Annotated in this window: 50 protein-coding genes (1 of these 50 cut by a window edge); 21 read left to right on the top strand and 29 right to left on the bottom strand. The window is 70.4% G+C overall.

What is annotated here, in order from left to right:
* Both VED21_RS24240 and VED21_RS24235 read left to right on the top strand, forming a co-directional pair.
* On the top strand, positions 1-1405 hold the 3' portion of the coding sequence (locus VED21_RS24240) for a HAMP domain-containing sensor histidine kinase (RefSeq protein ID WP_324886857.1). The gene continues 26 nt to the left of window position 1, outside the view; only the last 1405 of its 1431 coding nucleotides appear in the window; its start codon lies beyond the left edge, outside the window; it ends in the stop codon at positions 1403-1405.
* 242 nt (positions 1406-1647) lie between these two features.
* Positions 1648-1971 carry a hypothetical protein gene (locus VED21_RS24235; protein ID WP_324886856.1) on the top strand — a complete coding sequence of 108 codons (324 nt, stop codon included), beginning with the start codon at positions 1648-1650 and terminating at the stop codon, positions 1969-1971.
* 64 nt (positions 1972-2035) lie between these two features.
* On the opposite strand, the gene VED21_RS24230 is transcribed toward VED21_RS24235, so the two are convergent.
* Genes VED21_RS24230 through VED21_RS24215 form a run of 4 tightly spaced genes read right to left on the bottom strand, consistent with a single transcriptional unit; the run spans position 2036 to position 7181 of the window.
* Positions 2036-3712 (bottom strand): methyl-accepting chemotaxis protein, encoded by a 1677-nt coding sequence (locus VED21_RS24230; protein ID WP_324886855.1) that lies wholly within the window; start codon positions 3710-3712, stop codon positions 2036-2038.
* Positions 3713-3734: 22 nt separating this feature from the next.
* Positions 3735-4367 (bottom strand): histidine phosphatase family protein, encoded by a 633-nt coding sequence (locus VED21_RS24225; RefSeq protein WP_324886854.1) that lies wholly within the window; start codon positions 4365-4367, stop codon positions 3735-3737.
* 16 nt (positions 4368-4383) lie between these two features.
* The gene (locus VED21_RS24220) at positions 4384-5625 is read right to left on the bottom strand and encodes an alpha/beta hydrolase (protein ID WP_324886853.1); all 1242 of its coding nucleotides are present in this window, start codon (positions 5623-5625) and stop codon (positions 4384-4386) included.
* Positions 5622-7181, bottom strand: coding sequence for an MFS transporter (locus VED21_RS24215; RefSeq protein WP_324886852.1), 1560 nt, complete (start codon positions 7179-7181; stop codon positions 5622-5624). The genes VED21_RS24220 and VED21_RS24215 overlap by 4 nt, the downstream gene beginning before the upstream one ends.
* A 489-nt stretch (positions 7182-7670) precedes the next feature.
* Between VED21_RS24215 and VED21_RS24210 the strand changes: the two genes are divergently transcribed.
* Entirely contained in the window at positions 7671-7826 is a 156-nt protein-coding gene (locus tag VED21_RS24210) for a hypothetical protein (RefSeq protein WP_324886851.1), read from the top strand.
* Positions 7827-7881: 55 nt separating this feature from the next.
* A complete protein-coding gene (gene pyk, locus VED21_RS24205; RefSeq protein ID WP_324886850.1) occupies positions 7882-9303 on the top strand; it encodes a pyruvate kinase in 1422 nt (473 codons plus the stop codon).
* A 34-nt stretch (positions 9304-9337) separates the two neighbouring features.
* On the opposite strand, the gene VED21_RS24200 is transcribed toward pyk, so the two are convergent.
* The gene (locus VED21_RS24200) at positions 9338-11521 is read right to left on the bottom strand and encodes an ATP-dependent RecD-like DNA helicase (RefSeq protein WP_324886849.1); all 2184 of its coding nucleotides are present in this window, start codon (positions 11519-11521) and stop codon (positions 9338-9340) included.
* A 139-nt stretch (positions 11522-11660) separates the two neighbouring features.
* Here VED21_RS24200 and VED21_RS24195 point away from each other — a divergent pair, with 139 nt between their 5' ends.
* From VED21_RS24195 to VED21_RS24185, 3 genes are all read left to right on the top strand, one after another.
* Positions 11661-13199 carry a DegQ family serine endoprotease gene (locus tag VED21_RS24195; protein WP_324886848.1) on the top strand — a complete coding sequence of 513 codons (1539 nt, stop codon included), beginning with the start codon at positions 11661-11663 and terminating at the stop codon, positions 13197-13199.
* A 108-nt stretch (positions 13200-13307) separates the two neighbouring features.
* Positions 13308-13985: a winged helix-turn-helix domain-containing protein gene (locus VED21_RS24190; protein WP_324887043.1), complete on the top strand. Its 678-nt coding sequence runs from the start codon at positions 13308-13310 to the stop codon at positions 13983-13985.
* 8 nt (positions 13986-13993) lie between these two features.
* On the top strand, positions 13994-15349 hold the full coding sequence (locus tag VED21_RS24185; RefSeq protein ID WP_324886847.1) for a HAMP domain-containing sensor histidine kinase: 1356 nt from the start codon (positions 13994-13996) through the stop codon (positions 15347-15349).
* Positions 15350-15356: 7 nt separating this feature from the next.
* Here VED21_RS24185 and VED21_RS24180 read toward each other — a convergent pair whose 3' ends face one another.
* Both VED21_RS24180 and VED21_RS24175 read right to left on the bottom strand, forming a co-directional pair.
* Positions 15357-17369 carry a BTAD domain-containing putative transcriptional regulator gene (locus VED21_RS24180; RefSeq protein ID WP_324886846.1) on the bottom strand — a complete coding sequence of 671 codons (2013 nt, stop codon included), beginning with the start codon at positions 17367-17369 and terminating at the stop codon, positions 15357-15359.
* A gap of 84 nt (positions 17370-17453) precedes the next feature.
* Positions 17454-17855: a hypothetical protein gene (locus VED21_RS24175; RefSeq protein ID WP_324886845.1), complete on the bottom strand. Its 402-nt coding sequence runs from the start codon at positions 17853-17855 to the stop codon at positions 17454-17456.
* A gap of 136 nt (positions 17856-17991) precedes the next feature.
* Between VED21_RS24175 and VED21_RS24170 the strand changes: the two genes are divergently transcribed.
* Together VED21_RS24170 and VED21_RS24165 are read left to right on the top strand one after the other, a co-directional pair.
* Positions 17992-18789, top strand: a complete 798-nt coding sequence (locus VED21_RS24170; RefSeq protein WP_324886844.1) for a helix-turn-helix transcriptional regulator — start codon at positions 17992-17994, stop codon at positions 18787-18789.
* An 80-nt stretch (positions 18790-18869) separates the two neighbouring features.
* A complete protein-coding gene (locus VED21_RS24165) occupies positions 18870-20951 on the top strand; it encodes a putative bifunctional diguanylate cyclase/phosphodiesterase (protein ID WP_324886843.1) in 2082 nt (693 codons plus the stop codon).
* Positions 20952-21003: 52 nt separating this feature from the next.
* Here VED21_RS24165 and VED21_RS24160 read toward each other — a convergent pair whose 3' ends face one another.
* Positions 21004-21234, bottom strand: a complete 231-nt coding sequence (locus VED21_RS24160) for a hypothetical protein (protein WP_324886841.1) — start codon at positions 21232-21234, stop codon at positions 21004-21006.
* Between the two features lie 118 nt (positions 21235-21352).
* The gene (locus VED21_RS24155; RefSeq protein ID WP_324886839.1) at positions 21353-22396 is read right to left on the bottom strand and encodes a hypothetical protein; all 1044 of its coding nucleotides are present in this window, start codon (positions 22394-22396) and stop codon (positions 21353-21355) included.
* A 144-nt stretch (positions 22397-22540) separates the two neighbouring features.
* Here VED21_RS24155 and VED21_RS24150 point away from each other — a divergent pair, with 144 nt between their 5' ends.
* Both VED21_RS24150 and VED21_RS24145 read left to right on the top strand, forming a co-directional pair.
* A complete protein-coding gene (locus VED21_RS24150; RefSeq protein WP_324886837.1) occupies positions 22541-23125 on the top strand; it encodes an NAD(P)H-dependent oxidoreductase in 585 nt (194 codons plus the stop codon).
* A 113-nt stretch (positions 23126-23238) separates the two neighbouring features.
* Complete coding sequence (locus VED21_RS24145; RefSeq protein WP_324886835.1) at positions 23239-23697, top strand: hypothetical protein; 459 nt, start codon at positions 23239-23241, stop codon at positions 23695-23697.
* A gap of 4 nt (positions 23698-23701) precedes the next feature.
* Here the strand turns inward: VED21_RS24145 and VED21_RS24140 are convergent, their stop codons facing one another.
* Entirely contained in the window at positions 23702-24868 is a 1167-nt protein-coding gene (locus VED21_RS24140; RefSeq protein ID WP_324886834.1) for a mandelate racemase/muconate lactonizing enzyme family protein, read from the bottom strand.
* Between the two features lie 120 nt (positions 24869-24988).
* Here VED21_RS24140 and VED21_RS24135 point away from each other — a divergent pair, with 120 nt between their 5' ends.
* Both VED21_RS24135 and VED21_RS24130 read left to right on the top strand, forming a co-directional pair.
* The gene (locus tag VED21_RS24135) at positions 24989-25897 is read left to right on the top strand and encodes a LysR family transcriptional regulator (RefSeq protein ID WP_324886833.1); all 909 of its coding nucleotides are present in this window, start codon (positions 24989-24991) and stop codon (positions 25895-25897) included.
* Positions 25898-25970: 73 nt separating this feature from the next.
* Entirely contained in the window at positions 25971-27644 is a 1674-nt protein-coding gene (locus VED21_RS24130) for an isovaleryl-CoA dehydrogenase (RefSeq protein ID WP_324886832.1), read from the top strand.
* Positions 27645-27777: 133 nt separating this feature from the next.
* Here VED21_RS24130 and VED21_RS24125 read toward each other — a convergent pair whose 3' ends face one another.
* From VED21_RS24125 to VED21_RS24080, 10 genes are all read right to left on the bottom strand, one after another.
* A complete protein-coding gene (locus tag VED21_RS24125) occupies positions 27778-28659 on the bottom strand; it encodes a SphA family protein (RefSeq protein WP_324886830.1) in 882 nt (293 codons plus the stop codon).
* Positions 28660-28867: 208 nt separating this feature from the next.
* A complete protein-coding gene (locus tag VED21_RS24120; protein WP_324886828.1) occupies positions 28868-29305 on the bottom strand; it encodes a heme-binding protein in 438 nt (145 codons plus the stop codon).
* Between the two features lie 10 nt (positions 29306-29315).
* Positions 29316-30236: a catechol 2,3-dioxygenase gene (locus VED21_RS24115; RefSeq protein WP_324886826.1), complete on the bottom strand. Its 921-nt coding sequence runs from the start codon at positions 30234-30236 to the stop codon at positions 29316-29318.
* 19 nt (positions 30237-30255) lie between these two features.
* Positions 30256-30633, bottom strand: coding sequence for a 2Fe-2S iron-sulfur cluster binding domain-containing protein (locus tag VED21_RS24110; RefSeq protein ID WP_324886823.1), 378 nt, complete (start codon positions 30631-30633; stop codon positions 30256-30258).
* Positions 30634-30638: 5 nt separating this feature from the next.
* Positions 30639-31703, bottom strand: a complete 1065-nt coding sequence (locus VED21_RS24105) for a phenol 2-monooxygenase domain-containing protein (protein WP_324886821.1) — start codon at positions 31701-31703, stop codon at positions 30639-30641.
* A 237-nt stretch (positions 31704-31940) separates the two neighbouring features.
* A complete protein-coding gene (locus VED21_RS24100; protein ID WP_324886820.1) occupies positions 31941-32309 on the bottom strand; it encodes a phenol hydroxylase subunit P4 in 369 nt (122 codons plus the stop codon).
* Positions 32310-32396: 87 nt separating this feature from the next.
* A complete protein-coding gene (locus tag VED21_RS24095; protein WP_324886818.1) occupies positions 32397-33914 on the bottom strand; it encodes an aromatic/alkene/methane monooxygenase hydroxylase/oxygenase subunit alpha in 1518 nt (505 codons plus the stop codon).
* A gap of 22 nt (positions 33915-33936) precedes the next feature.
* Entirely contained in the window at positions 33937-34209 is a 273-nt protein-coding gene (locus VED21_RS24090) for an MmoB/DmpM family protein (protein ID WP_324886816.1), read from the bottom strand.
* Positions 34210-34229: 20 nt separating this feature from the next.
* Positions 34230-35231 carry an aromatic/alkene monooxygenase hydroxylase subunit beta gene (locus tag VED21_RS24085; RefSeq protein WP_324886815.1) on the bottom strand — a complete coding sequence of 334 codons (1002 nt, stop codon included), beginning with the start codon at positions 35229-35231 and terminating at the stop codon, positions 34230-34232.
* A gap of 71 nt (positions 35232-35302) precedes the next feature.
* Complete coding sequence (locus VED21_RS24080; RefSeq protein WP_324886813.1) at positions 35303-35545, bottom strand: phenol hydroxylase subunit; 243 nt, start codon at positions 35543-35545, stop codon at positions 35303-35305.
* Between the two features lie 373 nt (positions 35546-35918).
* Between VED21_RS24080 and VED21_RS24075 the strand changes: the two genes are divergently transcribed.
* Both VED21_RS24075 and VED21_RS24070 read left to right on the top strand, forming a co-directional pair.
* Positions 35919-37709: a sigma 54-interacting transcriptional regulator gene (locus VED21_RS24075; protein WP_324886811.1), complete on the top strand. Its 1791-nt coding sequence runs from the start codon at positions 35919-35921 to the stop codon at positions 37707-37709.
* 118 nt (positions 37710-37827) lie between these two features.
* Positions 37828-38571, top strand: coding sequence for an FCD domain-containing protein (locus tag VED21_RS24070; protein ID WP_324886809.1), 744 nt, complete (start codon positions 37828-37830; stop codon positions 38569-38571).
* 102 nt (positions 38572-38673) lie between these two features.
* On the opposite strand, the gene VED21_RS24065 is transcribed toward VED21_RS24070, so the two are convergent.
* The 4 genes from VED21_RS24065 to egtB form a co-directional block, all read right to left on the bottom strand.
* The gene (locus VED21_RS24065; protein WP_324886807.1) at positions 38674-39618 is read right to left on the bottom strand and encodes a diguanylate cyclase domain-containing protein; all 945 of its coding nucleotides are present in this window, start codon (positions 39616-39618) and stop codon (positions 38674-38676) included.
* 7 nt (positions 39619-39625) lie between these two features.
* On the bottom strand, positions 39626-43384 hold the full coding sequence (locus VED21_RS24060) for a response regulator (RefSeq protein WP_324886805.1): 3759 nt from the start codon (positions 43382-43384) through the stop codon (positions 39626-39628).
* A 246-nt stretch (positions 43385-43630) separates the two neighbouring features.
* Entirely contained in the window at positions 43631-44587 is a 957-nt protein-coding gene (egtD, locus tag VED21_RS24055; protein WP_324886803.1) for an L-histidine N(alpha)-methyltransferase, read from the bottom strand.
* Entirely contained in the window at positions 44584-45870 is a 1287-nt protein-coding gene (gene egtB, locus VED21_RS24050; RefSeq protein ID WP_324886801.1) for an ergothioneine biosynthesis protein EgtB, read from the bottom strand. Before egtB ends, egtD begins: the two co-directional genes overlap by 4 nt.
* A 545-nt stretch (positions 45871-46415) precedes the next feature.
* On the opposite strand from egtB, the gene VED21_RS24045 reads away from it, so the two are divergent.
* Entirely contained in the window at positions 46416-49133 is a 2718-nt protein-coding gene (locus tag VED21_RS24045) for a Calx-beta domain-containing protein (protein WP_324886799.1), read from the top strand.
* A 51-nt stretch (positions 49134-49184) separates the two neighbouring features.
* Here the strand turns inward: VED21_RS24045 and VED21_RS24040 are convergent, their stop codons facing one another.
* On the bottom strand, positions 49185-49637 hold the full coding sequence (locus VED21_RS24040) for a PRC-barrel domain-containing protein (RefSeq protein ID WP_324886797.1): 453 nt from the start codon (positions 49635-49637) through the stop codon (positions 49185-49187).
* A gap of 255 nt (positions 49638-49892) precedes the next feature.
* Here VED21_RS24040 and VED21_RS24035 point away from each other — a divergent pair, with 255 nt between their 5' ends.
* The 4 genes from VED21_RS24035 (at position 49893) to VED21_RS24020 (ending at position 52829) form a co-directional block, all read left to right on the top strand.
* Positions 49893-51422 carry a diguanylate cyclase gene (locus VED21_RS24035; protein WP_324886795.1) on the top strand — a complete coding sequence of 510 codons (1530 nt, stop codon included), beginning with the start codon at positions 49893-49895 and terminating at the stop codon, positions 51420-51422.
* A gap of 94 nt (positions 51423-51516) precedes the next feature.
* Positions 51517-52089 (top strand): hypothetical protein, encoded by a 573-nt coding sequence (locus VED21_RS24030; RefSeq protein ID WP_324886793.1) that lies wholly within the window; start codon positions 51517-51519, stop codon positions 52087-52089.
* 7 nt (positions 52090-52096) lie between these two features.
* Complete coding sequence (locus VED21_RS24025; RefSeq protein WP_324886791.1) at positions 52097-52612, top strand: hypothetical protein; 516 nt, start codon at positions 52097-52099, stop codon at positions 52610-52612.
* A gap of 88 nt (positions 52613-52700) precedes the next feature.
* Positions 52701-52829 (top strand): hypothetical protein, encoded by a 129-nt coding sequence (locus tag VED21_RS24020; protein WP_324886789.1) that lies wholly within the window; start codon positions 52701-52703, stop codon positions 52827-52829.
* 18 nt (positions 52830-52847) lie between these two features.
* Here the strand turns inward: VED21_RS24020 and pspC are convergent, their stop codons facing one another.
* The 4 genes from pspC to VED21_RS24000 form a co-directional block, all read right to left on the bottom strand.
* Positions 52848-53246: an envelope stress response membrane protein PspC gene (gene pspC / locus VED21_RS24015; RefSeq protein ID WP_324886787.1), complete on the bottom strand. Its 399-nt coding sequence runs from the start codon at positions 53244-53246 to the stop codon at positions 52848-52850.
* Positions 53247-53273: 27 nt separating this feature from the next.
* Entirely contained in the window at positions 53274-53501 is a 228-nt protein-coding gene (pspB, locus tag VED21_RS24010; protein WP_324886785.1) for an envelope stress response membrane protein PspB, read from the bottom strand.
* Between the two features lie 161 nt (positions 53502-53662).
* Positions 53663-54334, bottom strand: coding sequence for a phage shock protein PspA (gene pspA, locus VED21_RS24005; protein WP_324886783.1), 672 nt, complete (start codon positions 54332-54334; stop codon positions 53663-53665).
* Between the two features lie 23 nt (positions 54335-54357).
* A complete protein-coding gene (locus VED21_RS24000) occupies positions 54358-54513 on the bottom strand; it encodes a hypothetical protein (RefSeq protein WP_324886782.1) in 156 nt (51 codons plus the stop codon).
* 174 nt (positions 54514-54687) lie between these two features.
* Here VED21_RS24000 and pspF point away from each other — a divergent pair, with 174 nt between their 5' ends.
* Positions 54688-55692 carry a phage shock protein operon transcriptional activator gene (gene pspF, locus VED21_RS23995; RefSeq protein ID WP_324886780.1) on the top strand — a complete coding sequence of 335 codons (1005 nt, stop codon included), beginning with the start codon at positions 54688-54690 and terminating at the stop codon, positions 55690-55692.
* Positions 55693-55963: the final 271 nt, after the last annotated feature.

The following is a 55963-nucleotide window of genomic DNA, read 5'->3' as shown; positions in this document are numbered from 1 at the left end:
GCCCCGCACGCTGTTCATGCAGATGGTGCTGCTGCTGGCGGCGGCCGTGATCGTGGCGAAGCTGGGCAGCTGGTACGCCTACATGGACGAGCGTGCCTTCGCCGTGCAGCAGATGCGCGTGGACGACACGGTGGCGCGCGTCGCCGCGACGGTCCGCGTGCTCTCCACCGCGCCTGCGGCGCTGCACACCGACATCCTGGAGGCGGCCAGCAGCCGCGAGTTCCGGTTCTGGCGCGACGCCAAGGACACCGTCGGCCACCGCCCGGTGACGTCCGAGGCGGCGGACGCGCGCGAACGGCTGCGCACGCTGGTGGGCGACGCGGCGCGCGACGTGCGCCTGAAGATCATGCGCCCCAACGGCGACACCGCCGACGCGCCAAACGGCACGGCGGAGATCCTGTTCAAGGTCTCGGTCCTGCTGCCCGACGGGCAGTGGCTGAACGCCGCCACCTTGCAGACCGCCAGCCCGCCGATGGTGACGCGCTCCGCCGTGTTCTCCACGCTGTCGGCGGTGGGCATGGTGGCGCTGGTGGCCTTTTTCATCTCGCGCCGCATCTCGCGCCCGCTGCGCTCCATCGCCGATGCGGCGGAGCGGCTGGGGCGCGGCGAGACGGTGGAGCTGGACGCGGCCAAGGGCCCCGACGAGGTGCGCCGCGCGGCGGCCGCCTTCAACGCCATGAGTGCCCGCCTGCACCGCTTCGTCTGCGACCGCACCCGCATGCTGGCCGCCGTCAGCCACGATTTGCGCACGCCCATCACCAACCTGCGCCTGCGCGTGGAGCTGCTTGAGGAGGGTGAGACCAAGTCCCGCATGCTGGACAACGTCGACGAGTTGCGCCAGACGGCCGAGGCGATGCTGGCCTTCGCCCGCGAGGAGGCGGGGGAGGAGGCGCGCCCCGCCGACCTCGCCTCCCTGGTGGAGAGCGTGTGCGACGACATGGCCGACCTGGGCTCGCCCGTGCGCTTCGACCGCGCGCCGAAGCTGCCGGTCGTCTGCCGCCCCGCCGCCATCCGGCGGGTGATCCGCAACCTCCTGGAGAACGCGGTGGCCTATGGTGCGGCGGCGCGGGTCGCGGTGGTACCCGCCGGGCACGAGGTGCGCGTGACGGTGGACGACGACGGGCCGGGCATGGACCCGGCCGAGCTGGAGCGCGTCTTCGAACCCTTCGTGCGGCTGGAGGCGTCGCGCAACCGCCGCACCGGCGGCGTCGGCCTCGGCCTGTCCATCGCCCGTTCCATCGCCCGCGGGCATGGCGGCGACATCGTGCTGGAGAACCGCCCGCAAGGCGGCCTGCGCGCGATCCTCAGCCTGCCCGCCATGCCACCCACGGCCGAACGCGCCGCTCGCCGCGCCGCGGCCCGCCACCGGGTGCCCTGGATCCGCTCCGCCGAGATGCCGGAGTAAGGGGCTTTTTTCCGCCTGTTTGTACCGAAATGTGTCAGGGGCCGGGGATCGTCACAGGGCGATACGCAATACCCGTCCGGCCGACACACTCTCGCGACATCCGCCCGGCAAAACTTGGGGCGTCGATCGACGTGCCCCGCCTCGGTCGACGCCCCGCCGGACGGCGGCGCTCCACCGCTTTCGCGCCGTCCGGCGGGCCTCCCCCAAAACCAGACTCTCAAGAACACGAGGAGACTTTTGCCATGACCTTTCGTCACATCGCCGCCGCCACCCTGACCGCCACCATGCTCCTGTCGGGCACCGCCTTCGCCGCGCAGACCGGCGCCGGCAGCTTCGAGGCGCAGCTGCGCGAAGCCAAGGCGGTCGCGTCCGGCGCCGGGCGCGAGGCGGCCAGCACCGCCGCGACGCACCTGAGCGTCGCCGAATCCCTGCACGCCCGCGGCGACGAGGCCGGGGCGCGCGACTACCTGCGTTTCGCCCGCGGCATGCTGGGCCTGTCGGCCGAGCCTCCGGCCATCTCCACCCAGGTCGGCGAAGCCGGCGGCCAGCGCAGCGTCACCAACTGACGCCGCCAGCCGGCGTTATTGGTGCGATGAGGCGGGAGCCCCGACGGGCTCCCGCCTTTTTCCGTTATGCGGCGCTGACCTCGGCCACGAAGCGGCGCACCTCTTCCTGCAGGCGGTCGGACTCCTTGGCCACGCTCTCGGCACCGGCGGTGACGTCGCGCATCCGCTCGCCGGTGGCCGCCACCGTCGTCGACAGCGACTGCACGCTGGCGGTGACCTGGCGGGAGTTGTCGGCGGCGGTGCGGGCGTTGGAGAAGATCTGGTGCGTCGCCGCCTCCTGCTGCTGCACGGCCGAGGCGACCTCGCCGTTCAGCGCGCTGAGGTTCTTGATCAGCGCGGCGATGCCCTCGATGGCGCCGATGGCGTTGCCGGTGGCCGCGCGGATGGCGCCGACCTGGTTCTGGATGTCCTCGGTCGCCTTGGCGGTCTGGTTGGCGAGGCTCTTCACCTCGCTCGCCACCACGGCGAAGCCCTTGCCCGCCTCGCCCGCGCGCGCCGCCTCGATGGTGGCATTCAGCGCCAGCAGGTTAGTCTGCCCGGCGATGGAGTTGATCAGTTCGACCACCGCGCCGATCTGCTCGGCCGCCGAGACGAGGCCGGAGACGATGCCGGTGGTGTTGGCCGTCTCGGTCACCGCGCGGGCGGCGGTCTGCGCCGCACTCTCCACCTGCCGGCTGATGGCGGCGATGGAGCTGCGCAGCTCCTCGCTGGCCTGCGCGGCGGAATCGACGCTGTGCGAGGCGCCCTGCGCGGCGCCGGCGGCCGACTGCGCCTGTTCGGTGGCGCTGGCGGCGTCGCCCAGCAGGGCGGCGGAGCGCTCGTGCAGCGAGCCGGCGGCGCGGCTCAGCGTCGCCACCACCTCGTCCATGGCGCGGGCGAACCGGGTGGCGCGGGCGGACAGGCGCTCGCGCTGCTGATCGCGCGAGGCGCGCTCCTGGTCCAGGTTCTGCGAGGTGGCGCGTGCCGCCGACAGGGTGGAGGCCAGCCCGGCCACCGTGCGCGCCATCTCGCCGATCTCGTCCGGCCGGTCGGCGTGCGCCACGGTAACGGCGAAATCGCCGCCGTCCATGCGCGCCAGAACGTCGCGGATGTCCAGCAGCGGCCGCGACAGGCTGCGCGCCACCCACACGCCGATGCCCAGGCTGAGCACCAGCACCAGCAGGGTGCCCAGCATCTCGCGCCCGGCCAGCGCGTAGAACTCGGCGTCCACGTCGTCGGTGTAGACGCCGGTGCCGATCATCCACTGCCAGGGCTGGTAGCCGGTGGCGTAGGCGATCTTGGGCGTCGGGTCGGCGGTGTCCGTGCGCTTGTGGTGGTAGGCGACGAAACCGCCGCCGGCCTTGGCCGCCTGGGTCAGCAGCACGTTGAACTCGACGCCGTTCGGGTCCTTCAGGTTCAGCAGGTTCTTGCCTTCCACCTGCGGCCGCAGGCCGTGCACGACGCTGACGCCGGCATAGTCGTAGACGAAGAAGTATTCGTTGTTGGCGTAGCGCATGCCGCGCACGACGGCGCGGGCGGCGTCCTGCGCCTGCTCGCGCGTCAGCTTGCCCTGCTTCTCCTGCTCGCCGTACAGCGCGACGACGGAGGCGGCGGCATCGACCATCTCCTTCACCTTGGCCTTGCGCTGCTCCACCAGGGTCTCGCGCATGCCCGTCAGGTGGATGGCGGCACCCGACACGGCACCCAGCAGCGCCACGCCGAACACCAGCATCAGCAGCCGCATTCCGATCTTGAGCTTCATGGCTCCTCACTCCTCGTCGTCTTCACGCGCGCGACAGGCGCAGTTCCGTCAGGTCGGATTCGGTTTCGCGAACGCATCGCCATCGCCAGTGGTCCGGCGGCAGGGCATCGCCGGCCCCGCTGGCGACGCGTTCGAACGCGACGATCTCGCAGTTCCCCAGTTCCACACCCGGCAGCCCGGCCAGCCGGTGCAGCAGCACCCGGCCCACCCCCTTGCTGCCGACCAGCAGCGGCCGGCGCGCGATCACGTCGGCCAGCCCGGCCACGCCGGCCAGCACGCGGGCGGCGAACGCCGCCTCGCTCTCGCCGCCGGGGGGCGTGCGCCCCATCGCGAACCACGCCCGGGTGTCCTCGATGGACAGGCCGTTCCACGCACCCAGCGTGCGCTCGCGCAGCCATTCGCGCTCCAGCAGCGGCACGCGCAACGCGTCGGCGAACAGGGCGCCGGTGACGGCGGTGCGCTGCAGCGGCCCGGCGATCACCAGCCCGCACGGCCGGCCGGATTCGCACAGGCGCGCCGCCGCGGCACGGGCGTCGGCAAGGCCGCGCCCGGTCAGCGGCACGTCGCGGTCGCCGCCGCAGCGCACGCCCAGCACGTTGTCCTGCGTCTGGCCGTGGCGGACGAAGAGGAAGCCTTCAGCTGTGCCGGCGGTCATGGCGGCCTCTCCCCGGTCAGCGGAACAGGATGCGTTCGGCGCCGGGCGTCCAGCCGATGGTGGTCTCCTTCGGCCAGCCGTCGCTGTCGTGCAGCCAGCGCCGCACCGTGGCGATGTGCAGCGGATCGCTGAGCGTCGGCGTGTGGCCGACGTGCGGGATGTGCACGGCGCCGAAGCGGGGCTTCGCCATCATCTGTTCGATGGTGGTGTCCAGCAGCGCGTCGGTCATCAGCCCGTGCACCAGCAGGACCGGGCATTCGATGCGGTTCCAGTCGTCCCACTGGTCGTGGTCGTGCGAGGCCTCGTCCCGGTAGGCCTGCAGCGCGCGGATGTCGTGGCGGTAGACGCGCCCGCCGTTTTCCTCCGACCAGCGGGTCTGGTGGAAGCTGTTGTGCAGCAGCACCGTGTCGTCCACCGGCCCGTCGTTCTTCTGCGCCGCGCCGGTGCGGTGGAACAGCATGGACGGCTGGCGGAAGACGTAGTGGCGGGCCACCGACTCGGCCCGGCGGCGGCGGCGCTCCACCGGGATGAAGGGGCCGATGTCGTTGAGGATCAGGCGTTCCACGGCGTGCGGCGCCTCCACCGCCACGCGCATCGCCACGCAGCCGCCGAGCGAGGAGCCCAGCAGCGTGACGCGGCTCAGCTTCTTGTGCCGGATCAGCGCCAGCACCTGGGCGACGTTGCCCTCGAAGGCGTAGTCGGACTGCTCCGCCAGCCAGCCGCTGCGGCCGCGGCCGGCCCAGTCCAGGCACAGCACGTGGTACTGGTTGGACAGCGCGCGGGCGATGTAGTCGAACCGCCGGGCCGAGTTGGCGATGCCGCCCAGGCACAGGATGGTCGGGTTCCGCGGGTCGCCCCACTCCGTGTAGGCGAGGCGGATGGTGTAGTCGTGGCGCAGGCGCTCCACCGTGCCGGTCTGGAGCGCCGCGGCGTGCGTGTAGGGGAAGTGGCGCAGGGCGTGCCCCTCGCCGATCAGCGGCTCGATGGCGCGCATGATCTTGTCGTAGTCCTTCCACCCCATCTCCTCGACCGAGGTGATGCGCATCGCGTCCAGCAGGGCGGCCAGGACGGACATGGGGGCCGCGCAGTGCTGGTTGGCGGCGGGATGGTCCGTGACGGACGGGATGAACCGTGCGGCCGCTCCGGGGATCGGCGTCGGTGCGGCCGGCTCGGCGAGCCACTGGTCAGGCATCGGCGTCATCGCTTCTGTTGTGGATCGGCTGCGGGAAATGAAGGCGGTGGGCATCATGGCGGTCATGGGGCACCCTCCCTTGCCGGTTCGGTGGCACCGGCGGGAACCGCCGGCGTGAGGACGAAGACGAGGCAGAACGCGGCGGCGCAGCCGAGGCCGATGGCGCCCAGCGCGCCCAGGGCCATCGGTGGGCCGAACCGGTCGGCCAGCGCGGCCGCCAGCAGCGGACCCAGAACCGCGCCGCCGCGTTCCAGCAGGCGATAGATGGCGAAGACGCCGGTGGTGCCGATGCGGGCGCATTCGGCCCGGCAGACGTCCGGCACCAGGGTGAGCTGCGTGGCGTTGTTGAGCGCGTGCGCCACGCCCAGAGCCGCGACGCCGGCCAGCACCGCCGCCGCACCCGGATCCAGCAGCACCGCCATCAGCCCGGCGCCGCCGGCCAAGCCGCCCAGCCCGGCGATCAGCGCGTGCCGCCCGGTGCGGTCGGCAAGGCGCGACACCCAGGGGCCGAGCACGACGATGCCGAGGCCATAGGCCATCATGGTGCGGCCGATCGCGGACGGCGTTTCGCCCAGCCCGTGCAGGGTGACCGGCACCAGATAGAAGAGCCCGCCGGTCAGCAGCAGCTTGGTCGGAACCGAGGAGAACAGCAGCAGCGCCCGGAAGCGCGGGTTGGCGAGCAGCCGGCGGTAGTCGCGCAGCGTCGCCGCCGGCTGTCCGGCGCGCTCCGGCGCCTCGGCCGGCAGCAATGCCGCGACCGCCGCCACCGCGGCGAGCGTGAGCAGCGCCGACACGGCGAAGGTGGCGCGGGGGCCGACGTGGTCGGCCAGGATGCCGCCGATCGGGGCACCGCACAGGCCGGCGGCGACGACCGCGGCGACGAACTGCGCCATGCCGCGCGCCCGTTCCTGGCGCCGGCTGTGGCAGGCGACGAAGCCCTGCGCGCCGATGAACATGATGGCGTAGCCGAAGGCGCAGGCGCCGCGCCACAGCAGCAGTTCGCCCAACGTCTGCGCGGCGGCGGTGCCGGCGAAGCCCGCCACCGCCGGCAGCGTGCCGAGCAGCAGCGTGCGCCGGGTGCCGAAGCGGTCGGCCCAGGCGCCGGCGAACGGGGTGAAGACGGCCGCCAGCAGCATGAAGAGCGCGATCGGCATCCCCATCACCAGCGCTTCCGACAGGCCGGGAACCGGCGTGTAGAGGCCGCGCACGTACAGCGGCAGGAAGGAGCGCGACAGCTCCTCCGCCAGCATGAAGAGGAAGAGCGCGAAACGGATGCCGGCCAGCCCGCCGATGTTGGGTTTCGGTTCGTTGGGTTTCGGTTCGTTGGGTTTTGGTTCGCCGGCTTGCGGTTCGGGCGCGGCGGTGAGGAGAAGCATCCCCTCGAAGACCGTCAGCAGCGACGCCAGCAGGACCACCGCGACGTCCCAGGCGAGGTCGCGCCCCGCCGCCGGCCCCAGGGCGGCGGCGAACACGGCGGCCGTCCCCAGCGAAAGCGCCGCCGCTGGGGCCGCCGCCAGCGCGGTGGCGCGCAGCGGCGTCCGGCAGGCGGCGCGGACCAGGGACGGTGCCCTCCACGCAAGCGCGCCGATGCCCGCCGCCGTCAGGAAGAACAGTCCGGCCACCCGGACGCGAACCGAGGCCAACGCCGCGCCAGAAGTCTCGTCTATCTTACTAAAAGTTGCGGCAAACTTTGCGTAATCGAGATAGGCAACCAGGGCGGCGCCGAACACCGCCAGAACTAAGATAAGCAAACAACGATTCGCTAACCAATGCGCAGGCATATATCGAATCCAGCGGCACGAGTCATAGGTAACTCGCGAGTTACGCTAGGGGATAACTACGAAGAATCCGTAAATTTCGTTCCCATGTATGCGTATTTTTTAAATGAAACACTGCATATCCACGTATGATGACAGGTTACATTCGCTTAATTGCGCCATATTGTATAAATTTTGTCGCATTTGGCGGGATTGTCTGCGACATCGCGTAATACGTGCGTATGCTGATGCGCTCCAGGCCTTACCGGCGCTTGCTAGAGGCGGTCACTCTTGACGAGCCCGCCCGGTCGGGGGACGGTGTCCGCCGATCCGAAAGCCCGCCGGATGGTCCCGATGAATGCGGTCGACGGTTTCAGCGTTCGAACCGGGCGGCCGAACCTTGCGGCCGGGCATGGGCGCCATAGCTTTTTCCGCGATGCCGGCGGCCTTGCGGTTGCCGGCCGGACGCCACCCAACGCGAACGGCATCCATGCCGTCCCGATCGCCTGACGGGCCGATCACCCCGCGACCCCATCGAAGAGGCGGCCCCCGCGGCCGAGAAGACATGCGTCGTCACCGCCGTGCGAAGATCGTTGCCACCGTCGGACCGGCCAGCGCGTCGCCCGACATGCTGAAGCGGCTGTTCCTGGCCGGCGTCGATACGTTCCGGCTGAACTTCAGCCATGGAACGCACGACGACCACGCCAGGGTGCACGCCGCCATCCGCGCGCTCGAAGCCGAGGTCGGCCGCCCGATCGGCATCCTCCAGGATCTGCAGGGACCCAAGATCCGCGTCGGCACGATCCGCGACGGCAAGATCGCCGTGACGGCCGGCGAGGTGATCCGCTTCGTGCCCTCGGGTGTGGAGGGCGACAGGAACGCCATCCCGCTGCCGCATCCGGAGATCTTCGCGGCGATCATGCCGGGGCACCATCTGCTGATCGACGACGGCCGCGTGCGCGTGGCCGTCACGCGGCTGGGCGACGATTTCATCGAGGCGGAGGTGATCTTCGGCGGGGCGATCTCGAACCGCAAGGGCGTCAACCTGCCCGGCACGGTGCTCGACCTGTCGCCGCTCACGCCCAAGGATCGCGCCGACCTCGCCTTCGGACTCGACCTCGGCGTCGACTGGGTTGCCCTGTCCTTCGTCCAGAAGCCCGCCGACCTGTTGGAGGCGCGCGGCCTGATCGGCGAGCGCGCCGGGCTGATGGCGAAGATCGAGAAGCCGTCGGCCCTCGACCGGATCGAGGACATCATCCGCCTGTCGGATGCGGTGATGGTGGCGCGCGGCGACCTGGGCGTGGAGATCCCGCACGAGGAGGTGCCGGGCCGCCAGAAGGAGCTGGTGCGCGCCTGCCGCTTGGCGGTGAAGCCGGTGATCGTGGCGACGCAGATGCTCGACTCCATGGTGGCGGCACCCACGCCCACGCGGGCGGAGGCGTCGGACGTGGCGACCGCGATCTACGACGGCGCCGACGCGGTCATGCTGTCGGCCGAATCCGCCAGCGGCTCCTTCCCCGTGGAGGCGGTGGAGATGATGGACCGCATCATCCGCTCGACCGAGCAGCACAAGCTCTACCGCTCGATCATCGACGCCTCCGACCCGGGTGAGGAGCAGACCGCCCCGCACGCCGTCGCCGCCGCGGCGGCCGATCTGGCGGAGGTCATCCGCTCCTCGGCGATCGTGGCGTTCACCTCCAGCGGGACGACGGCGGCGCGCATCGCGCGCAAGCGTCCGGCCGTGCCGATCCTGGCGATCACGCCGGATGGGGCCGTCTCCCGGCGCCTGTGCCTCCTGTGGGGTGCCCACAGCGTGCTGTCCGAGGACATCCACACCTACGAAGAGATGGTGGAGCGCGCGGTCGGCATCGCGCAGGCGGAAGGGTTCGCGCGTCCCGACGATTCGATGGTCGTCGTCGCCGGCATCCCGTTCGCGCAGCCGGGAACCACCAACAACCTGCGGGTGGTGAGCGTCAGCCGGTCCTGACGCGGGACCGCGCCGCCGGCACCGCCCTCCCCGCTCAGCCGCCGCGCAGCCACTCGGCCAGCTTCGTCCAGCGCCGGCGGCCCTGGCCGCCGCGCACGGCCATGGCGAGCGCGCGGCGCTGGCCGACCAGCACGACGAGGCGCTTGCCGCGGGTGACGGCGGTGTAGACGAGGTTTCGTTGCAGCATGGTGTAGTGCTGCGTCACGATGGGGATGACGACCACCGGGTATTCCGACCCCTGGCTCTTGTGGATGGTGGTTGCGTAGGCCAGCACGATCTCGTCCAGTTCGCCGTACTCGTAGGTCACCGGGCGGCCGTCGAAGTCGGCGGTCAGCGTGCCCTCCTCCGGGTCGATGGCGGTGACGATGCCGAGGTCGCCGTTGTAGACCTCCTTGTCGTAGTCGTTCTCGACCTGCATGACCTTGTCGCCGACGCCGAAGGTCCAGCCGAAGCGCTCGACGCGCACATCGCCCGGCGGGTTCAGCACCTTCTGCAATTCGACGTTCAGCGAGCGGGCACCCAGCCCGCCCCGGTTCATCGGGCACAGCACCTGGATGTCGCGCACCGGGTCGGCGCCGAAGCGGCGGGGGATGCGCTCGCGCACCATCTCGATCAGCTTGGCCACGCCCACCTCCGGCGTCGCCGCCTCGACGAAGTAGAAGTCACTGTCTTCGCCGGGCTTCGGCCATTCCGGCATCTGGCCGGCGTTGATGCGGTGGGCGTTGACGATGATGCGGCTGGTGGCCGCCTGCCGGAACACCTCGGTCAGGCGGACCACGGGCACGGCGCCGCTGGCGATCGCGTCGGCCAGCACCTGCCCCGGCCCGACCGACGGCAGCTGGTCCACGTCGCCCACCAGCAGCAGCGCCGCACGCGCGGGCACCGCGCGCACGAGTGCGTTCATCAGCGGCACGTCCACCATGCTGGTTTCGTCCACCACCAGCAGGTCGCAGTCCAGCGGGTTGCCCTCCTCGCGCTTGAAGCCGCCGTTCTTCGGGTCGGTCTCCAGCAGGCGGTGGATGGTGCGCGCCTCCATGCCCGTGCTCTCCGACAGGCGCTTGGCCGCGCGGCCGGTGGGGGCGGCCAGCAGGATGGAGACGCCCTTGGCGCATAGGATCTTCAGGATGCCGTTGACCAGCGTGGTCTTGCCCACGCCGGGGCCGCCGGTGATGACCAGCAGCTTGGACGCGACGGCCGTGCGCAGCGCCGCGCGCTGGCTGTCGGCCAGCGTGATGCCGGCCTTCTCCTCGAACCAGGGGATCGCCTTGTCGGCGTCGATGGCCGGCCAGGGGGCTGTGCCCGCCGCCAGCCGGCGCAGCCGGTCGGCGATGGCCTGCTCCGCCCGGTACAGGCCGGCCAGGAAGACGCAGGGCTCGCCGCCCAGCGTGTCGGCGACGACGGTGCCCTCCGCCAACTCCAGGCGCAGCGCTTCCTCGATGATCGGCGCCTCGATCTCCAGCAGCTTTTCCGCCAGCGGCACCAGCTCGGCCGTGGGCACGCCGCAGTGCCCCTCGTCGGTCGCCTCGGCCAGCGCGTAGGCGATGCCGGCGCGGGCGCGGATCATCGCGGTCTTCTCGATGCCCAGGCGCGCGGCGATGGCGTCGGCGGTCTTGAAGCCGATGCCGCGGATGTCGCGGGCCAGCCGGTAAGGATTCTCGGTGATCAGCTGGATGGCGTCGGGGCCGTAGGTCTTGAAGATGCGCACGGCGCGCGAGGTGCCCACGCCGTGGCTGTGCAGGAACACCATGATGGCGCGGATGATCTTCTGGTCGGCCCAGCCGGCGGTGATGCGCGCCGCGCGCTTGGCGCCGATGCCGGTCACCTCGCGCAGGCGGCCGGGCTCGCGCTCGATCACGTCGAAGACCGCCTCGCCGAAGGCCTTGACCAGCTTCTTCGCGTACACCGGCCCGATCCCCTTGATGAGGCCGGAGCCCAGGTACTTCTCGATCCCTTCCGTGGTGGTCGGCGGGGTGGCGCGCAGGAAGTCGGCCTTGAACTGCAGGCCGTGCGTGCGGTCGTTGATCCAGGCGCCCATGGCCTGGACGAACTCCCCGGCGGAGATCGACGCCGCGTGCCCGACGACGGTGACCAGGTCGCGCTGGCCGCGCACCTTGACGCGCAGCACGCAGAACCCCGTCTCCGCGCTGTGGAAGGTGACCCGCTCGACAAGGCCGGAGAGCGGCTCGCGGGCCTGAGATGACTGTGCATAAGGGTTCATGCTCCGGAAGATGGTGCCGCATGAATTTCTTTTCATCCGGCGGCAACGGCGCTGTCAGGGGCGCGCCGGTAAGCATCGGGGCATGGGGATCCGTTCCCCCCGAGAGATGCCTGCGATGCTTGCAAGGAGACACCCTGTCATGACCACGGCCCCTCACTCCGACCGCACGGCCCCCAAGCGCCGGCTGCGCAACGCCGTCGCCGCCGTGCTGCTGGGCACGACCGTGCTGGCGGGGACGGCGGCGGTCGCCGTCCCGCCCCCGGCCACCGCCGCCGCGGCGCCAGCCGAAACCCGCGCCATGCCCGACAGCCTGGCGCCACTGGCCGAGCGGGTCTCGCCCGCGGTCGTCACCATCTCCGTCACGCAAGGCGGGCCGGTGCGCGCCGACGCCGCACCGCAGCGCCGGCTGCCCTTCCCGCCCGGTTCCCCGTTCGAGGAGTTCTTCCGCCGCTTCGGCCTGCCGGACGGCGCTCCCGGCGGCCAGGACGCGCCGGACCAAGAGCCGCGCGGCGGCGGCATGTCCGTCGGTTCCGGCTTCATCATCGACGGCGCCGGCTACGTCGTGACGAACAACCACGTGGTCGACGGAGGCAAGGCGATCACCGTCACGCTGAACGACGGGACGGAACTGCCGGCCACCCTGGTCGGGCGCGACGCCAAGACCGATCTGGCGCTGCTGAAGGTGTCGTCCGACAAGGAGTTGCCGCACCTGGACTTCGGCGACAGCGACAAGGCGCGCGTCGGCGACTGGGTGGTGGCGATCGGCAACCCGTTCGGGCTGGGCGGCACGGTGACCACCGGCGTCGTCTCGGCGCGCGGGCGCAACATCGGCGCCGGCCCCTACGACGACTTCATCCAGACCGACGCCGCCATCAACCGCGGCAACTCCGGCGGCCCGATGTTCAACCTGAACGGCGAGGTGATCGGCATCAACACGGCCATCTTCTCGCCGTCCGGCGGTTCGGTGGGCATCGGCTTCGCCATCCCCTCCAACCTCGCCCGCCAAGTGGTGGCCGAGTTGAAGGAGCGCGGCCACGTGGAGCGCGGATGGCTGGGCGTGCGCATCCAGCCGCTGACGCCGGAGTTGGCCGAGGGGCTGGGCCTGCCCAAGCCGCAGGGTGCCTTGGTGGCCGAGGTGACGGCGGGCAGCCCGGCGGCCAAGGCCGGCCTGAAACAGGGCGACGTGGTGGTCCGCTTCGACGGTAAGCCGGTGGACGGCGTGCGCGACCTGACCCGCCTCGTGGCCGGCACGGCGGCCGGCTCCGACGCCAGGATCGACGTGGTGCGCGGGGGTAAGGAGACGACGCTCACCACCCGCATCGAGAAGCTGGCCGAGGAACCGCAGATGGCGTCCGCCGGTCCGGACGCCGACCAGCCGTCGCACCCGGCGCTGAGCGGCCTGAAGCTCGCCGCGCTGGACGCGGAGACGCGGGCGCAATTGGGTCTGGATCGCGGCGCCAGGGGCGTGGTGGTGGTCGGCGTGTCGCCGAAGGCCGGTGCCGTGCCGGTGCAGCCCGGCGACCTGATCGAGGCGGTGGGCGGCGAGCCGGTCGCCTCCCCCGCCGAGCTGGCCCGCAAGGTGACCGAGGCCGGCAAGGCGGGCAAGAAGGCAGTGCTGCTGCTGGTCAACCGCCAGGGCAACGAGAGCTTCGTGGCGCTGAAGCTCGCCATGTCGTGAGCGGCATCGTGAACAGCACGGGGCGGCCGCGGGGCCGCCCCCAACTTGGCCGCCCCACTTGGCCGCCCCCACTTGGCCCCGGCCCGTCGGGAGGGTAGCATGGAATGCATGAAGGTCCTGGTCATCGAAGACGATCGGACGGCCGCCGCCTACCTCGCCAAGGGGCTGAAGGAGGCCGGGCACGTGGTGGACGTCGCCAACGACGGGCGCGAGGGGCTGTTCCTCGCCGGGTCGGAGCATTACGACGTCATGATCGTCGACCGTATGCTGCCCGGCCGCGACGGGCTGTCGCTGGTGGAACTGCTGCGGGCCGCCGGCAACGACACGCCGGTGCTGTTCCTCTCGGCACTCGGCAGCGTCGAGGACCGGGTGAAGGGCCTGCGCTCGGGCGGCGACGACTACCTCACCAAGCCCTACGCCTTCTCCGAGCTGCTGGCCCGCATCGAGGTGCTGGCCCGGCGGCGCAGCGCGGCGCAGCCGCAGACAAAGCTGACCGTCGGCGACCTGGAGATGGACCTGCTGGCGCGCAGCGTGAAGCGCGCGGGCCGGGAGATCGACTTGCTGCCGCGTGAGTTCGCGCTGCTCGAATACCTCATGCGCAACGCCGGCAGCGTGGTGACCCGCACGATGATGCTGGAGAACGTGTGGGACTATCACTTCGACCCGCAAACCAACGTGATCGACGTGCACATCGCCCGCCTGCGCCAGAAGATCGACAAGGATTTCCCCACGCCGCTGATCCACACGGTGCGGGGTGCCGGCTATTCCCTGCGCGCGGCGGGCTGAGGGGCGCCGTGCTGCGGCTGCTGCGCACCACCACGTTCCGCGTGGCGCTCTTGTACCTGTGCCTGTTCCTGGGCTCGGTCGGGGTGATCCTGGGCGTCGTCTACCGCTCCACCGCCGGGTTCGTGGAAAGCCAGCTGCACGAGGCGATCGGCGAGGACATCGGGGCGTTGCGCGAGCAGTTCGACCGGCGCGGGCTGCCCGGCCTGATCGACGCGGTGCGCGTGCGCAGCGCCGCCCCGCACACCAACTCCATCTACCTCGTCATGGCGCCGGGCGGGGTGGCGCTGGCCGGCAACCTGTCGGGCTGGCCGGGCGGGGCGCCGGACGAGCAGGGCTGGCTGCACTTCACAGTGGCCGACACCGGCGGCCCCAGCGGCGGCCCGGCCACCGCGCGCGCCGTCAGCTTCGCGCTGCCGGGCGGCCTGCGCCTGCTGGTCGGCCGCGACATGAGCGAGCTGGACTCGGTGCGCCGGCAGATCGTGTCGTCGCTGGGGTGGATCTTCGCGGTGACGGCGGCGCTGGGCGTCGCCGGCGGCGTGCTGCTGAGCCGCAGCGTGCTGCACCGGATCGAGGCGATCAACCGCACCACGCGGCGCATCATCGACGGCGACCTGTCGGGCCGGGTGGCGCGGTCCGGCAACGGGGACGAGATCGACCGGCTGGCCGGGAACCTGAACGCCATGCTCGACCGGATCGAGGGGCTGATGGCCGGCCTGCGGCAGGTCACCGAGAACATCGCGCACGACCTGCGCACGCCGCTGACCCGCCTGCGCACGCGCATCGAACTGACGCTGCTGCGCGAGGACGAGGAGCCGGAGGCCTACCGCGCGGCGCTGCAGGACGCGCTGGCGGAGGCCGACCGGCTGCTGTCCATCTTCACGGCGCTGCTCTCCATCGCCCAGGTGGAGTCCCGGGCGCAGCGCGAGGACTTCCGCCCCGTCGACCTGGCCGAGGTGGCGGAGACGGCGGCCGACCTCTACGAACCCCTGGCCGAGGAAAAGGGGCTGGCCTTCACGACGGAAATCCGGGAGCGGCCGGTGGTCCAGGGCAACGCGCAGCTGCTGGCGCAGGCCGTCGCCAACCTGCTGGACAACGCGGTCAAGTACACGCCGCCGGGCGGGCGGGTGGTGCTGACGGTGGACCGGAACCGCGTCACCGTAGCCGACAGCGGCCCCGGCATTCCGCCGGACCAGCGGGACGCGGTGCTGCGCCGCTTCGTGCGCCTGGACGACGCCCGCGCCACGCCGGGCAACGGCCTGGGCCTGAGCCTTGTGGACGCGGTGGCCCGCCTGCACCGGGCGCACCTGGAACTGGACGACAACCGGCCGGGGCTGAGGGCGAGCCTCGTGCTGCCGGAGGCGTAGGAAACGTTTACGGCGGGATGCCGATGGCCGGGCCGACATGGCGGATCAGGTCGGCCAGCGGCGGGCGCAGCGTGCGGAACGCCTGGAGGAAATCGCTGCAACGGTAGGCAGGTGCCGCCTCCCGGATCCGGTGGGCGTAGGCGCGCGCCTCGTCGGTGCGCTCCGCCAGCGCGTCGGCGAAGGCGGCGACGGCGTGGATGTGGACGTGGGCGTTCGGCCGGCGCGCCGCCCGCTCGCCCCACACCGCGGCCTCGGCGTAGTCGCGCAGGTTCATGAGGGCGAGTGCGCGCGAGCCCAGCATGCCGAACAACAGGGGATCGAAGGGGCTCAACCGCTGCGCCAGATCGGCGGCGTCCAGCGCGGCCCGCGCATCGCCGCCCTGTGACTGGACGAAAGCGATCGTGTAGTGGCCGAGCGCGAAGTTCGGGTTGAGGTCGACCGCGAGGCCCAGTTCCTCGACCGCGTCGTCCTGCCGTTCCAGGAGCCACAGCGCGCGCCCCAGCACCCAGTGCGCCATCGGGTCGCGCTCGTCCAGCGCCACGCTCTGCTCGGCGAAGCGGTAGGCGTGGCCGGCCTCGCGGCGCCGATCGGCCGTGCGGTGCAGGAAGGCGTCTTGGAAATGGGTGAACGACAGGCCGGCGTGCGCCCGCCCGCACATCGGGTCGAGGTGCAGCGCCCGCTGGAAGAAGCCGCGCGCCGTCTCGTTGTCGTCGCGCGTGAAGCGGAACATGTGCCACAGGCCACGGTGATAGGCGCCCCACGCGTCCAGCGAGGCGGGCGGCCGGGTCAGGGCGCGCCGAACCTCCGCCGACTCGACCTCCGCCTCCAGCGCCGCGGCGATGTGCGTGGCAAGGTCTTCCTGGATCGCGAACACATCGTCCAGGCGGCGTTCGAACACCTCGCTCCACACCGCGTTCGCGGTCTCGGCCTCCACCAGTTCCACCGTCAGCCGCAGCCGCCCGGCGTGGGTGCGGAGCGTGCCGGCAACGAGGTAGCGCACGCCCAGCGCCCGGCCGACGGTGCGCGGGTCGACATGGGGTCCCCGGAAGCGGAAGGAAGAGCCGCCGGCGATGACGAACAGCGGGCGCAGCCGCGCCAGCCGCGCCAGCACGTCGTGGGCGAGGCCGTCCCCGAAAACAACGTCGGCAAAGCCGCCGCCCTCCGCCGGCCCGTCCAGCGTGGCGAAGGGCAGAACGGCCAGCGACGGCCGGTCGGGCACGCCCCGCCGTTCGAGTTCGCAGGAGCCCGTGACCGTCCGGGTGGCCACGGCCGCCGCGGCCGTTGCGGCCGGCGGGCGGTCGCGGATGCTGCGCAGCAGCTCGACCGTTTCCTCCTCCGGCTCGGCATCCAGGCAACGGCGCACCGCCTCGGCGCATATCTGGTACTGCCGCACGGCGTCCGACCGCCGCCCGGTCTGCGCGTGCGCCCGCATCAGGCTGCGGTGCGCCTCCTCGCACGCCGGGTCGAGGGCCAGCCAGCGTTCGGCCGTGGAGGCAACGTCATCCCAGTCGCCCTGCACCTCATGCAGCGCCGTCAGGCGCGCGAAGACGCCGGCCGTCAGCCGGGCGACGCGGGCGCGCTCCCCGGCCAGCCACGCGTCGTAGGCTTCCGTGCCGGCCTCCCCTTCCGGCAGCAAGGCGCCCGTGCAGAGATCGGCGGCGGCGTGCAGGGATTCGGGGGAGCCCTCGCCGGCCAGACGGTCGAGCGCCAGCGCGTCCACCCTGTCGGCCGGCAGGGCCAGGACGAGCGCGTCGCCCTCGGTAAGGATCAGGTCGCCGCCGGCCTGCACGCCCAGGCGGCGCAACTCCATCAGGCACTGGCGCAGGCTGTGCCGCGCCCGTGCCTCGTCGCGCTCCTCCCACAGCAGGCCGGCCAGCCGCTCGCGGGACAGGGGCTTGGGGGCGATCAGCGCCACATGGGCGAGCAGCGCCTGCGCCTTCCGGCCCGGCGCGGGGAGCGTCCGCCCGCCCGCGCCGGTCAGCGCGAAGCCCCCCAGCAGCCGAAGCGTCGGTCCGTCCATCGCACACGGGGCAAGGCCATCGACCATGGCGACGACGATAGCAGGCCGGGATCCGGATGTCAGAGGCGCTTCGGCTGCGTGGGGTTACCCCTGAAGCACGGGTGCGCGACGGACGCACAGGTATTCCGCCTCGGCGAAGGCGGCGACCACCAGCGCCTGCGCGACGACGAACAGTTGCCCCAGGCCCGTCGGCGCGATCCAGCCGGTCAGCGGCAGCGCGACGCTCTCCACCGCCCACAGCGCGTTGGTGGCGATCACCGCCCACAGCGCCAGCCGGGGGATGGCCGGGCGGGTAGCAAGGAACAGCAACGCCGCCGCGAACGGCAGCAGGGCGACCCCGGCCCCGGCCAGCAGGGCGGACGGCAGGCCCAGCGGACCGGCCAGCGTCCCGGCGCCGAACAGCATGAGAAGGCCGGCGGCGGCGCTCGACACGGCATCGGCCAGCAGGACGCGGCGCAGCAGCGGCGTGGGGTGCACGGTCGTCATGGGGAAACTCCTTCCTCGAAGCGCGCAGCCGCCGGGTGCGGCTGCCTGTGGGACCGAGGATGGCGGCGGCGGGGAGGGGAAGCGATTACCTGTGGCGTAATGGAGCGGCGTGCGGCGCTGGGCTATCCTTACCTGCATGATGACGATCAGCGACGCCCCTTCCGTCGGCGACCTGCTGCGCACGTGGCGCCAGCGCCGCCGGCTCAGCCAGCTCGACCTCGCCTGCGAGGCGAACATCTCGACGCGGCACCTGAGCTTTCTGGAGACCGGCCGCTCGCGGCCGAGCCGGGAGATGATCCTGCATCTGGCCGAACGGCTGGAGTTGCCGCTGCGCGAGCGCAACATGATGCTGGTGGCGGCCGGCTTCGCCCCGGTCTTCCCGGAACGGCCGCTGTCGGACCCGGCGCTGGGCGCGGCGCGCCGTGCGGTCGACCTCGTGCTCGCCGGGCACGCCCCTTACCCGGCGCTGGCGGTGGACCGGCACTGGAACCTGATCGCCGCCAACGAGACGACGCAGCGCCTGATGGCCGGGGCGGCGCCCGCCCTGCTCCAGCCGCCGGTCAACGTGCTGCGCCTCAGCCTGCATCCGGACGGGCTGGCGCCGCGCATCGCCAACCTGCCGGAGTGGCGCGCGCACTTGCTCACCCGGCTCGCCCGGCAGGTGGAGATCACCGCCGATCCGGTGCTGGCGGCCCTGATGGAGGAGCTGAAGGGGTATCCCGTGCCCGCCTCCGCCCGGCCGCACACGGATTACGGCGGCGTCGTGGTGCCGTTCCGGCTGATGACCGACGGTGGGATGCTGTCCTTCTTCAGCACGACCACGGTGTTCGGCACGCCGGTGGACGTCACCCTGTCGGAACTGGCGCTGGAATCCTTCTTCCCCGCCGACCCGGAAACGGCGGAGGCGCTGCGGGCGATGGCTACGGCTCGTTAACGCTCCCGTGCCACAGTGCGTGATACACACCGTCGGATCACGCCGATGCCACGCAGCGCCCACCTTACATGTGCCCACCCATGAACGACGTGCTGCCGAGGCTTTTCGACCGCGCGGAACTCGGACGGCGCCTGGTGGAGGCGGCCGGCGACGCCATCCTCGTCATCGGCCCCGGAGGCACCATACTGGACTGCAACCCGGCGGCATTGGAGATGTTCGGCCGCGAGCGGGAGGCCATTGTCGGCTGGCGGGTGGCCGACCTGTCGCCCGAACGCCAGCCGGACGGGCGGCTGTCATCGGAAGCGGCACTCGCCATCGGCGCCGAGGTGCAGGCCGGGCGGCAGCAGCGCGTCGAATGGACCTACATGCGGACGGACGGGATCCCGGTGGAGGCGGAGGTGACGCTGTCCCCCGTCGTGGTGGGGGAACAGGGCTTCCGCATCGTCATCGCCCGCGACATCTCGCTGCGCAAGTCGATGGAGCGGCGGATGCTCCTGTCGGAGCAGAAGTTCGCCAAGCTCTTCGCCATCAGTCCCGACCCGATGATCGTGTCGGAGATCGAGACCGGGCGCATCCTGGACGTCAACCTCAGCTTCGTCGACACGTTCGGCTACGCCCGCGAGGAGATCCTGGGCCGCAGCACGGTGGAGATCGGACTGTGGAACGATCCGGCACAGCGGCTGGCCACCGTCGCGGTCATGCGCCAGCGGGGGCAGCTGCGCAACCACGAGGTGGACTTCCGCACCAAGGACGGCCGGGTGGTCAGCATCCTCGGCTCCTCGGCCGAGGTGGTGGTCGACGGGCGGTCCTGCTGGCTGGTGCAGTTCAAGGACATCACCGAGCGCAACGCGCATCTGGCGACGGTGGAGTTCCTGGCGCACCACGACTCCCTGACCGGCCTGCCGAACCGCAAGCGCCTGCACGAGACGGTGGCGCGTCTGATCGCCGACGCCGACCGGACGGGCAGCCACGTGGCCCTGATGCTGCTGGACCTCAACCGCTTCAAGGAGGTCAACGACACGCTGGGCCACCACGTGGGCGACGAGTTGCTGCGCATGGTGTCGGCACGGCTGACCCAGGCGGCGGCCGGCCATGGCGGAATGGTGGCGAGGCTGGGCGGCGACGAGTTCGCCGTCGTGCTCGACAGCGCCGGAGCGGAGGAGGCCAAGGCGTGGGCGGTGGAGTTCCTGGCGTCCCTGCGCAAGCCCTTCTCGCTGGAGGGGATGCGCATCGAGGTGGGGGCCAGCATCGGCATCGCCGTGCACCCGCAGGACGGCCGCGATTCCTCCACCCTGCTGCGCTGCGCCGATGTGGCCATGTACGTCGCCAAGCGCCGGCAGAGCGGCTATTCCCACTATGCGGCGCACGCCGACACGCACAGCGCCTCGCGCCTCGCCCTGATGGCGGACCTGGGCGACGCCATGCGGCAGGGGCAGCTGCGCCTGCATTACCAGCCGATCCTGCGCATGGGTGAGGGGGCCGTGAGCGGGATGGAGGCGCTGGTGCGCTGGCAGCACCCGCTGTACGGGCTCGTCCCGCCCGCGGAGTTCGTGCCGATGGCGGAGATGAGCGACCTGATCCACGACCTGACCGCCTGGGTGCTCGACACCGCCGTGGCGCAGGCCAAGGCCTGGCGGACGGCGGGGCACGCGTGGCGCATGTCGGTCAACCTGTCGGCGCGCAACCTGGTGGATGAATCGCTGCCCGAGCAGGTGCGGAGCACGCTGGCGCGACACGGCCTGGACCCGCAGTGCCTGGAGCTGGAGATCACCGAGACGGCGATGATGGCCGACCCGGACCGGGCGATGGCGGTGCTGACGGACATCGCCGGCTTCGGCGTGGAGATCGCCATCGACGACTTCGGGACCGGCTATTCCTCCTTCGCCACGCTGCGCCACCTGCCGCAGGTCGCGTCGCTGAAAATCGACCAGTCCTTCGTGCGCCGCATGCTGTGCGACAACGCCGACGCGATCGTCGTACAGACCATGGTGTCGCTCGCCCGGCAACTGGGCGTGCGGGCGGTGGCGGAGGGTGTGGAAACGGAAGACCTCCTGGCGGCGCTGCACCGGTGCGGGTGCACCGAGGCGCAGGGCTACGCCATCGCCCGCCCGATGGAGGCGGCGGCGGTCGCAGACTGGTGCTGCAACCGGCCGGTGGCGTAGGACGGCCCCCTCCCCGTCGCGGCCGATCGGGAGAGGGAGGGGGCGCGCGGGATCAGCGGAAGACCGGAATGCGCTCCATTCCCGTCGCGCTGGGTCCGTCGTTCAGCCCGTTGTCGGCCGTGGGGCGTTCCGCGACCACACCGCCGGGGCTCGCGGCCGATGCCGGGGACGCGACGGGTTGGGGCGGCACCGGCTGCGGCACCGACGCGCCGAACAGGGAGAGGGTGAGGACGGCGGCCGCCAGGACGGCGGTGCCCAGGGCGACGTGGCTCTTCATGGTCATGGCCGGAGACCTTCCTGTGCAGGTGCTGGGGTATCGGCGTGTGCCGATATCCACACACTGAAGGTCTCCCGCCCACGTCACTGTGATGCGCGCCACACCGCGCGGCGAATCGCCCCCGTCACCCCAGCCGGCGCGTGGAGACCGGCCCGAGATCCCCGCGCCAGTCCCGGAGTTCGCCTTCCACGCGCTCGACGGCCCGCTGGTCGCGGAAGCGCTTGCGCGCCCGGTTGGGGTCGCCGCGCACCTGCATGGCCGTCAGCCGCTCGGCCACCTCGGGCTCCGACGCCACGGCCTGGCGCCAGCGCTCCAGCCGGATCTCCGCGACGGCGTCGACGATGGCCTGAAGGTTCGGCATGCGGCCCAGCTTGCCGACGCCGGGTGCCAAGCGCGCGGCCGTGGCGGCGGCGACCTCCTTGGGCATGCCGGGGAATGCCTTGCGCACGGCGTCGGCGATGGAGAGCTTCAGCGCGTCGCCGGAGTCCCCGGCCGCCCGGCCGGCGCGGGCGACCGCCCTTGCCTGCTTGCGCGCGTGCCACGCCAGGATGGCGGCGCCGACTGCCTTTGCGTCCTCGTCCATCCAGACGGCCGGGCCGGCGCCGCGTTGCAGGACGTCACGCGCCGCATCCGGCAGTTCGGCGTCGTCCTCGGCTGCTTCGATCGCCAGGTGCAGCTTGACCAGAGAGCGCAGGGAGCGCATCCGCGCCTCGTCCCCGGCCACGAGGTCCGCCTCCCCGAAGACCTCGCCGTCCACCAGGGACTGGAGCAGGTCCAGGTCGCTGCGCGTCCACCGGCGCGACGCGACGAGCCGGTCGGCCCGCGCCTGCCGCAGCGCCTCGGCCGCCGCGCGCCCGTTCGCCGGGGCCGCGGACTGCACCCGCCACATCCCCCCTTCGAAGCGGGCCATGGCCCATTCGCCGTCGGCGACCGGCCGGTCGGTGACGAAGCCGGATTCGCCCGCGCCCGTCCGGGTATTCCAGCGGTTGCTCACGCGCAGGCATCCCTCGGCCGGGCGGGTCCAGGGCGTTCCGGGCTTCGAATAGAAGCTGGCGGCCACGGGGTTCTTGACGACGCAGTGCCAGTTGGCCACCTCGGCGGCGAGGCTGTCCGGCAGGCCGGCGGGGCGATCCCAATCGCCCAGCTTCAAAACGGGTTCAGATGACATGAGTGCTCCTTCCGCCGCCAGTCTAGCACGGTCGATGGGGCACGGTGGACGGGCGCGGCATTATGGCCTGCTTGACGGACCCCACGCCGGGACGCTTGAGGTGTAGGCTTATGGCAGGCTTCGCGCAGCGGACCGGAGGTCGCCATGCCACGCCGCATTGTCGTCATCCAGGGACATCCCGACCCGGAACCCCGCCGCCTGTGCCGGGCGCTGGCCGACGCCTACGCCGAGGGAGCGCAGGAGGCCGGGCATTCCGTGACGCGGGTGGACATCGCCGCCCTCGATTTCCCCCTGCTGCGCACGCAGCACGCCTTCGAGCACGAGCCGGTGCCCGACAGCCTGCGCCCCGCCCAGGAGGCCATCGTGGCGGCAGAGCACATCGTGCTGGTCTTCCCGCTGTGGCTGGGCACCATGCCGGCGCTGGTCAAGGCGTTCCTGGAGCAGGTGATGCGCCCGGGGGTCGCCTTCGCCTACCAGGAGAAGGGCAACCCGAAGCTGCTGCTGGGCGGCCGCTCCGCCCGGCTGGTGGTCACCATGGGCATGCCGGCGTTCGTGTACCGGTTCTGGTACTTCGCCCACGGGCTGAAGGGGCTGGAGCGCAACATCCTGCGCTTCGTCGGCATCGCGCCGGTGCGCGAGACGCTGTTCGGCATGGTGGGTGCCGCGAGCGAGGACAAGCGCCGCGCTTGGCTGGAGAAGATGCGCGTTCTGGGTGCCAAGGGCGCCTGATCCGCCGCAGGGGGTAGTTCGCCAAAGGCCGCCTACTCCCGCTTCGCGCCGGAGCCGGGGTGCGGCCGCCGTTGTATTCCAGGACGGTGGAGAACGGCGGGGAGTCGGCGGGAATGCTGTGGGGCACGGTGCGGGGTGCGGTGATTCTGGTGCTGCTGGCCGCGGTTCCGGCACCGGCGCACGCCGCCGATTGCTGGCTGCTCGACGCCGACGCGCTGGCCAGGGCGCGCGCCCGCGGCGAGTGCCTGGACGCCTTCGCCACCAGCCCGAAGGCGCCGTACGTGAACCCGCCCACCGTCGAGCCGCCCGCCATCAAGCCGCCGCCCCCGGCCAAGGGCGTGTCGCCGCCCAAGGACCGCGACCGCACGCGCGTGGCGAACACCCGGAACGCCAAGCGCCCGCCCGCGGCGAAGCCCCGGCGCGACACGCGGGTGGCGGGGACCGACTTCGCCGGCAACTTCCGCCGCGACCTGAACGCGGTGGGGGATCTGTTCGGCGACCTCCTCGCCGGGCGCCCGCCGGCCAGGAGCACGCGGAGCAAGGCCGCCCCGCCGGCCCCGCATCACCGATGACGCGTCAGTCCGCCAGCGTCCTCATCACGGCGAACAGCTCCGACTTGGTCTCGAAGCCGATGCCCGGCGCGTCGGGCAGGCCGACGTAGCCGTCCTCCACCCGGATGCCGTCGGCGAAACCGCAGAAGGGGCGGAAGACGTCGGGGTAGGACTCGTTGCCGCCCAGGTGCAGGCCGGCGGCGATGTTCAGCGACATCTGATGGCCGCCGTGCGGCACCACGCGGCGGCTGGACCAGCCGTGCGCGTCCAGCGTCTCCAGCGTGCGTAGGTACTCCACCAGCCCGTAGGACAGCGCGCAGTCGAACTGCAGCCAGTCGCGGTCGGACCGCATGCCGCCGTGGCGGATCAGGTTGCGCGCGTCCTGGTGCGAGAACAGGTTCTCGCCGGTCGCCATCGGGCGGTCGTAGTGGTTCGCCAGCTCGGCCTGGAGCGCGTAGTCGAGCGGGTCGCCCGCCTCCTCGTACCAGAACAGGCCGTAGGGCTTCAGCGCCTCGGCATAGGCGATGGCGGTGTCCAGGTCGAAGCGGCCGTTGGCGTCGACGCAGAGGTTGGCGCCGTCGCCCACCACCTCCAGCACCGCGTCGATGCGGCGCAGGTCGTCCTCCAGCGGGGCGGCGCCGATCTTCATCTTCACGACCTTGTAGCCGCGGTCGCGGTAGCTGCGCATCTCGTCCTGAAGCGCAGTCAGGTCCTTGCCGGGGTAGTAGTAGCCGCCGGCCGCGTAGACCCACACCCTGTCGTCCGCCACACCGCCGCGGTAGCGGTCGGCCAGCACGCGGTAGAGCGGCTTGCCCTCGATCTTCGCCACGGCGTCCCACACCGCCATGTCCACGGTGCCGACGGCGACCGAGCGCTCGCCATGGCCGCCCGGCTTCTCGTTGGTCATCATCGCCGCCCAGATCCGGAAGGGATCCAGGTTGTCGCCGGCGTCGGTCAGCAGCGACTTCGGATCGGCCTCCCGCAGGCGCGGCAGGAAGCGTTCGCGCAGCAGGCCGCCGGCCGCATAGCGGCCGTTGGAGTTGAAGCCGTAGCCGACCACCGGCTTGCCGTCGCGCACCACGTCGGTGATCACGGCGACGACCGAGCAGGTCATCTTGGAGAAGTCGATGTAGGCGTTGGCGATCGGCGAGGCGATGGACGCCGTCATCTCGCGGATCTCGACGATGCGCATGGGGGTCTCCGTCGGTAGGCCGGTTGGCTGTGCAGCAGACATAGCGATGGACAGGTCCGCGCGGCCAATGCCAGTTTTCGATGGATTGATGCATGTTCGGCATGGACGGCAAGCGGCCCCGTGGAACTCTCCTGGCTCGACGACTTCCTGGCGCTGGTGGACTGCGGCAACTTCTCGCGCGCGGCGGAGATGCGCCACCTCACGCAGCCGGCCTTCAGCCGCCGCATCCGTGCGCTGGAGGAATGGGTGGGGGCACCGCTGTTCGACCGCTCCACCCACCGCGTGACGCTGACCGAGGCCGGCGAGCGCTTCCGCCCGGCGGCGGAGGAGGTGCTGCGCCGCCTGCTCCAGGGCCGCGAGGACGCGCGGGCCAGCGCGCAGGCCGCCGCGTCGGCCCTGACCTTCGCCGCCACGCACGCGCTGTCGCTGACCTTCTTCCCCGCGTGGCTGCGCACGCTGGAGGCGCGGGCCAGCCTGGGCGCCATCCGCCTCGTCTCCGACAGCATGAGTGCGTGCGAGCAGCTGATGCTGCAGGGGCACGCGCAGTTCCTGCTGTGCCACCACCATCCGGCGGCACCGGGGCGGCTGGAGCCCGGCGCCTTCCGCTCGGTCGCCGTGGGCGAGGACGTGCTGCTGCCGGTCAGCGCGCCGGATGGCGACGGGGAAGCGCGCTTCTCCCTGGACGGGCCGCATGCGCACACCCTGCCCCACCCCCTGCCCCACCTCGCCTACAGCGCCGAATCCGGCATGGGCCGCATCGTCGCGGCGGCGCGGGCGGCGTCCGGCCGCACGGCGCGGCTGGAGGCGGTGTTCACCTCCCACCTCGCCGCCGTGCTGCGCGCCATGGCGCAGGACGGGCGCGGCGTGGCGTGGCTGCCGAAGAGCCTGGTTGCCGACGACCTGGAAAGCGGGCGTCTGATGCGGGCCGGTGGTGCGGAGTGGGACGTCGCGGTGGAGGTCCGCCTGTTCCGTCCCCGCGCGCGGCTGAGCGGCGCGGCGGAGGCGTTCTGGGCGCTGGTGGCGGGATAGGGCCTCTCACCTCCGGCCGGGTGCCACGGTTGGCGTTCGCTGGTATCCTCAACGAAAAATTGGGGAGGACAGCATGGCCCACCGCAGCCCGATCGCGCAGCTCGCCACCCACGCGGTGACCAACCAGCCGCCGGACTTCGCGCCTCGCGACCTGTACGCCACCGACCTTGCCCTGCGCGAGGCGGTGCAGCGGGAAGGTGCGGCCTGGGCCGGCGAGGCGCTGGGCGTCCTGGGCGCGGAGGCCGGCAGCGAACGGGTCGTGGAGTGGGGCGAGCAGGCCAACCGCAACCCGCCGGTGCTGAAGACCTTCGACCGCTACGGCCGCCGCATCGACGAGGTGGAGTTCCATCCCGCCTACCACGCGCTGATGGAACTGGCCATGCGCCATCGCGTCCATTCCATCGCTTGGACGGCCGGCGCCTGGACGGCCGCGCGGCCGGGCGGGCACGTGGCGCACGCCGCCATGGGCTACATGCTGACGCAGTGGGAGGCCGGCGTGCTGTGCCCCGTGGCCATGACCTACGCCGCCGTGCCGGCCCTGCGCCACCAGCCCGACGTGGCGGCGGAGTGGGTGCCGCGCATCCTGTCCGACCGTTACGACCCGCGCATGATCCCCGCATCCGAGAAGACCGGCGTGACGGTGGGCATGGCGATGACGGAGAAGCAGGGCGGATCCGACGTGCGCGCCAACACCACGCGCGCCCGACGCGACGGAGATGGGGCGGCATACCGCCTGACCGGGCACAAGTGGTTCTGCTCGGCGCCCATGTCCGATGCCTTCCTGACGCTGGCGCAGACGGACAAGGGGCTGTCCTGCTTCCTGGTGCCGCGCTGGACGCCGGACGGGGAGCGCAACCCCTTCCTCATCCAGCGCCTGAAGGACAAGCTGGGCAACCGCTCCAACGCATCGTCGGAGATCGAGTACGCCGACACCTGGGCGCTGCCGGTGGGCGAGGAAGGGCGCGGTGTGGCCACCATCATCGACATGGTGCACCACACGCGGCTCGATACCAGCTTCGCGGCGGCCGGGCTGATGCGCGCGGCGCTGGCGCAGGCGCTGCACCACACCCGGCACCGCACGGCGTTCCAGAAGCGCCTGTCCGACCAGCCGCTGATGCGCGCCGTGCTGGCCGACATGGCGCTGGAGGTGGAGGCGGCCATCGCGCTGCTGTTCCGCGTGGCGCGCGCCTTCGATGAAGGGGAGAAGGACCCGGCCGCCCGCGCCTTCGCGCGGCTTGCCGTCGCGGTCGCCAAATACTGGCTGAACAAGCGCTGCCCCAACCTCGTCTACGAGGCCATGGAGTGCCATGGCGGCGGCGGCTACGTGGAGGAGGGGCCGCTGCCGCGCCTCTACCGCGAGGCGCCGCTGAACAGCATCTGGGAGGGGTCGGGCAACGTCATCTGCCTGGATGTGCTGCGCACGCTGGAGAAGGAGCCGGCGGCGCTGGCCGCGCTGACGGCGGATCTGGGGGCGGCGCGCGGGCTGGATGCGCGGCTCGACCGCTGGGTGGAGCACACGGGCGCGCTGTTTGCCGACCGCGCCAACCAGGAGGCGCGCGCCCGGCTGCTGGTGGAGCGCACGGCGCTGGCGCTGCAGGCCGGGCTGCTGCTGCGCCACGCGCCGCCGGCGGTGGCGGAGGCGTTTTGCGCCTCGCGCTTAGGCAATGAGGGCGGGCGGGCGTACGGCACGCTGCCGCCGGGGCTGGACCTGGAGGCGATCCTGGGCCGGGCAGCGGGGGAGGCATAAAAAAGAAGCCGTCCTTCCGCAGGGGAAGGACGGCTGGAGTGGAGCGGGACGCCGGACCGCGGACACATCGTCTGTGTCACGGCGGCGTTGGTCCGGGGCGCTGACCCGATGCTCCCCGGCCCCGGCCCGCTTTTTAGAAGGCCATGATCAGCTTCACCCACAGCTTGTCGCCCTGCGGGCGGTTGTGGGCGACGAACTCGTGCTGCCACTTGCCGATCAGCGAGATGCCAGCGACGTCGTACTTGACCGCCGGGCCGATGGCGAAGGCGGTGCCGCGGTTGCCGATGCTCACGCCCCGCAGGTCGTCGTCGGTGGTCTGCTGGAACCAGTAGCCGCCCAGGCCGGCCGTCCAGTTGCCGAAGTGCTGCGCCACCATGTAGTCCATGTGGAACGCCTGGCCGGAGCGGTAGCTGGTGTCGTTGTTGCGGGTGTTGAAGGCGTACATCAGCTTGGCCGACACCTCGAACCCGGCGTCGGACATGTAGGTGCCGGCGACCAGCGGCTCGATGCCCCAGTAGTTGGCGCCGATGTTGACCGGGCGGCTGCGGTCGTAGCGGCCGGTCGGCAGGATGATGTCGAGGCCGGTGGCGAGGTGGAAGTTCTGCCAGTGCCAGGACAGGATGAAGGGGTCGATGGTGATGTCGCCCAGGCCGAACTGGTGGCCGGAGAAGGGGCCGACCTCGTAGCGCAGGTTGACCACCGGCACCAGGATGTGCGCGCCCCAGTTGGCGCCGAGGATTTGGACGTTGGAGACGTAGAGGAGGCGCGGCACCTCAGCCGTGGCGTTCAGACGGAAATTGACCGGGACCTGCTTGCCGTCGTCGTTGTTCACGCGGCCGGCGGTGTAGTGCATCAGGTAATTGATGAAATAGGTGCCCGGCGGCGGCACCGCGCCGGCCATGAAGCCTTCCGCACCGTTGGGATATTGCGCGTCGCCCTCGGTCGCCTGCGCCTGCGGTGCGGCGGCCAAACCGACGGCGACGGCGGCCGCGGCAAGCAGTTTCTTCCAATTCATAAGCACGTTTCCCCCATTTTGGATGACTCCCCCCTGGTCCGGCCCGTGCGCGCGGGCCGGCTGGCTTCTTTCTTGTTGTTCGTTCTTTTGATTGGGACGGGAGCAGACCGTAGGTTGGGTTGAGCGCCAGCGAAAACCCAACGTCCCGCACGTGGCGAAGACGTTGGGTTTTCGGCTTCGCCTCAACCCAACCTACATGTCCGCTGTCCTACAGCCCGAGCGCGGCGAGACCGGCCTGGGCGCAGAGGCAGTCCTGCTCCTCCGACGCGCCGGACACCCCGATGCCGCCGACGACGCGGCCGTCGACGATGATCGGGAAGCCGCCGCCGAAGGCGGCGACCCGGTCGCGCTGCGCGATGCCCTCGCGCAGCGCCGGGTTGTCCTTGATCAGGTCGTAGAGCCGACCCGACGGCATGCGGAAGCTGACCGCCGTGTACGCCTTGTCGATGGCGATGCCGATGGAGGTCAGGAAGGCGTCGGGGGCACGGAGGAAGCCGGCGAGGTTGCCGCCGGCGTCCACCACGGCGGCGTTCACCGCCACCCCCATCTCCTGCCCCTTGCGCACCACCGCCGCGACGGCGGCCAGCGCCGCCTCCGCGGTGATGCTGTCGTGACGTACCGTGAGTTCCTTGGCGGTCAACTTCATGGCCGGGTCCTCAGGTCACGACCGAGAGGAAGGCGTCGTTGAGGCGCCGCTCGTAATAGAAGATGCCGCGGCCCAGCTCTTCCGGACCCCAGGTGCGGGTGGGGTTGTCGGGATAGTAGGTGTAGCCGCCGGCGAACACTTCGTTGCGGTTGCCGGACGGGTCGAAGAAATAGATGGTCTGGCCGCGCGTGATGCCGTGGCGGGTGGGACCCACGTCGATGGAGATGTCGTAGCGCGCCATGATGTCGGCGGCGTGCCCGATGTCCATCCAGGTGTCCAGGAAGAACGCGGCGTGGTGGAACTTGCCCGGCTCGGCGTGGCGGACGAAGGCGATGTCGTGCGCCTTGTTCGAGCAGGTCAGCCAGATCGCCAGCACGCCGTCCGGCGTGTCGATCTTCTCGGCCAGCGAGAAGTCCAGCACCTCCTGGAAGAAGGCCAGGTTCTTCTCGATGTCCGGGCCGTAGAGCAGCGCGTGGTCGAAGCGGGTGGCGCGCATGCCGCGCGGCTCCTGCGGCCAAACGTGCGGGTTCTCGATGGGCGGGTGCGTCTCCGACAGCTCGATCGAGGCGTACAGCTCGATCCGGTGCCCGGACGGCAGCACGAAGCCGATGCGGCGGCCCACGCCGGGCTGCTCGCCCTCCGGCACGTGGTCGACGGTGAGGCCCCAGTCGGTGATGCGCTTCTCGAACACGTCGAGGTCGGCGTCGGAGGCGACCTTGAAGCCCATCACGTCCATGCCGGCGGTGTCGGTCGGGCGCAGGATGACGGAGTGGCGGTCGAACTCGTCCCACGCCTTCAGGTAGATGCGGCCGTCCGCCTCTTCCGAGACCTTGTCGAGGCCGAGGCGGTCGACGTAGTGGGTCAGCGCCGCCTGCTTTTCCAGCACGCGGATCTGGATGAAACCGGGGCGCAGCACGCCGGTGATGGCCATGGGTGTTTCCTCCTCGTGTTTATGCTTTGGGGTCGGTGGTGATCGTCTGAGGTGTCGTCTTCTGGGGTGGCGGCTTGCGCGCGGGGCGCAGCGTCAGGTCCCCTTGCGGGTAGAGGCGGCAGGCCAGCGCGTAGCCCTCCGCCTCCTCCTCCGCGGTGACGTGGGCGCGGCTCATGGGGCCGGTGCGGTAGGCGCCGGACAGCACCTGGACGCGGCACACGCCGCAGCCGCCCTGCCGGCAGCCGACGGAAATGCGCCGGCCGCTGGTGACCGCGAAGCCGAAGCCGGGCGCGCGCTCCATGGCCTTCAGCACCGTCTCGTCGGCGTAGCAGGAGAAGCTGCCGTCGGTGTCCTCCAGCCGGATGGCGTGGCGCTCGCGGACCATGTGGCTGTCCATGGCGGTCAGATCCTCTTGAAGACCGGGCTGCGGACCTTGCCCGCGTCGCCGTCGCCGGCCGTGAGGAAGCGTTCGGTGTAGATGTCGCGCTCGAACAGGCGGCCCTGCATCAGGGTGCGGATGCACGCCTCCACCATCACCGGCGGGCCGCAGAGGTAGGCCTTGCGGCCGGCGAACATGCCGTCGAAGTGCCGCTGCAGTGCCTCGTGCACGAAGCCCGTCTGCCCGTCCCACGCCTCGCCCGGCTGGAGGTCGGAGAGGACGGGGATGTAGGTAAGGTTAGGGTGCTCCGCCGTGAGCCGTTCGAAAAGGTCGCGGTCGTACAGGTCGCGGACCGAGCGCACGCCGTGGATCAGCGCCATCGGCTCCGTCCGGCCGTGCTCCAGCAGGTCGAGGATCATCGACTTGGGGCTGGACAGGCCGGTGCCGCCGGCCAGGAAGATCATCGGCGCGGTGGCCGAGGTGCGCACGAAGAATCGGCCGTAGGGACCGGCCAGCGTGAGAGTGTCGCCGACCTTCAGCTGCTGGTGGATGTAGGTCGTCGCCTTGCCGCCGGGGACGAGGCGGACGTGCAGCTCGACCACATTCTTTTGAGACGGTGGGTTGGCGAGGGAGAAGGCGCGCGGACCGTCCACGCCGGGGATGGTGAGGTTGACGTACTGGCCGGCCTGGAAGTCGATGCCCTCGCCCGGCAGTTCGATGAAGACGCCCTTCACGTCGTGCGTCAGGTCGACCAGCTTGACCACCGTGCCGGTGAAGTCGCGCACGGGGATGCGGCGCGCGTCCGGCTCCTCGTCGATGTCGGCCTCGATGGTGGTGTCGGCGTTGAGGCGCGCCGTGCAGGCCAGCGTCTTGCCCTCGTCGCGTTCGAAGTCCATGAGCGCGAAGCTGGACGCGTCACCATGGTCGACCTCGCCGTCCGTCACCTCGACCTTGCAGGAGCCGCACAGGCCGTGGCCGCAGGCGTGCGGCAGCCAGATGCCCTGGCGCAGGCAGGCGTCCAGGATGGTCTGCCCGTCCTCGACGGTGACGGTTTCGCCCGTCGGTTCGATGGTCAGCGTGTGACTCACCGTTTTCCTCCCATAGACGCTGTCTGACGTAGCGCGGGGAACCTCAGACAGTCAAGCTTAATGTCGAGATTTTCGCAGTGCAGCGATATTCGGTGATTCCTCCCTCCCCTGCCTCCGGCGGGGGAGGGAAGCCAGCGAAGCTGGCAGGGTGGGGGCAACGGCCTCCCCAAAGGTTCTTGCCCCCACCCTTCCCGCTTCGTGGGCCCCTTCCCTCCCCCGCTTCGCAGGGGAGGGAGATTAGCTGTGCGAGCCCTTGAAGCCGTTCAGGCCGGGGGTCCAGAAGCGGATCAGGGACTTGTGGCGCACGCCGTGGTCCTTGAGGGACTTGGCCATGTCGGGGGTGGCGTCCTTGCCGTCGATGGTCCAGCGCACGCTGGACCAGTCGACCTTCGCGCAGTCGGGGTGGGCGCCGTAGTAGGTGGGGATGATTTCCTGCACCAGCGCCCCGAACGGCATGTCGGGCGGCAGCGGGAAGGCAAGGGCCGCGCAGAAGCTCAGATGCTCTTCCCAGTGCAGGTAGACGACGTTGTTGCCGTGGAAATTCTCCACGCGGTCGCGGACGTCGATCTTTTCCGCGTAGTCCTTGTCGAGGGCGACGACGGCCATGTTTTCCTCCGAAGAATTCTTATCGTCGATGCGGGAAAAGGACGGGGGAGGAAGCGGGGGGACGGTGCCCCTCCCCCGCCGGGCGGCTTAGCCGGCGACGCGCCGGCGCGCCTCCATCCACTGGTCCCACATCGCCTGGTCGGGCGAGCCGGCCTGGTCCATGTTGTCGGCGCCCAGGTTCATCCGGTACCACTTCAGCACATCCTCCACCGACGCCCCGCCGCAGTTGCCCTGGAAGATCTGGTGCACCGGCAGCCAGGACTGCGCGTACTTCTCCGGCTCGTCGTCGAAGATGTCCTTACAGCCGTCCGAGCAGAAGTGGTACGCCTCGCCCCGGAACTCTGACTGCCGGAAGGCGATGGTGCCCGGATCGCCCGGCTCGGTGTAGACCATCGGGATCTGGCAGGTCGTGCAGAGTTGCGGCAGCGCGTTGTTGTAGAAGCGTTTGCCGTCCTTCTCCATCTCCCGCCACATCTCGTAGCGGGGACGGTAGTGCTTGTCGAAGCTGTTCGGGTACTTCTCCGACAGCCAGTCCATCTCCTCGTTGCTGGGCAGCCAGGTGTGGAAGGCGGCGGCGTGGGTGTACTGGTAGAAGGTGCACCAGTTCTGGTGCGAGACGTGCTCCGCCTCGGCCGTCGCGACGTCGGCGTACTTCGGCGGGCGCAGGCCGTAGCGCGCCAGATCCTCGAACAGCGATCCGCCGGCCTCGGTGAAATAGATGTCCCAGGCCTCGCGCCAGGACATGATCTTCTTGGGCAGCATGTAGTCCATCATCATGCCGACCAGACCCAGCACGCGGTGGCCGCGCCAGAACCACTTGTCCACCCACTTCTGCACGATCGGCAGGTTGTCGGGGTCCTGTTCCAGCAGGAACTTGATGACCTCGATGCCCAGCGTCATGTGCCGGCTCTCGTCCGACTGCGCCGAGAAGCCGAAGGTGACCGTGGCGAGATCGCCGTTGTAGGCCGCACCCGACATGAACGGCACGAACAGCAGGTTGGTCAGCACGTATTCGAAGGCGAAGCCGATCGCGATCATGAATTCGAACGGCCCGGCCGAACGCGCGTCGTCGAAGAACGACTTGGGCACCGACAGGTACCACACGCGGTCGTGCATGTGCTGCCACTCAGCGAAGCCGTCGAAGAACTTGTTGTAGTGGCTGAAGGTGTGGATCTGCGTCTGCACGTGGCGCAGCTCGTCCAGCGACTGCATCTGCGCGGCGATGCGCGTGCCCACCCCCGGCAGGTGGCGGCCGGTGTGCGCGAAGCCGCGGTGCGCCTGGTATTCCAGCGGCGACACGCCGGTGAGGAACAGCTTGATGGCGTTGACGTACTTCGGGTCGGTCAGGCCGAATTGGCCGTTGTTCTGCGCGAAGCTGTCGAGCACGGCATAGAGCTTGCGCTCCTTCTCCGCCTGGAACTTCCAGTAGGCGTCCATGGTCAGGCGGAAGGGATCCTCCCACTTCGACCAGTCGCGGATCTTGATCCCCTCGAACTCGGCGTAGGGGAAGATCTTTTCCTTGGGCTGGTACGACGGCTCCCAGTCGAGGCCACGGGTGAGGAGCGCGTAGCGCTGCTTCAGGCCCAGCTTGCCGATGGCGTTCATGGTGGCGTTTCCCCTGTTTTTCTCAGTTCGACCAGGCGAGGCTGAAGTAGTCGTCCTCCTCGTCCACGTTTCCGGCCATGGAGACGAGGCTGAGGTGCAGTTCCTGCGGGTCCCAGTCGCGGCCGATGCGGCTTTCGACGGACTCGCGCTTGACGATCAGGCTGCCCTCGCGGTCGATCTTGACGATGCCGGGGAAGGAGTGGACGACGGCGCCGGGGTTGTCCTCGGTGATCGCCTCGATGATCGGGCGGGCGGTGTCGTTGTTCTGGAGCGTGATGGAAACGATGCGCGGCATGTCGGCGTATCCTTACTTGCTCAGGCGTCGAGGCCGAGTTTGCGGGCGCGGGCGGCGAGGTTGCCCAGCGCCTCCTCCACGGCGGCCGGCCCCGCCTGTTCGCCCAACACGCGCACGGCCAGCGGGCGGAAGGCGTCGGCGGCCCGGCGGCTCCAGGCGGCGAACCAGCCGGAGATCAGCGCCTTGTTCTCCGCCGACTCCGCGGCGGCCGTCTTGATGACGGCGTCCGCCCACTTGCCGTGCTCGCCGGACCACTCGCTCATGAACTCGGTCAGCATGGACACGCCGGCGCCGCCGACGCGCTGCCCCTCGGCGTCGAAGCGGCCGTAGACCAGCGGGTAGTGGATGCCGTCGATGGCGAGGTGCTGGGCGACGAACTGCTCGAACCAGTCCTTGATCACCAGCGTGTCCTCGGTCAGGCGGCGCAGCTCCTGCCATTCCGGCGCCGTCATCCACGCCTCCTTGGCGCGGTCGAGCGAGGCGCCGGAGTTGCCGTCGAGCGCCAGCCCGATGCGGCCGATGATCTGCGCCATGGCGAGACGGTCGCCGGCCGAGAACATGCAGGGTGCGGTCACCGCGGTGCCGTAGCCCTTGTCGCACATGTCGGCAGCGTTCATGTTGGCGCCCCACTCCATGTGACGGAGCGGCAGCAGGTAGAACGACACCGTGTCACGCCACGCCGGCTCCATCACCGCCAGCAGGCCGCGCTTCTCGACGAAGTCGAAGTTGCGCTCCGTCGCCTGGTACTGGTTGGCGCGCGCGATGTTGTAGGTGGCGTAGTAGTACTGGCGCGGGTCGCGCAGGGCGTACCAGTCCTTCATCACCACGGCGGTGCGGCGCTCGTCGAAGTGCCAGTGGTCGGCGCCCCACAGCGGCTTGTAGTGGAAGTTCGCCGTCGCCTGGACGTCGAGCGTCGCTTCCTCGTAGCGCGAGGCCGGCTTATCGGTGCCGAACCGGCGCGCGATGTTCGCGTAGGTCTGGCGGCGCGGTTCGACCTTGAGCGTCTTGATGTCGATGGTCACGCGTTCCTCCTTCCTCCCTTTGTCTGGTGCGGCTCCGGCGGGTGGGAGGTCGCCGCCGGGCGAACGGGTGGTCAGCGGGGATCGGGCTGCGGGTGCTGCTCCGGCCGGCGGTAGAGGCCGGCGCCGCGGCCCTGCAAGGCGCCCCCGTCGTCGAGCACCACGGCGTCGTAGCGCCGGCAGAACTCGTCGAAGGACTGGAGCGGCAGGATCAGCTCGACCGTGAGATCTTCATCGTTCAACGAGAATTCGAACTCGACGAAGCGGTCGTTTCGTACGCCGACGACTCGGACGTACGCGGTCATCGCTGGCAGCATGGGGCGCTTCTCCGACGTTTCTCTCCGCGACACTTTTTGCAGGCTGGCGGCGAGCGCCGAGCCTTTGGTGGTTGGCGCCGATAAAAGCAATCAGCGTGCCAAACGACCGTGATCCCGCTTTTTGCAGGAAATGTCGGGATTTTTGCGAATGTCAGATCCGATGCCGCACCGGATGCGTTGACGAAATCGTCGCTTCGCCATAGGGGTCGGCCGGAGCGGTTGATCAATTCGTCAAGCTGCGCCGCAAAAGCATGCCGTTGCGTTCAGGGTGGCTGCCGCGTAACATTCGGTCGAATGCGCCGACGCCCCGTTGCCGGGGCCGGCGCGGCACGCCGGCGCGAGATCGGCGGCCCAGATCGGGGGAAATTGCCCAGTGAGCCGCGCATCGTCGTCGGGCTCCGAACGCGGCTGGCGGATCACCGGCCCCGGCGGCGCCCAGTCCATTCCACCCACCTCCGTTCCACTGGTCCCGCCCGAAGTCGCGGCCCAGGTGCCGGACATCGGCGACCTGTCGGCGCGCCTGCGCTTCTGCCCCAAGGACGGACGCATCTGGCTGGACGACCAGCGGATGCTGCTGATCCACGTGGCCGCGCTGGCCAACCTGCGGCGCGAGTTGGTCAGCGCTCTGGGCACCCCGGCGGCGCGGGCGCTGCTGACGCGCATGGGCTACGAATCCGGCGTCAAGGACGCGGAGCTGGCGCGGCGCGTGCGCCCGAACGACGACCGCCTCGCCTTTTTCGTCGGGCCGCAGCTGCACGCCCTGGAAGGGGCGGTGCACGTCGAGCCGGTGCGCGTCGAGGCCGACCCGGAGACCGGCCATTTCTACGGCGAGTTCATCTGGCACAGCTCCTGCGAGGTGGACGCCCATATGGCGGCCTTCGGCCTGAGCGCGGAACCGGTGTGCTGGATGCAGCTGGGCTACGCCACCGGCTACACCACGGCCTTCATGCACCGCCCGATCCTCTACCGCGAGGTGGAGTGCCGGGCGGCGGGAAGCCGCCGCTGCCGCATCGTCGGCAAACCGGTGCCGGAATGGGACGATCCGGGGCAAGACCTGCTGTACCTGCAGTCGGGCGAGTTCGCGGCGCTGATGAAGGACACCCCGGTGCCGGTCACGGCGCTGGGCGCGCTGGGCGAGGGCGAACGGCCGCCGCCGGGGCTGGTGGGCATCTCGTCCGGGTTCCTGGCGGCCTACCAGCTGCTGCTGAAGGTGGCGCGGACCAACGCCACGGTGCTGTTCCTGGGCGAGACGGGTGTGGGCAAGGAGATGTTCGCCCGCACCCTGCACGGCCTCAGCAGCCGCGCCGACGGCCCGTTCGTGGCGGTGAACTGCGCCGCCATCCCGGAGAACCTGATCGAGGCGGAGCTGTTCGGCGTGGAGCGCGGCGCCTTTACCGGCGCGGTGGCCTCGCGTCCCGGCCGGTTCGAACGGGCGCAGGGCGGCACCATCTTCCTGGACGAGATCGGCACCCTGAACCTCGCCGCGCAAGGCAAGCTGCTGCGCGTGCTGCAGGAGCGCGAGGTGGAACGCGTGGGCGGCACCGAGACGCGCAAGGTCGACGTGCGCGTGGTCGCCGCCACCAACGTGGACCTGCGCGCCGAGACGCAGCGCGGCGCCTTCCGCGAGGATCTGTTCTTCCGCCTGAACGTCTTCCCCGTCCGCATCCCGCCGCTGCGCGAGCGGCGCGAGGACATCCCGCTGCTGGTGCGGCATTTCCTGCTGAAGTTCTCCGAACGGCACGGCCGGCCGGTGACGGCGGTGACCGACCGGGCGATGGACCGGCTGGTCGACTACGCCTTCCCCGGCAACGTGCGCGAGTTGGAGAACCTGGTGGAGCGCGCGGTGATCCTGGCGCCGGACTGTGGTGCCCCCATCGACCTGGGCCACCTGTTCGCCAACGGCGAGGAGGTGCACGCCCCCTTCTTCGGGCTGGGCGGCGACGGCACGCTGATCGACGGCGGCAAGCCGCCGCCCGAGCCGCCGGCCGGCACCGGCGCCGTGATCGACGAGATCCTGTCGCGCGAGCTGCCGCTGGAAGACCTGGAGACCATGGTGATCGACGCCGCCGTCGAACGCGCCGGGGGCAATCTGGCCGAGGCCGCCCGCATGCTGGGCCTGACGCGGCCACAGCTGGCGTATCGGTACCGGAAGGGGCGGGGATAGCGGATTGCTTCGGCGAATTCCCGCATCCGACAAACGACGGGCAAAACCTCGGAGATTTTGCAACGTCACCGGAACTGGACTATGGTGAGTCCGGCACCGATAGCGGCCGGGTGAAGGAATGGACGATCAAGGAATCGGCGGGGCGGTCTCGACCTCCCCGGACCCGTTGGACGAGGAGCGGCGCAACGCGCGCACGCTGGTCGAGTTCGCCTACGGGCGGCTGCGGCGCGAGATCCTGTGCGGCCACCTGGAACCGGGCAGCCGCCTGCGCGTCGAGCAGCTGAAGACCGAATACCAGGTGGGCTCCAGCACGCTGCGCGAGGCGCTGTCGCTGCTGGTCGCCGACGCGCTGGTGACCAGCGAGGGGCAGAAAGGCTTCCGCGTGGCACCCATTTCGCTGGAGGACCTGCGGGACGTCACCGAGATGCGCAAGCTCCTGGAGACGCGCGCGCTGAAGGAGGCGATAGCGCTGGGCGACGACAACTGGGAGGCCGGCGTGGTCGCCGCCTATCACCGGCTGACGCGCGTCGAGGAACGGCTGGGCGACGGGCCGGAGCCGGTGGCCGAGGAATGGGAGGAGCGCAACCGCGCCTTCCACGAGGCGCTGATCGCCGCCTGCCCGTCCAAGTGGCTGCGGCACTTCCGCAGCATCCTCTATCACCAGTCCGAACGCTACCGGCGCTTGGCGCTGACCGCGCGCGCCATGCCGCGCGACGTGCACGCCGAACACCAGGGAATCATGGAGGCGGTGCTGGCGCGCGACGTGGAAACGGCGACCCGCCTGACGGAGGAGCACATCGACCGCACGCTGGCCGCCGTAACGCAGCTGGCCGGCAACCTGAAGGCGCTGAAGCCGAAGTAAGGATAAACTGCTGACGTTGGGTTTTCGCTGCGCTCAACCCAACCTACGGTTTCGTTGTAGGTTGGGTTGAGGCCGAAGCCGAAAACCAAACGCCGGAACGCCTCACTCCGGCGACGCGAGCACCCCGTCCGCCATGGCCGACTCGTCGGTTCCGCGGGCTTGGTTGCGGCCGTGGTTCTTCGCCTCGTACAGCATGGCGTCGGCCAGCGACACCAGACTCTGCGCCGCGCGGTCGGGCGGCGGCACCGTGCAGGCATAGCCGAGGCTGATGGTGACCTGCGGCGCCGTCGGCGAGGCGGCGTGCGGCACGGCCTGCAGCAGCACGGCGGTGCGCAGCCGCTCGGCCACGCGCGCGGCGCCCTCGCCGTCCGTCTCCGGCAGGAGGCAGATGAACTCCTCGCCGCCGTAGCGGGCAACGAAGTCGCCGGGGCGCTTCACCTCCTCGGCGAGGATGCGTGCGATGGTGCGCAGGCACTCGTCACCGGCGTGGTGGCCGTAGTGGTCGTTGAACCGCTTGAAATGGTCGACGTCCAGCATGATCACCGACAGCGGCAGCTTCGAGCGGCCGCACCGGCGCCACTCGCGCTCCAGCGTCTCGTCGAAGCGGCGGCGGTTGGCGATGCCGGTCAGCCCGTCCATGAAGGAGAGCTGGCGCAGGATGTCGGCCTGCTGCTTGAGCAGCAGGTGGTTGCGCACGCGGGCCCGGACGATGGGGGCGCTGATCGGCTTGGTGATGAAGTCGATGGCGCCGACCTCCAGGCCGCGCGTCTCGTCCTCCACCTCGCCGCGGGCGGAGATGAAGATGACCGGGATGTCGCAGGTGGCCGGATTGTCCTTGATGCGCCGGCACACCTCGTACCCGTCCATGCCCGGCATCATGATGTCGAGCAGCACGAGGTCGGGCTGGCGCGCCTGCACCAGTTCCAGCGCCTTGGCGCCGTCCGTGGCGAAGTAGATCACGTAGTCGTCGGCCAGAACGCGACTGAGCACATGGATGTTGCTGGGAACATCGTCGACGACCAGAATTTTCGGGCGCGTTTCGAGCATACGGACCTCAGCCGACCACCAGGGGTGCCTGGAATTCATCGATGATCCGCTGCAGGATACCCTGCGCCTTGGCGAATTCCAGCGAGTCGATCGCCGCGGCCAGGGCGCGCACCTGCGCCGGATCCGCCGCCGTGGCGAGCCCATCGGCAAGCGCCGGCCATGCTTCGGCCGCGGCGAAGTTGTTGTCGGCGAGCAGTTGCGAGAGCCGCCCCAGTTCCGCCTTCAGCCCGTCGGACATCACGGGTTGCGGCGCCGCCGGTTCGGCCGCGCTCTCCTCCAGATGCCGCGCGCCCTGCAGCACGTCGGCCAGGGCGGCGCGCAGGGCCGGCAGGTGGACGGCCAGGGCGTCCGCTTCACGGCGCTTGGCGGCGACCTGAACGGCGTCGGCCTCGGCCGACAGCCGGCGGGCGCCGATGTTCCCGGCCAGGCTCTTGAGGTCGTGCGCGATGTGGCCGGCGCGCACGAGGTCGCCGTCGGCGAAGGCGGCGACGGCGGCGTCGGCCGCCCCGGCGTAGTCGCGCGCGAAGCTGGCGACGACGCGGCGGAACAGCGCCTCGTCCCCGTCAAGGCGGCGCATGGCGTCGGCGAGGTCGAAGCCGGGCAGCTCGGCCGGCAGGCGGCGCTCGGCCGCCGGGGAGGCCGGGACCGGTGCGAGCGCCGGCAACGCCGACGGCAGGGACTGCCCGCCGGTCCAGCGCAACACGGCGGCGATCAGCTCGTCCGGGTCGAGCGGCTTGGCGAGGTGATCGTTCATGCCCGCCTCCAGGCAGCGCGCGCGGTCGGCCGGCAGGGCGCTGGCGGTGAGCGCGATGATCGGCATTTCGCCCCCCTGCGGCAGGGCACGCAGGGCCCGCGTCACCTCGAACCCGTCCATCTCCGGCATCTGCACGTCCATCAGGACGGCGTCGAAGCGCTCGGCCACGCGCTGGACCATGGCCAGCGCCTCACGCCCGCTGCCCACCGCGACCACCGAGGCGCCGGCGCGGCGCAGCATCTCGCGCGCCACCTCGCGGCCGATGGCGTTGTCCTCGACCACCAGAAGGCGCCGCTCGGCCAGCGGCAGCGGCCGCGGGGCCGCCTGCGCGTACGAACCGGGCGCGCAGGGTGCCGCGGCGCCAGGCGCGTGGGTGTAGGCCGCCGCCACGGTCTCCAGCAGCGTCGATCCGGTCACCGGCTTCACCAGCATGCCGTCGAGCCCGCTCTCGGTCACCAACTGCGACACCTTCTCCCGCCCGAAGGCGGTGACGACGATGACGATCGGCCCCTTGCCGCCGTGGCTGGTGCGGATGCGCCGTCCGGCCTCGACGCCGTCGATGCCCGACATCTTCCAGTCCATCAGCACCACGTCGTAGGGCTGGCCGGCGGCCTCGGCGCGCCGCAGCTCGTCCAGGGCCTCCTCGCCCGACGCGCAGGCGCCGGCGCTCCAGCCGAAGGAGCCGACCAGGGACAGCAGCACGGCGCGCGCCGTCTCATGATCGTCGACCACGAGGATGCGCAGGTCGCGCGGCAGGGCGCGGGCCGGCAGCGGCCGTTCCAGCGGCGTCGTGCCACGCCCGAAGACGGCGGTGAAGCGGAAGTCGCTGCCCTTGCCGGGCTCGCTCTCCACGCTCATCCCGCCGCCCATCAGGGAAACGAGGCGGGAGCAGATCGCCAGCCCCAGGCCGGTGCCGCCGTAGCGCCGGGTGGTCGAGCTGTCGCCCTGGCTGAACGCCTCGAACAGCTTGGCCTTCTGCTCGGCCGAGATGCCGATGCCGGTGTCGTGGATGGAGAAGGAGAGGACGGCCCGCTCCTCGTCCACCTCCACCGCTTCGACGGAGACCACCACCTCGCCCTGGCGGGTGAACTTGATGGCGTTGCCGGTCAGGTTGATGAGGATCTGCTGCAGGCGCAGCGGGTCGCCGACCAGCGTCACCGGCACGTCGGGCCGGGTGACGAACAGCACCTCCACGTCCTTCTCTTCGGCCGAGGTCGAGACGATGGTGGCGAGGTTGTCGAGCAGTTCGTCCAGGCGGAACTCCACCTGTTCCAGCTCCAGCTTGCCGGCCTCCACCTTGGAGAAATCGAGGATGTCGTTGAGGATGCCGAGCAGCGAGCGCGCCGAGGAGTGGATCTTGCGCGCGTAGTCGCGCTGGCGCCCGGACAGGTCGGTCTGCTGGATCAGGTGGACGAGCCCGAGGATCGCGTTCATCGGCGTGCGGATCTCGTGGCTCATGTTGGCCAGGAACTCGCTCTTGGCGCGGCTGGCCTGCTCGGCCGCGGCCATGGCGTCCTGGAGCTTGCGCTCGTCCTCCTTGCGGCGGGTGACGTCGGCGAAATAGGCGACCACCCCCTCGGGCGAGGGGTAGACGGCCCCCTCGAACCAGATGCCGTGCGGTGCGGAGAAGGCGCTGATCTGCGCCGGGGCGCGCTCCTCCATGGCTTGGCGATAGGGCGCTTCGAACGGCGAGCCGATGGCTTCGGGAAAGGTTTCCCACATCACCTGCCCGGTCAGGTCGCGCCCCTCCGCGATCTGGTCGCGGGCGCGCTGGTTCATGTAGATGAAGCGCCAGCCGCGATCGAGGGCGATGATGCAGTCCGACGTGCTCTCCAGCACCGAGGCCAGACGTTCGGACGCGCTGCGCGCCGCCTGCTCGGCCAACTCGGCGCCATGGCGGGCGGTGCGCAGGTCGGCCTCGCGGGCCTCGAGGCGCGCGGCCATGGCGTTGAAGGCGTTGGAGACGACGACGATCTCGGTCGGCGCGCCGCGCGTGTCGATGGTCGCCGCACCGGCGCCGGAGCCCAGCCGCTCGGCCGCGTCGCACAGGCGCCGCGTCCATTGCAGCACCGACAGGCGCAGCAGCATCCAGGTGGCGAACAGGCACGCCAGCCCGGTCGCGAACAGGATCCCAAGCCCCTTGAGGAGCGAATCGCGCGCCTCCGCCCAGATCGCGTCGAGCGTGATGCCGACGGCGAAGACCGTCTGCGTCCCGGCCAGACGCTGGAAGCTCCAGACGCGCTTGATCCCGTCGGCGCTGGTGACCTCCATGACGCCGGACGGCTCGGACAACATGCGCTGCACGTGCGGGAGGGTGCCGAAGCTCTTGCCGACCCAGTTCTCCGGGTCGGGCTGGCGGGCGAGGATCGTTCCCTGGCCGTCCAGCACGACGAGGCGCGACCCGTCCTGCCTGGCGATGTCGATGAGGTCGGCGTACCAGTTGAGGTCGATGCTGACGCCGATCATGCGCCGGATCTCGCCGTTCTCGATGATCGGCTGCACGGCGAGGACAACGCGCGTGCCCGAGCGCCGGCCCAGCACGTAGCCGCTCAGCACGAAGTCGCGCGTCGCCAGTGCCCGCTGGAAATACTCGCGGTCTCCCAGCGTGATGCCCTTCCCCGGCCCCGAGGTGTCGCAGATGATGGCGCCCGCCGGATCGGTGACCCAAACCCCGGTGGACCAGGGGTGCAGCTGCGGCATGCGCTTCAGGATGTCGACGCAGCCGTCGGTCCTGGACGGGTCGGCGTCGCGGATCTCCGGAACCAGCGACAGGAGCGTGATCAGGCTGCGCGCATCGTTGATCAGGTCCTCCTGGCGGCGCACGCCGTCACGGGTCAGCTGCTCCGCCAACTCGCGCGCCGAACCCAGCTGGACCGAGACGTCATGGTCCAGATGGTAGATGGCACCCAGCAGCGACAGCCCCAGCGCGCAGCCGACGATCGCCATCATGCGGGCGTGCAGGCTGCGGAAGCGGAGCAGGTCGAGAACGGCTGACGTGATTCGTGTGGGCATGTCCGGGCGACCAGCGGGGCGACCCGCCGGTGGCGGGCCGTGTCCCATCCTGACCGCGCACGCGCCACGCCGGCAGGAACAAATTCGGGAAAAGGCCGCCATCGCCGCAGGCGGCTGCGACGCGGAGACCGGCCGCGGCATCAGACCGCCGGACCATGCGCACGCATGTTATCAGTTTAATACAAATTCGCGAAGGTGCCTAAGCATCGCATGCGATGCGACCGAGTGCAGCGTGTCCCCGGTGCATCACCCGGCGAAGATGAGCGCGTGGATGCTGAACAATTGCGCATCGTCGGTCCACGCTTCGAGCGCCCGCCAGCCGGCACCGGCCGCCAGATTCTGGAACTCGGACACGGTGTACTTGCAGGATATCTCGGTGTGAATGGTTTCGCCTCGCTCGAATTGGAAGCGGTGGCCGCCGGCCGTGGCGGTCTGGGGCCGCACGCTTTCCAGGTGCATCTCGATGCGGCCGAGCGCCTCGTCGTAGAAGGCGCGGTGGCGAAAGCCGTCGAGTTCGAAGGTGCCCCCCAGTTCGCGGTTGATGCGGGCCAGCAGGTTGAGGTTGAAGGCGGCGGTGACGCCCTGCGCGTCGTCGTAGGCGGCCTCCAGAATGTCGCGGCGCTTCTTAAGGTCGACGCCGATGATCAGGCGGCTGCCCCGCCCCAGCCGGCGGCCGAGGCGGGCGAGGAACGCCGCCGCCTCGTCGGGCGTGAAGTTGCCGATGGTGGAGCCGGGGAAGAACGCCAGCGTGCGTTCCGGCACCAGCGAGCACGGCAGGGCGAAGCCCTGCACGTAGTCGGCGGCGACCGGCACGACGGTGAGCGCCGGATAGTCGCCCGCCAGCCGCGCCGCCGCGGCCAGCAGATGCTCGCGCGAGATGTCGACCGGCACATAGAGGGCCGGCCGGTCGAGCGCGTCGAGCAGCAGGCGCACCTTCACGCTCGACCCGCTGCCCAGTTCGACGAGGGCCGCGTCCGGCCCGGCGAAGGCGGCGATGCCGGCGGCACGGCGGGCGAGCAGCGCCGTCTCCGTCCGCGTCGGGTAGTACTCCTCCAGGTCGCAGATGGCGTCGAACAGCGCCGACCCCCGTGCGTCGTAGAAGTACTTGCTGGGCAGGGTCTTGCGCGGCCGCGACAGTCCCTCGACCACGTCCGCCAGAAAGCCGTCAGCCAACACGGGATGGGGAACGGCACCGTCCATCATGCATCCTCCGCAAGCCGCACGCCGGCGAACATCCAGCGCTGGTGGGGATAGAAGAAATTGCGGTAGCTGGCCCGCACGTGGCCGTCGGGCGTGACGCAGCATCCGCCGCGCAGCACCATCTGGTTGGCCATGAACTTGCCGTTGTATTCGCCCACGGCCCCCGCGGCCGGGCGGTAGCCGGGGTAGCGGCCATAGGGGCTGGCGGTCCATTCCCAGACGTCGCCGAACATCTGCGCCGGGACACCGTCCGGCACGGGCGGGCCGGGCCGGGGGCGCAGCGCGCCACTGCCCAGCGTGTTGCCGGCCATGTCGCCCGCCGGGGGCAGGCCGGCGGCGGCCACCTCCCACTCGGCTTCCGTGGGCAGGCGCCCGCCGGACCAGCGGGCGAAGGCGTCGGCCTCGTAGAAGCTGACGTGGCAGACGGGCGCGGCCGGGTCCACGGGCAGTTCGCCGGACAGCGTCATGACATGCCAGCCGCCGTCGCGCCGGCGCCAATAGCCGGGTGCCTCCCACCCCTGCCCCTGCGCCGCCGCCCAGCCGTCGGAGAGCCACAGCGTCGGCGTGCGGTAGCCGCCGTCCACCATGAAGGCCAGCCAGTCGGCGTTGCGGACCGGGCGGGAGAACAGGCGGAAGGGCTGAAGCAGCACCGGATGGCGCGGCCCCTCGTTGTCGAAGGCGAAGCCGGACCCGTCGTGGCCGATTTCCCGGATGCCGCCATCGAAGTCCAGCCAGCGCCCGGCGGCGGGGGCCGTGCTCCCCGTCTCCGGTGCCGCCGGCCGGTAGACCGGGTTCAGCGGGTTGAGGGAGAACAGGTGCAGCAGGTCCATGAGGAGCAGTTCCTGGTGCTGCTCCTCATGCGCGAGACCCAGTTCGACCAGCGGGCGGGTACGCTCATCGCCCTGCGCCAGCAGGCGGTCCATGGCCGCGTCCACGTGGGCGCGGTAGGCCGCCACCTCGGCAACGCCCGGACGGGTGATCATGCCCCGTTGGGGCCGTGGGTGACGCGCCCCGACCGCCTCGTAATAGGAGTTGAAAAGGTAGGCGTAGTCCGGGTCGAAGGGCCGGTAGCCGGGCAGGAAGGGAGCGAGCAGGAACGTCTCGAAGAACCACGTGGTGTGCGCCCGGTGCCACTTGGCCGGGCTGCAGTCGGGCATGGACTGCGCCGTCTGGTCCTCCGCCGACAAGGGGGCGGCGAGTTCCTCGGTCAGGTCTCGCACGCGCCGGTAACGGGCGGCGAGACCGCCACAGGCGGCCGCGTCGGTGTCTGCGGCGCTGTCTCGCATCGGCGGCCTTCTCCCTCCCAGTTGCTCCTGACGGCTGCAAGGGTGAAAGGCCGGTGCCCCGCCCCCGGTTCCATGAAAATGGATCGGCTATCCCGACGACGGTGCCCAAACGAGAAGCGGCCGGTCCCAGCCGGCCGCCTCTTCCGAGATAGGCCCTCGGACGCCTCCTCCCTGTGTGCTTTTTTCTTTGTGAATATCATTGTTTGCGACGCGGATCATCCAGCGAAACGGGATAGTCCACTCATCATTTGTGCTTAATCATAGGAAGCACATCGTCAACCAAACCGCCATAGCGAGCACACGTTGGCGTTGTCCGACGCGGCCATATGCCGGCGATGCCCGACGGTGACGGGCGACCGGTGGAGTGCCTTGCACCTGCTCGTTCTCACCGTTCTCTCCTCGCGCAAGACGACCTGGGGGGGGTGTGACGATCGTCACAGCCCACCCCCACCCGACGTGATAGAAACGCGCCGTAATAAAGCAGCAGTCATGCATGGCTATGCTGTCTCATTCTACTGGCCGCATGCCGTGAACGGGGAAAATATATGACATTAACATACTCGATCGGACCGGCAACGGTGCGGCAAACCGAAGACTCCGGCTTTGTACCGACAGCTTTTACATTCATCGTGACCCGCAGCGGTGACGTCGATACAGAGTCCACGGTCGACTGGGCCGTAAGTGAAGAGTGGGGATCCGGGGCGGCCGACTACAACGACTTCATCGACTCCTGGGTGCCCAGCGGCACCGTCACGTTCATGCCGGGTGAAACCAGTCAGACCATCACCATCGAAGTCATCGGGGATGACTGGGTGGAGCCCGACGAAAGCTTCTCCGTCATCCTGTCCAACCCGAGCGAGGGCGACATCGACACCGCGGAGGCAACCGCCGTCATCCTGAACGATGAAGGCGTCATGACCGTTTCGGTCGTCGACGCCGCGAAGACGGAAGGCAACACGGGCACGACGCCCTTCACCTTCACCGTCACCCGTGACGGACCGGCCGATACCGAGGCGTGGGCCATCTGGTATGCCACGATCGACGGCACGGCTGGCAAAGCCGCTGCCAGCGATTTTGCGGGCGGTGTGCAGCCGACCGGCACCGTCACGTTCCAGCCCGGTGAAACGGCGCAGACAATCACCGTCTTCGTGGCCGGCGATACCCTGACCGAAGGCAACGAAGCCTTCGAGGTGAGGCTCGCCAATCTGACGGAAGGCAGCGCCTCGCCGACGAGTGCCACGGCGACGATCCTCAACGACGACGTCGCCAGTTCCAACTCGGTCTTCTCGATCACGGCCACGGATCTCGACAAGGCCGAGGGGAGCGGGGGCCAGACACCGTTCACGTTCACGGTGACGCGCACCAATGCCACCGCCGTCGCGTCGGTGAAATGGGCCGCAGCCGGCTTGGGCCCCATCCGCGCGACCTTATCGGACTTCGCCAATGATGTGATGCCGAGCGGGACACTGTCCTTCGCCATCGGCGAGACGAGCAAGACCGTCACGCTCCAGGTGGCCGGCGACACGTACGCGGAAGGCGACGAAGGCTTTTCCGTCACGCTCTCCAACCCCACCGGCGGCACGCTGGGAACGGTCAGGTCCGCGAATGGCGTCATCCGCAACGACGACACGTCCTACGCCATTTACACGCTCGATGGGGCCGTCCAGGAAGGCAACGAGGGAACAACGCCGTTCACGTTCCTGGTGACGCGATCCGGCGTGCTGAGCGGCTCCGGCTCCGTCGACTGGGAGGTCGAGCCGGTGCTCACGGACTTGACGGACTTCGCCGGCGGCGTCCTGCCCACCGGTTCCCTGTCCTTCGCCCCGGGTGAAACGCAGAAGACGATCGTCATCGACGTCGCCGGCGACACCGTCCTGGAAGACAGTGAAGAATTCTTCGTCAAACTGACGAACGCGGTGGGCGGCATGCCCGTCGGATGGGGGCTTGCGGGCGGTTTCATCATCAACGACGACGTGGCCACCAGATATTCCATCTCGCCCGGCAACGTGGACCTCGGCGAGGGTGACGACGGCTCGACCCCGTTCACCTTCTCCGTCTCGCGCGGCACGTCGACCGGGGTGTCGAGCGTCGACTGGGCGGTCACCAGCGAGTTCGCCCCCGACGCGGCCGACGCCTCGGACTTCAGCGGCGGCTTTTTGCCGAGCGGCACCGTCACCTTCGCCGACGGCGAGACGCAGCGCAGCATCACCGTCTTCGTCGCCGGGGACACCACGGTCGAAGGCAGCGAGCGCTTCAGCGTCGGCATCTCGAACGCCAGCGACGGCGGCGTCATCGACCAGCCGAGCGCCAGCGGCCTCATCATCAACGACGACGCCAGCTTCGCCGTCACCGCGCTGAGCGCCGACGCGGCGGAGGGCGACGCCGATTCCACCCCGTTCACCTTCACCATCTCGCGCAACGCGCTGTCGATCGGCACCTCGTCGGTGGATTGGGCAGTAACGTCGGATTCGGCGGCGGACGGAGCGGACTTCGCGGGCGGCGGGCGGCCAAACGGCACCGTCACCTTCGGCCCGGGCGAGACCAGCAAGACGATCACCGTCGCCGTCGCCGGAGATGCCACGGTGGAGGCCGATGAGGGCTTCACGGTTCAGCTCTCCAACGCCACCGGCACGATCGTGGTGGGCAGCGCCACCGGCACCATCCGCAACGACGACACCAGCCTGTCGGTCGCGGCATCCAGCACCGACAAGCTGGAAACGGACAAGAGATCGACGGCGCCCTTCACCTTCACGGTCACGCGCTCCGGCGTGCTCGACGGGACCTCGTCGGCGAGTTGGTCGGTGGCCGGCTCCGGCGGATCGCCCGCCGACGCGACCGACTTCACCGACAACGCGCTACCAAACGGCACGGTGACGTTCGCCGCCGGCGAGGCGTCGAAGACGATCACCGTCGCCGTCGCCGGCGACAACAAGAAGGAGCCGGACGAGGGCTTCACCCTCACCCTGTCGAACGCCAGCGGCGCCACGATCGGCAACGCCTCGGCGACGGGCACCATCCTGAACGACGACGGCCCCGACAACCACCGCACGGTGCCAAGCACGAACTTCCCGGCGTTCGGCACGGCGATGGCGGCCTTCGGACTGTCCAATCCGGCGGCAGACGACACGGGGTTCGTGTTCACCACGGCCGGGGGAACGCTGGACCTGGCAAGCGGCACGGCCGGCGTCTCCGTCGCGGCGGCGAACATGCTGGCGCCGTGGCGGCAGGCGGACTCCGGGTACGCCATCCTCGGCGGCGCGTGATCCGGACGGACGCCGGCCCGCGTGCGGAGCGCGGGCCGGCGTCCACCGCCGCTACTGCTTCTGGCCCTTCTGCCCGCTCTGGCCACGGTTCTGGTTGAGCGAGACCATGTTGTTGTCGCTCGACCGGAATTCCGGCATCTGGGCGAGTTGCTGCTGGGTCAGCGTGTTGGCGACGACGCGCTCGCCCTGCGGGTCGAGCAGCGTGAAGTCCACGGCGACCTGCTTGCCGCCGCGGGCGTCGATGATGGCGACGTTGGGTTCGCGCGTGTCGGGGTTCAGCATGATGTCGGTGATCTGGCCGATGGCGGCGCCATCCGACCCGACCACCGTCTTGCCCAGCATCTGTTCCATGGCGGCCATGCTGTGCGTCTGGCCGCTGGAGCGCTGGGACTGTTGCTGCTGCATGGCCTGGGTGCCCGCCGGCGACGGGCCGGTGGCGGACGCCGTGCCGGACGCCGCCATCAGGGCGGTTGCCGCCGCGGCCAGGAGAAGGTTCCGTTTCATGGAGCACCTCCGTGCAAAGGGTGGAGACGGCCGGCAGCCGGCCGCCACCCCCCTGCCAACCGCCCGCGCGGCCGTCCGTTCCGCCGCTTTTCCAGGCGGTTCGCGCCCGCAAAACTCCTGCGCAACCTTAGGAATCCATTGCGTGCGACGGGAGGAATGGATTAGGCCTTACGCATGCGGTTATCGGCAACCGGCCCGTGCAGGCACAGCGCCTCCGAAGCCGGGCACCGAGCCGCGGATAAGGTTTCCTTGCCGATGGCCAACGACGTTCTGTTCGCCGACGACTACCTGCCGCCGCGCCGGGCCGAGCCGGACGCGGGCGTGCCATGGCGCGTGCTGATCGTCGACGACGACCCGGAGGTGCACGCGGTCACCCGGCTGGCGCTGGCCAAGGTGCGCTTCAAGGGCCGGCGGCTGGAGATGCTGAGCGCCTATTCGGCGGCGCAGGCCGCCGACACGCTGCGCGACACGCCGGACATCGCCATCGTCCTGCTCGACGTCGTGATGGAGACGGACGACGCCGGCCTGCGGCTGGTGCGCACCATCCGCGACGTGCTGGCCAACCACGCCGTGCGCATCATCCTGCGCACCGGCCAGCCGGGGCAGGCGCCGGAAGAGAGCGTCATCCTCAACTACGACATCAACGACTACAAGGCGAAGACCGAGCTGACCACGCAGAAGCTCTTCACCACCGTGGTCGCGGCGTTGCGCGCCTATTCCGACATCATCGCGCTGGAAACCAGCCGGCGCGGCCTGCAGCAGATCATCGAATCCACCGACCGGCTGTTCGAGCTGCGCTCCATGCGGCAGTTCGCCTCGGGTGTGCTGACCCAGCTCACCGTGTTCCTCGGCGTGCCGGCGAACGGCATCCTGTGCGCCCAGCGCGGCGCCCCCGGCGCCGGCCGGAGCTGCTGCAACGCCGTCCACGTGCTGGCGGGTGCCGGACGCTTCTCCACCGTCGTCGAAGGGCCGATCACCGAACGCGCCATCGACCCGGCGGTGAGCGCCGCCATCGACGAGGCGTTCCATGCCCGACGTACGGTCTTCGCGCCCGACCACACCACGCTCTACATCCGCGGTCCGGACGCCCAGGAGGTCGCCGCCTGGGTGCAGACCAAGCGCCCGCTGAACGAGGTGGACCGCCAGCTCGTCGAGGTTTTCGCGTCGAAGATCGCCATCAGCTTCGCCAACGTCTGCCTTTACGAGCGTCTGCGCGAGGCCAACGAGCTGCTGGAGGCGCGCGTCACCGAACGCACGCGCGCGCTGGAGGACGCCAACGCCAAGCTGGAATTGCTGGCCACCACCGACGCGCTGACGGAGGTGTGGAACCGCCGCCACTTCATGGAGCTGGCAGCCAACGAAGTGCGCCGGGCGCAACGCTACCAGCGGCCCCTGGCCGTGCTGCTGTTCGACCTCGACCGCTTCAAGCAGGTCAACGACACCTATGGGCACGCGGCCGGCGACGAGACGCTGCGCGTGGTTGTGACGCGCGCCCGGCAGGCGCTGCGCGCCACCGATGCCATCGGCCGCTTCGGCGGCGAGGAGTTCGTGGTGCTGCTGCCGGAGACCGACCTGGAGCAGGCCAGGGTGGTGGCCGAACGGGTGCGCCAGGCGATCGACGGCGGCCCGGTGGACTTCGACGCCGAACGCTTCCCGGTGACGGCCAGCATCGGCGTGACCGCGTGGCAGGAGGGCGAGCCGTCGGTCGAACTGGCGTTGCGCCGTGCCGACAGCGCGCTGTACGAGGCCAAGCAGCGCGGCCGCAACCGCATCGCCGTGGCCTGACCTACCCCGATTGCGCTGGGGACTCGCGCACGTGGGGGCGACCGGGTAATATGATTGCTCTTGCGATCTCCCCTCCGCGTCCAGGTCACCTTCCATGTGGCAGTCCTACGTCCAGGCGCTCCTGCTGGCCCTTGCCTTGTCGGGCATGGGCTTCGGCATCGCCAAGGTGGTGGTGGTGGTCGGCGAGCGGCTCATCGAGCGGCGCCACGGCACCATCGGCCTGCGCGACATGCTGGCGCGCCGCGCCAAGCTGGAACAGGGGCTGGAGGCGCGCCGCACCGCACGCACCGCCGAGCTGAAGAAGGCGGACGACGAGGTGCGCGCCGTCATCGCCCGGCGCCAGCACATGGAACGCCAGCTGAAGGACGCCCTGCTGTCCGGCGACCACGTGGTGCGGCAGGTGGGCGAGGAGGTGAAGGGCGTGCCCTGCTTCATCGCCCAGGTGGCCAACAAGTACGTCGGAACCGGCGCCGACCAGACGCGCGAGCACGCCTTCATCGACCGGTCCTGGTCGCAGCCGCAGACCATCGAGGTGTGGACCACCAGCCTGCCCGAGGCGCGCAAGGAGATCGAGCGGCGCTACCCGCCGGCCTTCGGCTATGTGGTGATGCGCGTGCAGCAGATCGCCGGCGCCAGCGCCGCCGAACCGGCCCGCAAGGCATCGTGAGGGTGCCATGATCGCCTATCTGTTCGCCGGCCTGATCGGGCTCACCGCGCTGTGCTACGCGCTGGCGCAGGCGATCAAGCGCATCAAGGAGACCGAGCAGACGATCGCCAAGGGCGAGGCCCGCCGCCAAGCCCAAGTGGATCGCATCCGCCGCGCCGGCCGCGCCTGCCTGGCGCTGTCGCGCGAGCTGCGCGACGCCAAACGGCGCAGGAATGCGCAGGAGATCGCCTGCGAGGACCTGGAGGAGCGGCTGCGCGCGTCGAACGCCGTCGACAGGCGGCTCTACGTGCTGGATGACCGGCGCACGCAGAACGACCTGGGCTGGATCGTGCGCGTCGCCAACCCGGACTACGGCCAGCGCGTCAACGCCAACCTGGAGAAATCCGCGCTGGAGTCCTGGAAGCGCGGGCGCCGCTTCCTGGTCTGGGCCTTGGACGAGAAGAAGGCGCGCGAGAAGGTGACCGCGCGCTTCCACGACCACAAGGGCTTCGCCATCACCGGTGTGACGCGGCAGGCGGAATGAGGGCCGGCGGATGCCGTGTCCGCTTTTTTGTCCACCTCTTGTCAATAATTTCGGCTCACCATCGATGGTAACGATGGGAGAACCGACCATGGAACTGGCTCTTCTCGGCACGGTGCTGGCGCTGGTGATCGCCGGAACGGCGGCGATGCGCGGCACGGACGACCGCATCCCCGTGCGCATCCGCAGCAAGGACGGCCGGCGTCGCCGCCGGCCGTGACGCCCCTCAGCGTTCCCCTCAACGTTCGAGGTCGCGGAACGCCTTGTTGAGTTCGTAGTCCTTGGAGGACACGTAGGCCTCCAGGCCCGCCACGCGCTTTTCGAAGTCGCGGAAGCGTTGCGCCAGCCCGGCCAGCGAGCGGTCGGGCTTGGTGGCGACGGTGCGCCAGAACGTCTCCTCGTCCGGCGTCCGGTAGAGCTGCGGCGGGCGCGACGGCAGCGCCAGGGCGGCGATGATGTAGCCGACCAGCACGAACGGGAAGAAGAACATCGCCCCGATCACCGTGGCGAGCCGCACCAGGAACGGATCGACGCCGAAATAGTCGCCGATGCCGGCGCAGACGCCGGCCATGTAGCCGCGTTGCGGGTTGCGGTACAGGCGGTGCGGGTTGGGCGAGTCGTAGGGGGAGCGGCTCATGGCCTCCTCCGATCAGGTCTTATGGGATCAGGTTTTGTTGCGCCAGCCGGGCGCCTCGGCGTCGAGGATGCGCTCCAGCGCGTGGATGCGGCCTTCCAGCCGGTTTGAGGTGTCCCACAGTTCGGCCAGCAGCCGTTCGTCCTGGGCGGACAGCCCGCGCTGGGCGCGCCAGCGGCTGATGAAGTGGAAGATGATCCACAGCGGCAGGACGATGGTGACGACCAGGATCGACAGCACGAAGGTGAACACGTCCATGGCGGGGCAGTCTTCTTGTTGGTCGCGGGAGCGGTAAAGCGGCGGAGACTATTGCCCCCACCCTACCCCTCCCCCGCTCTCAGCGGGTCCAAAGGACCCGCCTGTCGCGGCAGCCGGATCGAAGATCCGGCGAGAGCAAGGCGGGGGAGGGAATATGGACTTTACTGCCCTTTGCGCGCCGCGACGCGGGCGCGCAGCGCGGCCAGATCCTCGTCCAGCTTGTGGGCGGCTTCCAGTTCGGCGATCTCCTCGTTCAGCGACTTGCGGCGGCCGATGTCGTGGATCTCGACGCGGCCCTCCAGGTCGTCCAGGTTGCGCTCGACCTGCTCGAAGCGGGCCAGCGCGTCGCTGATGCGCTCGTCGTTCAGGCGCTCGCGGACCTTGACGCGGTTGACCGCGGTCTTGGTGCGGGCGACCAGCGCCTGCTCGCGGGTCTTGGCGTCGGTCAGCTTGGCCTGGAGGCGTGCGATGTCGTCGTTGGCCTTCGACAGCGCCTCCTCGACCTGGGCCAGTTGGGCGCCCAGCGCGTCGGCCTGCTCGGCTGCCTTGTTCTTGGCGACCAGGGCCGCCTTGGCGAGGTCCTCGCGGTCGCGCAGCAGGGCGATCTCGGCCTTGCGGTCCCACTCGTCGCGCTCGCGGACCAGGTCGGCGACGCGGCGCTCGACCTCCTTCTTCTCGGCGATGATCTTGACCGTCGAGGAGCGCACCTCGACCAGCGTGTCCTCCATCTCCTGGATGATCAGGCGGATCATCTTCTCCGGATCCTCGGCGCGGTCGAGGAGGGAGTTGAGGTTCGACTGCACGATGTCAGTCAGGCGCGAAAAGATGCTCATGGTTTCTTGTCCTTAAGGGGCGGTCAGCCGAGCAGCGCGCCGGCCACGATGCCGGCGAAGAAGAACAGCCAGGACTCGGACGGCCGGCTCAGCAGGTAGGTGCGCATACGCTCGATGGTGTCCGGCGCGGCCGGTGCGTCGCGGGCGGTGCGGTGGGAACGGTAGAAATCGTCGCTCATGGGAGCCTCCTTCACGGTCCCTCCTATGGCAAGGCCCGTGCCAGATGGGCGGCAGCGCCCCAACCCATTGGAAAGGCTGGAGGCTGGCGGGAGGTGCTTGACCGGAGCGGCAACGCCGCTTAGCGTTCTCCGCCACTCCTTCGCGATTTTCGCCATTCCATCGCCGATCCCGCCATGACCATTCCCGCCCCGCCGGCCCTGCTCGGCCAGTCGCCGGTCTTCCTGGCCATGCTGGCGCACGTGTCGCGGGTGGCGCCGCTCGACCGGCCGCTGCTGGTGATCGGCGAGCGCGGCACCGGCAAGGAGCTGGTGGCGGCACGCCTGCACTTCCTGTCGCGCCGCTGGGCGGGGCCGCTGGTCAAGGTGAACTGCGCCGCATTGCCGGAGACGCTGCTGGATTCCGAGCTGTTCGGCCACGAGGCCGGCGCCTTCACCGGCGCGGTGCGCCGGCAGGTCGGCCGCGTGGAGCAGGCGGACGGCGGCACCCTGTTCCTGGACGAAATCGCCACCGCCAGCCCGGCCGTGCAGGAAAAGCTGCTGCGCGCGGTCGAGTACGGCGAGATCGAGCGCGTGGGCGGCCGGACGGCCACGGTGGACGTGCGCGTCGTCGGCGCCACCAACGCCGACCTGCCAGCGCTGGCCGAGGCCGGACGCTTCCGTGCCGACCTGCTGGACCGCCTCGCCTTCGACGTGGTGACTCTGCCGCCCCTGCGCGCCCGGCCGGACGACATCCCGCTGCTGGCCGAGCACTTCGCCATCGGCATGGCGCGCGAGCTGGGCCGGGACCTCTTCCCCGGATTCACCGCGCGCGCCCTGGACGACCTGCGCGGCCATTCCTGGCCCGGCAACGTGCGCGAGCTGCGCAACGCGGTGGAGCGCTCGGTCGCGGCGGCCGAACCGGACGCGCCGGTGGACGCCATCGTCCTCGATCCCTTCGCCTCGCCCTTCCGCCCGGCCGTTCCGGCCGCCGCACCAGAGCCTGCCCCGGCCGAGCGGCCGGTGGAGCCGCCGGCCCCCTGCGGCGACTTCCTGGAGGCGGTGCGCGGCTTCGAGGCCGGGCTGCTGAAGGCGGCGCTGGAGCGCAACCAGTTCAACCAGCGCCGCACCGCCACGGCGCTGGGCCTCACCTACCACCAGCTGCGCGGCCACCTGCGCCGACATGGCCTGATCGGCGGCTGAAGACCGGCAGGTGGGGGGACAAGCGTCGCCGTCACCATTTCGCCACGTTGCCAGGACAAATTCGTGTTCTGAGGTGCGCGTCCTTTCGCCGCGCGGGGGCGGCGCGTATATCTCGCACGTGGGCCGTGTACGGGCCCGATCGGTTAAAGAAAAGGCTGTGGCGGCATCGTGACGTCGAACCGACCGGATGAACTCTTCGCGGGTCTGCGGCCGATCCAGTCGCACGAGGAGGAGCGCAAGCCCCGCCTGCGCTTCAAGCGGCCGGCGCTGA

Origin of the sequence: Azospirillum sp. (genome assembly GCF_035627195.1) — a bacterium.
In the GTDB taxonomy this organism is placed as follows: domain Bacteria; phylum Pseudomonadota; class Alphaproteobacteria; order Azospirillales; family Azospirillaceae; genus Azospirillum.
The sequence above is the reverse complement of the archived record's forward strand: the minus strand, read 5'-3'. Positions and strand labels throughout refer to the sequence as shown.

Bases quoted from the DNA above. Each gene is read 5' to 3' on its own strand.
- VED21_RS24235 (WP_324886856.1), top strand. From the start codon at position 1,648: ATGACCTTTCGTCACATCGCCGCCGCCACCCTGACCGCCACCATGCTC.
- VED21_RS24230 (WP_324886855.1), bottom strand. From the start codon at position 3,712: ATGAAGCTCAAGATCGGAATGCGGCTGCTGATGCTGGTGTTCGGCGTG.
- VED21_RS24225 (WP_324886854.1), bottom strand. From the start codon at position 4,367: ATGACCGCCGGCACAGCTGAAGGCTTCCTCTTCGTCCGCCACGGCCAG.
- VED21_RS24220 (WP_324886853.1), bottom strand. From the start codon at position 5,625: ATGACCGCCATGATGCCCACCGCCTTCATTTCCCGCAGCCGATCCACA.
- VED21_RS24210 (WP_324886851.1), top strand. From the start codon at position 7,671: ATGAATGCGGTCGACGGTTTCAGCGTTCGAACCGGGCGGCCGAACCTT.
- pyk (WP_324886850.1), top strand. From the start codon at position 7,882: ATGCGTCGTCACCGCCGTGCGAAGATCGTTGCCACCGTCGGACCGGCC.
- VED21_RS24200 (WP_324886849.1), bottom strand. From the start codon at position 11,521: ATGAACCCTTATGCACAGTCATCTCAGGCCCGCGAGCCGCTCTCCGGC.
- VED21_RS24195 (WP_324886848.1), top strand. From the start codon at position 11,661: ATGACCACGGCCCCTCACTCCGACCGCACGGCCCCCAAGCGCCGGCTG.
- VED21_RS24190 (WP_324887043.1), top strand. From the start codon at position 13,308: ATGAAGGTCCTGGTCATCGAAGACGATCGGACGGCCGCCGCCTACCTC.
- VED21_RS24180 (WP_324886846.1), bottom strand. From the start codon at position 17,369: ATGGACGGACCGACGCTTCGGCTGCTGGGGGGCTTCGCGCTGACCGGC.
- VED21_RS24175 (WP_324886845.1), bottom strand. From the start codon at position 17,855: ATGACGACCGTGCACCCCACGCCGCTGCTGCGCCGCGTCCTGCTGGCC.
- VED21_RS24170 (WP_324886844.1), top strand. From the start codon at position 17,992: ATGATGACGATCAGCGACGCCCCTTCCGTCGGCGACCTGCTGCGCACG.
- VED21_RS24165 (WP_324886843.1), top strand. From the start codon at position 18,870: ATGAACGACGTGCTGCCGAGGCTTTTCGACCGCGCGGAACTCGGACGG.
- VED21_RS24160 (WP_324886841.1), bottom strand. From the start codon at position 21,234: ATGACCATGAAGAGCCACGTCGCCCTGGGCACCGCCGTCCTGGCGGCC.
- VED21_RS24155 (WP_324886839.1), bottom strand. From the start codon at position 22,396: ATGTCATCTGAACCCGTTTTGAAGCTGGGCGATTGGGATCGCCCCGCC.
- VED21_RS24150 (WP_324886837.1), top strand. From the start codon at position 22,541: ATGCCACGCCGCATTGTCGTCATCCAGGGACATCCCGACCCGGAACCC.
- VED21_RS24145 (WP_324886835.1), top strand. From the start codon at position 23,239: ATGCTGTGGGGCACGGTGCGGGGTGCGGTGATTCTGGTGCTGCTGGCC.
- VED21_RS24140 (WP_324886834.1), bottom strand. From the start codon at position 24,868: ATGCGCATCGTCGAGATCCGCGAGATGACGGCGTCCATCGCCTCGCCG.
- VED21_RS24130 (WP_324886832.1), top strand. From the start codon at position 25,971: ATGGCCCACCGCAGCCCGATCGCGCAGCTCGCCACCCACGCGGTGACC.
- VED21_RS24125 (WP_324886830.1), bottom strand. From the start codon at position 28,659: ATGAATTGGAAGAAACTGCTTGCCGCGGCCGCCGTCGCCGTCGGTTTG.
- VED21_RS24120 (WP_324886828.1), bottom strand. From the start codon at position 29,305: ATGAAGTTGACCGCCAAGGAACTCACGGTACGTCACGACAGCATCACC.
- VED21_RS24115 (WP_324886826.1), bottom strand. From the start codon at position 30,236: ATGGCCATCACCGGCGTGCTGCGCCCCGGTTTCATCCAGATCCGCGTG.
- VED21_RS24110 (WP_324886823.1), bottom strand. From the start codon at position 30,633: ATGGACAGCCACATGGTCCGCGAGCGCCACGCCATCCGGCTGGAGGAC.
- VED21_RS24100 (WP_324886820.1), bottom strand. From the start codon at position 32,309: ATGGCCGTCGTCGCCCTCGACAAGGACTACGCGGAAAAGATCGACGTC.
- VED21_RS24095 (WP_324886818.1), bottom strand. From the start codon at position 33,914: ATGAACGCCATCGGCAAGCTGGGCCTGAAGCAGCGCTACGCGCTCCTC.
- VED21_RS24090 (WP_324886816.1), bottom strand. From the start codon at position 34,209: ATGCCGCGCATCGTTTCCATCACGCTCCAGAACAACGACACCGCCCGC.
- VED21_RS24080 (WP_324886813.1), bottom strand. From the start codon at position 35,545: ATGCTGCCAGCGATGACCGCGTACGTCCGAGTCGTCGGCGTACGAAAC.
- VED21_RS24070 (WP_324886809.1), top strand. From the start codon at position 37,828: ATGGACGATCAAGGAATCGGCGGGGCGGTCTCGACCTCCCCGGACCCG.
- VED21_RS24065 (WP_324886807.1), bottom strand. From the start codon at position 39,618: ATGCTCGAAACGCGCCCGAAAATTCTGGTCGTCGACGATGTTCCCAGC.
- VED21_RS24060 (WP_324886805.1), bottom strand. From the start codon at position 43,384: ATGCCCACACGAATCACGTCAGCCGTTCTCGACCTGCTCCGCTTCCGC.
- egtD (WP_324886803.1), bottom strand. From the start codon at position 44,587: ATGATGGACGGTGCCGTTCCCCATCCCGTGTTGGCTGACGGCTTTCTG.
- egtB (WP_324886801.1), bottom strand. From the start codon at position 45,870: ATGCGAGACAGCGCCGCAGACACCGACGCGGCCGCCTGTGGCGGTCTC.
- VED21_RS24045 (WP_324886799.1), top strand. From the start codon at position 46,416: ATGACATTAACATACTCGATCGGACCGGCAACGGTGCGGCAAACCGAA.
- VED21_RS24040 (WP_324886797.1), bottom strand. From the start codon at position 49,637: ATGAAACGGAACCTTCTCCTGGCCGCGGCGGCAACCGCCCTGATGGCG.
- VED21_RS24035 (WP_324886795.1), top strand. From the start codon at position 49,893: ATGGCCAACGACGTTCTGTTCGCCGACGACTACCTGCCGCCGCGCCGG.
- VED21_RS24030 (WP_324886793.1), top strand. From the start codon at position 51,517: ATGTGGCAGTCCTACGTCCAGGCGCTCCTGCTGGCCCTTGCCTTGTCG.
- VED21_RS24025 (WP_324886791.1), top strand. From the start codon at position 52,097: ATGATCGCCTATCTGTTCGCCGGCCTGATCGGGCTCACCGCGCTGTGC.
- VED21_RS24020 (WP_324886789.1), top strand. From the start codon at position 52,701: ATGGAACTGGCTCTTCTCGGCACGGTGCTGGCGCTGGTGATCGCCGGA.
- pspC (WP_324886787.1), bottom strand. From the start codon at position 53,246: ATGAGCCGCTCCCCCTACGACTCGCCCAACCCGCACCGCCTGTACCGC.
- pspB (WP_324886785.1), bottom strand. From the start codon at position 53,501: ATGGACGTGTTCACCTTCGTGCTGTCGATCCTGGTCGTCACCATCGTC.
- pspA (WP_324886783.1), bottom strand. From the start codon at position 54,334: ATGAGCATCTTTTCGCGCCTGACTGACATCGTGCAGTCGAACCTCAAC.
- VED21_RS24000 (WP_324886782.1), bottom strand. From the start codon at position 54,513: ATGAGCGACGATTTCTACCGTTCCCACCGCACCGCCCGCGACGCACCG.
- pspF (WP_324886780.1), top strand. From the start codon at position 54,688: ATGACCATTCCCGCCCCGCCGGCCCTGCTCGGCCAGTCGCCGGTCTTC.